47 protein-coding genes and 1 tRNA gene (2 of these 48 running past the window's edge) are annotated in these 57,671 nt (G+C 44.5%); 14 read left to right on the top strand and 34 right to left on the bottom strand.

Annotation, left to right across the window (positions count from 1 at the left end; translation table 11 throughout):
- From GWD08_RS00775 to GWD08_RS00755, 5 genes are all read right to left on the bottom strand, one after another.
- Positions 1 to 564, bottom strand: the 5' portion of a protein-coding gene (locus GWD08_RS00775) for an MBL fold metallo-hydrolase (protein ID WP_159543381.1). Its footprint begins 213 nt before the window's first position; only the first 564 of its 777 coding nucleotides appear in the window; the start codon lies at positions 562 to 564; its stop codon lies off the left edge, out of view.
- A 105-nt stretch (positions 565 to 669) separates the two neighbouring features.
- Positions 670 to 1,203, bottom strand: coding sequence for a biotin transporter BioY (locus tag GWD08_RS00770; RefSeq protein WP_159563916.1), 534 nt, complete (start codon positions 1,201 to 1,203; stop codon positions 670 to 672).
- Positions 1,204 to 1,712: 509 nt separating this feature from the next.
- Positions 1,713 to 2,855: a tRNA guanosine(34) transglycosylase Tgt gene (gene tgt / locus GWD08_RS00765; protein ID WP_159563908.1), complete on the bottom strand. Its 1,143-nt coding sequence runs from the start codon at positions 2,853 to 2,855 to the stop codon at positions 1,713 to 1,715.
- A gap of 436 nt (positions 2,856 to 3,291) precedes the next feature.
- On the bottom strand, positions 3,292 to 4,044 hold the full coding sequence (locus GWD08_RS00760) for an ADP-ribosyltransferase (protein WP_159563907.1): 753 nt from the start codon (positions 4,042 to 4,044) through the stop codon (positions 3,292 to 3,294).
- 127 nt (positions 4,045 to 4,171) lie between these two features.
- Positions 4,172 to 4,315, bottom strand: a complete 144-nt coding sequence (locus tag GWD08_RS00755) for a hypothetical protein (protein ID WP_159563906.1) — start codon at positions 4,313 to 4,315, stop codon at positions 4,172 to 4,174.
- Positions 4,316 to 4,836: 521 nt separating this feature from the next.
- Between GWD08_RS00755 and GWD08_RS00750 the strand changes: the two genes are divergently transcribed.
- On the top strand, positions 4,837 to 5,619 hold the full coding sequence (locus GWD08_RS00750; protein WP_159563905.1) for a DUF975 family protein: 783 nt from the start codon (positions 4,837 to 4,839) through the stop codon (positions 5,617 to 5,619).
- A 104-nt stretch (positions 5,620 to 5,723) separates the two neighbouring features.
- On the opposite strand, the gene perR is transcribed toward GWD08_RS00750, so the two are convergent.
- The 22 genes from perR to GWD08_RS00630 all read right to left on the bottom strand — a co-directional run bounded on the left by perR (position 5,724) and on the right by GWD08_RS00630 (position 33,900).
- Positions 5,724 to 6,182 (bottom strand): peroxide-responsive transcriptional repressor PerR, encoded by a 459-nt coding sequence (gene perR, locus GWD08_RS00745; protein WP_159543391.1) that lies wholly within the window; start codon positions 6,180 to 6,182, stop codon positions 5,724 to 5,726.
- 64 nt (positions 6,183 to 6,246) lie between these two features.
- Entirely contained in the window at positions 6,247 to 6,675 is a 429-nt protein-coding gene (locus tag GWD08_RS00740) for a CoA-binding protein (RefSeq protein WP_159543393.1), read from the bottom strand.
- A 229-nt stretch (positions 6,676 to 6,904) separates the two neighbouring features.
- Entirely contained in the window at positions 6,905 to 9,547 is a 2,643-nt protein-coding gene (gene polA, locus GWD08_RS00735) for a DNA polymerase I (RefSeq protein WP_159563904.1), read from the bottom strand.
- Between the two features lie 494 nt (positions 9,548 to 10,041).
- Positions 10,042 to 11,601, bottom strand: coding sequence for an LPXTG cell wall anchor domain-containing protein (locus GWD08_RS00730; protein WP_159563903.1), 1,560 nt, complete (start codon positions 11,599 to 11,601; stop codon positions 10,042 to 10,044).
- Between the two features lie 432 nt (positions 11,602 to 12,033).
- Positions 12,034 to 13,059, bottom strand: coding sequence for an Abi family protein (locus tag GWD08_RS00725; protein ID WP_159563902.1), 1,026 nt, complete (start codon positions 13,057 to 13,059; stop codon positions 12,034 to 12,036).
- A 371-nt stretch (positions 13,060 to 13,430) separates the two neighbouring features.
- Positions 13,431 to 15,155: an ABC transporter permease/substrate binding protein gene (locus tag GWD08_RS00720; RefSeq protein ID WP_159563901.1), complete on the bottom strand. Its 1,725-nt coding sequence runs from the start codon at positions 15,153 to 15,155 to the stop codon at positions 13,431 to 13,433.
- Between the two features lie 19 nt (positions 15,156 to 15,174).
- A complete protein-coding gene (locus tag GWD08_RS00715; RefSeq protein ID WP_159543405.1) occupies positions 15,175 to 16,443 on the bottom strand; it encodes a quaternary amine ABC transporter ATP-binding protein in 1,269 nt (422 codons plus the stop codon).
- 407 nt (positions 16,444 to 16,850) lie between these two features.
- Positions 16,851 to 17,942, bottom strand: coding sequence for an L-ascorbate 6-phosphate lactonase (ulaG, locus tag GWD08_RS00710; protein WP_159563900.1), 1,092 nt, complete (start codon positions 17,940 to 17,942; stop codon positions 16,851 to 16,853).
- Positions 17,943 to 18,135: 193 nt separating this feature from the next.
- A complete protein-coding gene (locus tag GWD08_RS00705) occupies positions 18,136 to 19,800 on the bottom strand; it encodes a BglG family transcription antiterminator (protein WP_159563899.1) in 1,665 nt (554 codons plus the stop codon).
- A 130-nt stretch (positions 19,801 to 19,930) separates the two neighbouring features.
- Positions 19,931 to 20,650 (bottom strand): L-ribulose-5-phosphate 4-epimerase, encoded by a 720-nt coding sequence (locus GWD08_RS00700; protein WP_159563898.1) that lies wholly within the window; start codon positions 20,648 to 20,650, stop codon positions 19,931 to 19,933.
- Positions 20,650 to 21,513 carry an L-ribulose-5-phosphate 3-epimerase gene (locus GWD08_RS00695; RefSeq protein WP_159563897.1) on the bottom strand — a complete coding sequence of 288 codons (864 nt, stop codon included), beginning with the start codon at positions 21,511 to 21,513 and terminating at the stop codon, positions 20,650 to 20,652. Before GWD08_RS00695 ends, GWD08_RS00700 begins: the two co-directional genes overlap by 1 nt.
- 3 nt (positions 21,514 to 21,516) lie before the next feature.
- Positions 21,517 to 22,182, bottom strand: a complete 666-nt coding sequence (locus GWD08_RS00690; RefSeq protein ID WP_159549858.1) for a 3-keto-L-gulonate-6-phosphate decarboxylase UlaD — start codon at positions 22,180 to 22,182, stop codon at positions 21,517 to 21,519.
- Positions 22,183 to 22,535: 353 nt separating this feature from the next.
- Entirely contained in the window at positions 22,536 to 23,021 is a 486-nt protein-coding gene (locus GWD08_RS00685; RefSeq protein WP_159563896.1) for a PTS sugar transporter subunit IIA, read from the bottom strand.
- A gap of 56 nt (positions 23,022 to 23,077) precedes the next feature.
- Entirely contained in the window at positions 23,078 to 23,356 is a 279-nt protein-coding gene (locus GWD08_RS00680; RefSeq protein WP_159543419.1) for a PTS sugar transporter subunit IIB, read from the bottom strand.
- Between the two features lie 22 nt (positions 23,357 to 23,378).
- Positions 23,379 to 24,812, bottom strand: a complete 1,434-nt coding sequence (locus GWD08_RS00675; RefSeq protein ID WP_159549861.1) for a PTS sugar transporter subunit IIC — start codon at positions 24,810 to 24,812, stop codon at positions 23,379 to 23,381.
- 526 nt (positions 24,813 to 25,338) lie between these two features.
- Positions 25,339 to 27,840: a leucine--tRNA ligase gene (leuS, locus tag GWD08_RS00670; RefSeq protein WP_159563895.1), complete on the bottom strand. Its 2,502-nt coding sequence runs from the start codon at positions 27,838 to 27,840 to the stop codon at positions 25,339 to 25,341.
- Between the two features lie 197 nt (positions 27,841 to 28,037).
- On the bottom strand, positions 28,038 to 29,138 hold the full coding sequence (locus GWD08_RS08700; RefSeq protein ID WP_341871808.1) for an albumin-binding GA domain-containing protein: 1,101 nt from the start codon (positions 29,136 to 29,138) through the stop codon (positions 28,038 to 28,040).
- Positions 29,139 to 29,865: 727 nt separating this feature from the next.
- Positions 29,866 to 30,408 (bottom strand): transcription termination/antitermination protein NusG, encoded by a 543-nt coding sequence (nusG, locus tag GWD08_RS00650; RefSeq protein WP_159543429.1) that lies wholly within the window; start codon positions 30,406 to 30,408, stop codon positions 29,866 to 29,868.
- A gap of 357 nt (positions 30,409 to 30,765) precedes the next feature.
- A complete protein-coding gene (secE, locus tag GWD08_RS00645) occupies positions 30,766 to 30,942 on the bottom strand; it encodes a preprotein translocase subunit SecE (RefSeq protein WP_159543431.1) in 177 nt (58 codons plus the stop codon).
- Positions 30,943 to 30,954: 12 nt separating this feature from the next.
- Positions 30,955 to 31,107, bottom strand: coding sequence for a 50S ribosomal protein L33 (rpmG, locus tag GWD08_RS00640; RefSeq protein ID WP_159543433.1), 153 nt, complete (start codon positions 31,105 to 31,107; stop codon positions 30,955 to 30,957).
- A 57-nt stretch (positions 31,108 to 31,164) separates the two neighbouring features.
- On the bottom strand, positions 31,165 to 33,486 hold the full coding sequence (pbp2a, locus tag GWD08_RS00635) for a penicillin-binding protein PBP2A (RefSeq protein WP_159563894.1): 2,322 nt from the start codon (positions 33,484 to 33,486) through the stop codon (positions 31,165 to 31,167).
- Between the two features lie 27 nt (positions 33,487 to 33,513).
- Positions 33,514 to 33,900, bottom strand: coding sequence for a RidA family protein (locus GWD08_RS00630; RefSeq protein WP_159543437.1), 387 nt, complete (start codon positions 33,898 to 33,900; stop codon positions 33,514 to 33,516).
- A 286-nt stretch (positions 33,901 to 34,186) separates the two neighbouring features.
- On the opposite strand from GWD08_RS00630, the gene GWD08_RS00625 reads away from it, so the two are divergent.
- Positions 34,187 to 34,372 (top strand): hypothetical protein, encoded by a 186-nt coding sequence (locus tag GWD08_RS00625; protein WP_159543439.1) that lies wholly within the window; start codon positions 34,187 to 34,189, stop codon positions 34,370 to 34,372.
- The gene (locus tag GWD08_RS00620) at positions 34,350 to 35,252 is read left to right on the top strand and encodes an RluA family pseudouridine synthase (protein WP_159563893.1); all 903 of its coding nucleotides are present in this window, start codon (positions 34,350 to 34,352) and stop codon (positions 35,250 to 35,252) included. The genes GWD08_RS00625 and GWD08_RS00620 overlap by 23 nt, the downstream gene beginning before the upstream one ends.
- Positions 35,253 to 35,385: 133 nt before the next feature.
- On the opposite strand, the gene GWD08_RS00615 is transcribed toward GWD08_RS00620, so the two are convergent.
- Entirely contained in the window at positions 35,386 to 37,014 is a 1,629-nt protein-coding gene (locus GWD08_RS00615; protein ID WP_159563892.1) for a zinc ribbon domain-containing protein, read from the bottom strand.
- Positions 37,015 to 37,237: 223 nt separating this feature from the next.
- Here GWD08_RS00615 and GWD08_RS00610 point away from each other — a divergent pair, with 223 nt between their 5' ends.
- The gene (locus tag GWD08_RS00610) at positions 37,238 to 38,734 is read left to right on the top strand and encodes a C69 family dipeptidase (RefSeq protein ID WP_159563891.1); all 1,497 of its coding nucleotides are present in this window, start codon (positions 37,238 to 37,240) and stop codon (positions 38,732 to 38,734) included.
- A 208-nt stretch (positions 38,735 to 38,942) separates the two neighbouring features.
- Here the strand turns inward: GWD08_RS00610 and groL are convergent, their stop codons facing one another.
- The 4 genes from groL to GWD08_RS00590 form a co-directional block, all read right to left on the bottom strand.
- Positions 38,943 to 40,577, bottom strand: a complete 1,635-nt coding sequence (gene groL, locus GWD08_RS00605; RefSeq protein ID WP_159543448.1) for a chaperonin GroEL — start codon at positions 40,575 to 40,577, stop codon at positions 38,943 to 38,945.
- Positions 40,578 to 40,683: 106 nt separating this feature from the next.
- Positions 40,684 to 40,968, bottom strand: a complete 285-nt coding sequence (gene groES, locus GWD08_RS00600) for a co-chaperone GroES (RefSeq protein ID WP_159563890.1) — start codon at positions 40,966 to 40,968, stop codon at positions 40,684 to 40,686.
- A gap of 432 nt (positions 40,969 to 41,400) precedes the next feature.
- On the bottom strand, positions 41,401 to 43,842 hold the full coding sequence (locus tag GWD08_RS00595) for an ATP-dependent Clp protease ATP-binding subunit (RefSeq protein ID WP_159563889.1): 2,442 nt from the start codon (positions 43,840 to 43,842) through the stop codon (positions 41,401 to 41,403).
- Entirely contained in the window at positions 43,842 to 44,303 is a 462-nt protein-coding gene (locus GWD08_RS00590) for a CtsR family transcriptional regulator (RefSeq protein ID WP_159543454.1), read from the bottom strand. The genes GWD08_RS00595 and GWD08_RS00590 overlap by 1 nt, the downstream gene beginning before the upstream one ends.
- A 343-nt stretch (positions 44,304 to 44,646) precedes the next feature.
- Here GWD08_RS00590 and GWD08_RS00585 point away from each other — a divergent pair, with 343 nt between their 5' ends.
- Positions 44,647 to 46,242, top strand: a complete 1,596-nt coding sequence (locus tag GWD08_RS00585; protein WP_159563888.1) for an LPXTG cell wall anchor domain-containing protein — start codon at positions 44,647 to 44,649, stop codon at positions 46,240 to 46,242.
- Positions 46,243 to 46,511: 269 nt separating this feature from the next.
- Positions 46,512 to 48,122, top strand: a complete 1,611-nt coding sequence (locus GWD08_RS08695) for an LPXTG cell wall anchor domain-containing protein (protein ID WP_159563887.1) — start codon at positions 46,512 to 46,514, stop codon at positions 48,120 to 48,122.
- A 650-nt stretch (positions 48,123 to 48,772) separates the two neighbouring features.
- Here the strand turns inward: GWD08_RS08695 and GWD08_RS00575 are convergent.
- The gene (locus GWD08_RS00575; protein WP_159543468.1) at positions 48,773 to 48,976 is read right to left on the bottom strand and encodes a cold-shock protein; all 204 of its coding nucleotides are present in this window, start codon (positions 48,974 to 48,976) and stop codon (positions 48,773 to 48,775) included.
- A gap of 620 nt (positions 48,977 to 49,596) precedes the next feature.
- On the opposite strand from GWD08_RS00575, the gene GWD08_RS00570 reads away from it, so the two are divergent.
- From GWD08_RS00570 to GWD08_RS00540, 7 genes are all read left to right on the top strand, one after another.
- The gene (locus GWD08_RS00570; RefSeq protein ID WP_159543470.1) at positions 49,597 to 49,857 is read left to right on the top strand and encodes a hypothetical protein; all 261 of its coding nucleotides are present in this window, start codon (positions 49,597 to 49,599) and stop codon (positions 49,855 to 49,857) included.
- A complete protein-coding gene (locus GWD08_RS00565; protein WP_159563886.1) occupies positions 49,854 to 51,911 on the top strand; it encodes a cation:proton antiporter in 2,058 nt (685 codons plus the stop codon). Before GWD08_RS00570 ends, GWD08_RS00565 begins: the two co-directional genes overlap by 4 nt.
- 416 nt (positions 51,912 to 52,327) lie before the next feature.
- Positions 52,328 to 53,299 (top strand): VOC family protein, encoded by a 972-nt coding sequence (locus tag GWD08_RS00560; protein ID WP_159563885.1) that lies wholly within the window; start codon positions 52,328 to 52,330, stop codon positions 53,297 to 53,299.
- A 14-nt stretch (positions 53,300 to 53,313) separates the two neighbouring features.
- Positions 53,314 to 54,207, top strand: a complete 894-nt coding sequence (locus tag GWD08_RS00555) for a VOC family protein (protein WP_159543476.1) — start codon at positions 53,314 to 53,316, stop codon at positions 54,205 to 54,207.
- A gap of 3 nt (positions 54,208 to 54,210) precedes the next feature.
- Positions 54,211 to 54,819: a flavin reductase family protein gene (locus tag GWD08_RS00550; RefSeq protein ID WP_159563884.1), complete on the top strand. Its 609-nt coding sequence runs from the start codon at positions 54,211 to 54,213 to the stop codon at positions 54,817 to 54,819.
- A gap of 29 nt (positions 54,820 to 54,848) precedes the next feature.
- Entirely contained in the window at positions 54,849 to 55,448 is a 600-nt protein-coding gene (locus GWD08_RS00545; protein ID WP_159563883.1) for an alpha/beta hydrolase, read from the top strand.
- 425 nt (positions 55,449 to 55,873) lie between these two features.
- Complete coding sequence (locus tag GWD08_RS00540; RefSeq protein WP_159563882.1) at positions 55,874 to 56,137, top strand: hypothetical protein; 264 nt, start codon at positions 55,874 to 55,876, stop codon at positions 56,135 to 56,137.
- 827 nt (positions 56,138 to 56,964) lie between these two features.
- On the opposite strand, the gene GWD08_RS00530 is transcribed toward GWD08_RS00540, so the two are convergent.
- A tRNA-Cys gene (locus tag GWD08_RS00530) sits at positions 56,965 to 57,035 on the bottom strand.
- A gap of 553 nt (positions 57,036 to 57,588) precedes the next feature.
- Between GWD08_RS00530 and ahpC the strand changes: the two genes are divergently transcribed.
- Positions 57,589 to 57,671 carry the beginning of an alkyl hydroperoxide reductase subunit C gene (gene ahpC, locus GWD08_RS00525; protein WP_159543482.1) on the top strand. 478 nt of this gene lie beyond the right edge of the window, so 83 of the gene's 561 nt are visible here — the first part of the coding sequence; the start codon lies at positions 57,589 to 57,591; its stop codon lies off the right edge, out of view.

Here is a 57,671-nt window from a genome sequence, read left to right as displayed (position 1 = left end):
ATGGTTAGCCACATCCTCATAAAAATAAACGTCCGCCAAAAAGAGGTCCGCACCGCGCGCAAAATCAGCCAGCTCAGCAAAATAACCCGTGTCGCCAGTAAAGACCAAGACCTGACCCGTTGCTCGCTCAACAATCCGCAAAGCATAGCAGACCACCGGATGGACTGTCTTGATAAAGGTAATCTCAAACGGTCCGATAGTCTCTGTGCCGTTGACATTGTAAGCACGGCCTTCTGAGACTTCTGGCATGGTTAATTTGGCAAACTCATGCTGGTCGGCATCATGACCATAGATGGGCAGGACTTTGGGCTGCCACAGGTGCTTAGGGTAGAGCTGGCGATAGTGGCGCAGCACACCTAAATCAGCGACATGGTCTGGATGATAGTGGGTAATAATGACAGCATCCAGGTCCAGGGGGCTGATTTCCTTTTCTAATTCGGTTAAGGCACGGCTACCCGCATCCATAAGCAGGTGAAAACCGTCGTGCCCAGTGATTAAATACGAGGTGGTTCCGCCATCTTGATAGGGATAGCCACCCCAAGATCCTAAGGTTGTTAATTTCATAATTGCACGCTCCTTTTACCTTCTATTATAGCAAAAATAGCAAAAAGGCGCTGGGGTGGCGGCTAAAAGCAAGTGGAAGGGAGTGCTTGAGAGAGGGGCAAGCTCCTAGAAAGAACCACCTAGCTTGGCTTGTCTTTGGGCGATAAGGGTCGCTAAGAGGGCCTTGATAGTATCGCCAGGCACAAAGGCGAGGTTAGCGACTAGGGCCTTGTCTAGGGGCATCCCTAGATGGCCTGCCAGCCAGACTGCTCCGAGCACATCCACTAGCAAAACGCCGCTCAGCCAGATATAGCCAAAGGTCCGACCAAAGCCACTAGCTGGCGCTAGCAGGGTTAAGCCCTCAAAGGTCAAAGGCACCAAGAGCCATGCCAGAACATAGCCTGCAGTTGGACCGACTAAAAGCGGCAGGGTCGTGGTGTGACCAGAAAAAATCGGAATAAAGCATCCGATGAGCAGGGTCAAGATAATGGTTAGACTGCCTTTGCGGCCACCTAAAAGCAAAGCAGCAAGCATAACCCCAAGGTTTTGCAGCACCAGAGGCACTGGAATAAAACCTAGGGGAATGGCCGGAATCAGGCCTAAAACACTGATTAGAGCTGTCATCATAGCTATTTTGGCTACATCACGCGTGGTAAACATATCATCCTCCATCATAAAAACATCATAAACAATAAGCGGCATGCTGATGCTAGGGTCCCAAACAGAGCTTGACTCCGATAAAACCTGGGTAGGCTTTTTAACAAAGGAGCGCGCAGAGCGCTTTGGGATGCTAGCTCTTGCCGTCTTTTTTTTAGTCTAATGGAGTTGGGCTTGTTTGTCAACTTGATTTTTCACAAAGGTTAACAAAGATGATAGACAAAAAGAAGCCAGATCTTCTGAGATGGCTCCTTGATGATTTCTGATTTCTTTGAGGTTTCTGATGGCTGTTAAAGTAGTCTGACATTAGCAACAGCGGACACAATCAGCTCCACCAGAATCACAGTAGCAGCCGAAGTCAACAGGTAGCTAGCGCCAGCAATCAGCCTGGCAGTCGCAACAGCGGACATAGCCAGACAGATAAGGGCAGACTGCCAGGACCAGTCCAAATGCAGGTTCACTAGAGAGTCACAAGCAAGGCTGGTTTTTAATGGCAGTGGTCTTGGTAAGACTTAGAAATTCCGGGATGATTTGTTGTAGCCATAGCGTTCCAAGAAGTCGGCTCGAAATTCCAAAAGCTGGTCATCCCTAATTGCTTGGCGCACCTGCTTCATCAGGTTAACCAAAAAGTAGAGGTTATGGTAGCTGGTCAGGCGAATACCAAAGGTTTCATCTGCCTTTAGGAGATGACGCAGATAGGCTCTGCTGTAATGCTGACAGGTATAGCAGTCACAATTGTGGTCAAGCGGGGTAAAGTCTTCTGCAAATTGGGCATTCTTGACCACTAGCCGACCCTGGCTGGTCATGCAGGTGCCATTGCGGGCAATCCGCGTGGGCAAGACACAATCAAACATGTCCACCCCACGAATCACACCATCAATCAGGCTATCAGGTGCCCCAACCCCCATCAAGTAGCGGGGCTTGTTCTCTGGCAGCAAGGGCGTGGTGAAATCCAAAACGGCATTCATTTCTGCATGAGACTCACCAACAGCCAGCCCGCCAATGGAGTAACCAGGAAAATCCATGCCAACCAGATCAGCAGCCGACTGACGGCGAAGATCTTCAAAGCCAGCCCCTTGGACAATCCCAAACAGACCTTGGTCATGGGGGCGACCATGGGCTTTGAGGCCACGCTCTGCCCAGCGGCTGGTTCGTTCGATAGACTTTTTGACATAATCATAAGGCTGGTAGAATTGTGGGCATTCATCAAAGCTCATCATGATGTCAGAACCTAGATTGTTTTGAATAGCGATAGCTTTTTCAGGGGATAGGAACATCTTTGACCCATTGAGATGGTTTTTAAAGGTGACCCCTTCTTCGGTGATGTTGCGTGAATCTGCTAAAGAATACACTTGAAACCCACCGGAATCCGTTAAAATCGGCTGATCCCAATTCATAAATGCATGCAAACCACCTGCCCGCGCAATAAGCTCATCACCTGGCCTTAACCAGAGATGGTAGGTGTTGGCCAAGATAATCCCTGAGCCCATCTGCTTAAGCTCTTCGGGTGACTGGGTTTTAACGGTAGCCTGGGTACCAACCGGCATGAACATAGGTGTTGGAAAGGTGCCATGCGGCGTGATAATCTCACCAAGACGCGCTCCTGTGTGCTTTTCTTTCTTGATGAGTCGGTATCTAATCGGACTTTCTGTCATTATTTCCTCGCTTTCAAGATAAACAGTCTTGTGCAATCTTTGTTACTACTTCTAAGAGCTTTCTTATTCTACCAAAAAAACAGCCGTTCAGCTATATGAAAGTCATAAAATTTCTGCCTGCCTTTTTTGAGACTAGCCCTTGTTTGAACTAGAATATCAGCTTTTTCCTAGAATTTTTGACAATAAAAAACCGCCTCAATACCTTCATGTCCCTTAGCTTTAACTGGGTGGAGCAGCTAAAAAGGACATCCAGGTAAACAAACGGTTAGGGACTGGGCTTTCCTGGCTGGCTTTGAGGCCACGCGCAGCTGAAGCCGGACAAAACGCACAGCTGGGCTCAGGCCAAACACAGCGACAGCTAGACTCAGAAAGGTCTAACAGAGGTTGCTCGCCTGCCAGGCGGCAAAAGAACGGCTAGCTGGCAAGGCACTAGCTGCTATTCCAGGCTGCCTTTAAGGCTGGTTTCAATATTAAGCCGTTTCTTATCAGCTGATAAGGTTGCGCCGATTACCTCTAACTCACTCTGTCTTGGTAGTAAGAGTTCCAGCTCATAGGGGTAAAAGGAGTAGGGGGCAACATAGGCAGCCTTGGCGCCCTGGCTAACGCGAATGCGGAGTTCAACCGGCCTATGAGGCATGGCGGCATTTTGCATCGCTGTGGTGCTCATAAAACTATACTTGAGATATGAAGTACCAGCCTTAATCTTATTAAGCACTTCTGGGTCGAACTGCCCATTCTTATAATATTTTGCTAAGTCATCCCGCGTGAGCCCTAAATCCAATAGGAAATCCTCATAAACATAACGATAAATAATAATATTCCAGGGGATCACTAACTTATGAGTAGCTTGATCTAAGAGCCTGACGGCCTGCTGCAGCTCAGGTGATAATTGTTGAATATTCCCTTTAACCTGGTCAATACTGGTATTGATTGGCGTTGCTTGGTTATAAGTATAAGCCTTCATCATCACTTTTTCATCTTCTGTAAAGTGAATCTTGCCTGACCAGCGGTCATTAATGATTGTATTGGTAACATCAGAATCTAGGAATTTAAAATAGGTCTTATCTCCCTCAAATACTACTGACTCGGTTTCATCATAGGGACCATTAGCCAAACTATAGGGCTGACCAACAACTAATGCACTTAGCAAACCGAGAGCAAGCACTAGTTGGCATACTTTTTTCTTCATCTCTTTATCCTTTTATATATCTTTGACCTTCCACAATGGCTTTAGCAGGTACTACCAAGTGGTAAGCTAAGCTTTTTTTTGCTTACTTTTGGGGTGACTGTTGACAGGGTGTGAGTAACACCACACCTTAATCTGTCGGACGATCTGCTCTTTCTGGCTGCCAATCATCACTAAAGCCCCAAACGCTTTGGTTTTTATCAACTTGTGCTTGCACATCAGTTACGGTGCCCATTTCAAATAGGGCGTGTAACAGTAGTAATTCTGTATTCATCATTCCTCCTTTTGAAATTAAATCTTAAATTACCTTTTTCAGAAAGGGAATGAAAGAACATTTTTTAAGAGGGCCACTAAAATTTAAACCTAACACAAATTTTTAAAAGCGCAGTATAAACACCCTATTAACCTAAAAGACCTAGCTGATTCGCAATGCAAAAAACTGCTCAGCGATTTTGCCAAACAGAGCACTTCTTCGAGCCAAATCTCGTCTATTTATCAGTATGTTTCAGAGTCGCATTCGTCTGGTCACCAGTATTTTACTAAAAATGTGGCCATTTTCTGGGATTGGGTTTTTTCTAAGCATTGTTACAGGTTGTGTTTTTGCTTTGGTTCTATTTTTGAGAGGCTTGCCTTTGCTAGACCCAGCGAACTTGCTATAAAGCCTACTTGGCAACGGGAGTTTATAAAAAGGCTCACAATGGTCCTAAGCAGCCTCTAGGAGTCATTCTGACCTGGTTTTTTGAAGCTTTTCAAGCCTGCTGTAACTATGCTATAATATGGCAAAGGAGTTTTTCCATGACGATAAAAGTAATAAAACAAAATGCAAAAGAAACCCTCAAGCACTTGCCTGGCAAATTTATCCTCTTTCTTGCCCCCATTTTGCTTGGCTTATTTTCCTTTACAATCCAAGTTCACCAAAAGTACCTGGTCGAACAAAACATCTCTATCTCGGCTGGGGTTTCCTACTTTCCGATTTTATTAAGAGTGCTAACCTTTTATCTGACCTGCTCGGCCACCTTTACCATGTTAGAGGTCATTCGTAAACGAAAAACCACCATCCGTCACGGTGATAATATCATTGCTTTGACGCGCCCTTATGTTTGGCACTTACTAGCGCTAGAGGTGGTTAAATTTCTCTTATTGGCTGTCTGGTCCTTGCTACTAATGGTTGGTTTGACGCTTGTTCTTTTTGGCATTTATCCCCTCTTGTATGGCAAAAACTTTGAGGGCTTGGCCTATGATGCTAATAGCCTCTTGATTGCGGGGATTATTTTAAGCCTGATTGGCCTTGGCGTACGGATCATCAAGGAGCTGTCTTATAGCATGAGTGAATACCTTTTTTATGATCAGATAAGGACAAGTCACTACCAAAGTCCGCTAGCTGTCATCCAAGCCAGCAAAAGCCTAATGAAGGGACACAAATGGCGCTTTTTCCTCTTTCAATTGAGCTTTATTGGTTGGTTTGTGCTCGTCTTTTTAAGCTTTGGCATTCTCTACTTCTATGTCTTGCCTTACTATCTGACCAGCACAGCGATTTTTTACCAAAACCTTCTAGAAGAAAGCCGAGCTGCTAGCTAAAGGCTTTCGGGGCATTTAGAGGCCGGATTCACGCACGCTTTTCTAGCCTGAGCAAATACTAAAAAACTTGGTCGCAGTCCTTGCGATCAAGTTTTTTGATAGGGTTAATACCCCTTAGCCTGGCACTTAGGGCAAATACCATAGGCAACCAGAGGAATCCGGTTGACCCGGTAGCCAGTTTGGTCGTGGGCTTCTTTGGCCACATCCATAACATCAACGTCCATAAAGTCCGCAATTTGTCCACAGACTTCACAGACAATGTTGACATGCTGATGCCCCATGAAATCATAATAGGTTGTCAAATCATTGCTAATCTTGATTTCAGTGACAAACCCTTCATCAACGAGCACCTTCAAATTATTATAAACTGTTGCCAAACTCATGTTGGGGTAGTCATCTTTTAAATCTTTATAAATCTTATCCGCACTGGGATGCTCAGTTGAATGCACCATATAGGAGATGATTGCCTTGCGCGTCTGCGTTATGCGAATATGCTTTTCTCTTAGATGCTCCAAGACATTTTCATAGGCATCTAGAGCTTGCTGATGTGAATGAATGTCCATAAGCGATCTCCAATCTTTTTTCATTATAGCACAGAGCCACAGTAAAAACAAAGGGCCTAGACCCTTAGCCTAATAGTCTTAGATATTCGATCTTCAAGCATTTATCCATCACCACATCGTGGCGGTTAGCCTGGGACAAGTACTGGGCAGCCTCTTGACTAAACAGGCCTAATTGGGCCCAAAAGACCTTGGCCTTTGTTTGGCTAAAGGCCCTGGCTACCTCAGGTAGGGCCTCACTGCGTCGAAAAACATCAACAATATCAATGGGCTCAGGCACCTCTGTTAGCTGAGCATAAACCACTTGGCCAAGGACAGTTTGACCCGCTAATCGGGGATTGACCGGGATAATCTCATAGCCTTTACTCTGCATAAATTGGGCCACTTGATAAGAGGCGGTTTCTGGTCTGTTGGACAAGCCAACCACTGCGATACGCCGCGCTTTTTGAAGGTAATCTGTGATGAGCTGATCGCTCGGATTGTGAAACTGATACATGTCACTTCCTCTTTTCTTTTTTGCAAATACAAAAACTACAGCAGGCAAGCTGGAGGCAGCACGCTGGCAGAAATAGGCTGAGCTACTAGCTGAATCAGGGCAAGCTTAGTTAGCTGAGTCAGTGTTAACTGAGCCAGCAAACCAGAACAGCCAGCTAGACCAGCTGGCCAAAACTAGCTGAGCTAAAGGCAGGTCTTGCCTGTAAGCTAACGTAGCAGCAGGCTTTTCTCTACTTAGCCTCATACCAGGTTTTGCCGGCATTTTCATCAGCACGCAAGGGCACAACTAGAGTCACTGCAGCTTCCATGATTTCTTTGACCAGACTCTTAATCTGCGCCAGCTCATCATTTGGCACTTCCAAGACGATTTCATCATGGACTTGCAAGAGCATACGGCTAGCATAGCCACCTTCTGTCAGGGCTTTGTCCAAATTAATCATGGCAATTTTCAAAATATCAGCGGCACTGCCTTGGATGGGCGAGTTAATGGCTGTGCGCTCAGCAAAGGAGCGCACGTTAAAGTTACGCGAGTTGATGTCTGGCAACTCACGGCGCCGCTTAAAGAGTGTCTCGACATAACCTTTGTCTTTGGCTTTGCGTACAACATTATCCATGTAATCTTTAATGCCCGGGTAGCGTTCGAAATAAGTTGTGATATAGTCTTTAGCTTGCTTGCGGCTGATGCCTAGGTTATTGGCCAGGCCAAAATCAGAAATGCCATAAACAATGCCAAAGTTAACTGCCTTAGCATTTCTGCGGTCATTTGGCGTGACGTCTTCTGGTTTATCAATGCCAAAAACACGCATGGCTGTTGCGGTATGAATATCGGCATTGTCTTGGAAAGCCTTAATCAGATGCGCATCCTCAGAGATGTGAGCTAGGACCCGCAGCTCAATCTGGGAATAGTCTGAGCTTAACAGGACAGCCTTAGGATCAGAAGGTTGAAAGGCCTTACGTATCAAGCGACCTTGTTCCAAGCGAACGGGAATATTTTGTAAATTCGGATCAACACTAGATAGTCGACCAGTCTGGGTCAAATCTTGCACATAGCGGGTGTGGATCTTACCATCAGCCATGATGTAATCTTGCAGGCCAATAAGATAGGTCGACTGCAGTTTGCTGATTTGCCGGTAATCAAGAATCTTGGCCACGATTGGTGCAATCGGTGCCAGACGCTCCAAAACATCAACTGCTGTTGAGTAGCCGGTTTTGGTCTTTTTGGTCATCTCAAGCGGCAGCTGCATTTTTTCAAATAAGATACTGCCCAGCTGTTTAGGGGAATTAATATTGAAGTGCTCACCGGCCATCTCATAAATATCTTGGGTTAGCTGCTCAAGCACCAGCTGATTTTCCTGCGCCATCTGCTCAAGCGTTGCCTTATTCACACTAATGCCTGCAATTTCCATCTTAGCTAGAACATTGGCTAAGGGCAACTCAATCCCAAAATAAAGCTCTTCTTGCTGGTGAGCGGCGAGCTTATCTAGCATGACGGGCTGACTGGCTACCAAGACGGCAATCTTTCTGGCCAGATGCTCAAAGAGCTGCTCATCTGCAGGCACTGCTCGTTTTACGCCCTTGCCGTAGACTTCCTCATCAGCGGCTAGATCAATTGCCGTATGCAGGCGAGCAATCGTCTCCATCTCATTGTTTTCGACATTGGACAAGAGATAGTTGGCCAGGCGCGCATCATAGGCTGCAGCAGGCAAATCCACTCCCAGATGACTCAAAAGCACCTTGCTGCGTTTAAAATCATAGGTCGCAATCGGCTGACTAAGCGCCGTTTTAAAAAGGTCCGAAGTCAAAAGACTGGTGTCTTTTGACACAAAAATCTGCTCTTTTGTCCCCCAGGCAAAGGCTATAATTGCTTCACGATGGTAATTTTCCCGCAACACTTCAAAATAATACACCGTGTCTTGGGTAAATTGCTCAGCACTTAAGGTCGTAACCACTTGATAGTCGATTTGAGCCCTTGCTGGTTGGGGCAAGTCTTTGGCTAAGCCGGCTTTGAATTGGACAAAGTTCATCTCATCATAAAAAGCAGCCAGTCTGTCTACATCTGGACCGGTGAAATACAAATCATCTAAGCTGATGGTTAAGGGAATCTGGGTGTTAATGGTCGCAAGCTTCTTGGACAAGAACGCCACTTCCTTGTCCTTTAGCAAGTTTTCCTTCATTTTAGAGGCTTTAAAGCTATCGAGCTGCTCATAGATCCCTTCTAGGCTACCATACTCGTGCAAGAGCTTGAGGCCCGTTTTTTCGCCAATTTTAGTGACCCCTGGGATATTATCAGACTTATCTCCCATGAGAGCTTTTAGGTCGATGAATTGCTCGGGTGTGATCCCCATTTTCTCCATGAGGTAGGCCGGCGTGAATTCTTCAAATTCGGCCACTCCCTTTTTAGAAATCTCAACCACAGTATTCTCGTCAGTCAGCTGGATTAAGTCTTTATCACCGCTGACAATGGTCACATCAAAGGGTGTCTTTGTCTGCTCAGCCATTTTATCCAAAGTCCCAATAATATCATCGGCTTCATAATTGGCAAGTTCATAAAAAGGAATCCCACGCGCACTCAGCATGTCACGGATATAGGGGAACTGCTCGCGAAATTCATCCGGCGTTTGGGCGCGGCCAGCCTTGTAGTCGGCAAAGAGCTCAGTGCGAAAGGTGGTCTTACCCGCATCAAAGGCCACAAGGACATGCGTGGGCTGGACCCGCTTGAGCATATGGTCCAACATCAAATGAAAGCCATAGATAGCATTCGTATGTAGGCCAGAAGCATTGCGAAAACGATCGATCTGATTGTAGAGAGCAAAGAAGGCGCGAAAAGCGACAGAAGAACCGTCAATTAAGAGTAATTTATTCTTGTTTTCCATGCTTCTATTATAACACACCTCTAGCTAGGAGGCGTAATTATGGCGACATTGTCAAGAAGCAGAACGCAAGTGTGCCTGGTGGCATCAGGACAAAACAACAGGCAAGTCCGTGCTGCTGATTGCAGACCAGGACACGTTTTCACGAAAACTTCATAAATCTGGCCTGTTGGTGGGTGATTGGCTCGCCGCTACGTAGGCCACCTTTTTTTGTGGACATAACATTGTTGATGAGAATGCCTGGACCAAAAGCTTTTTTCGGACTACCTTTGGCGGTGGTCTGAGCTAGCTTTTGGTGATGAGGCTTAGGGAAGGCAGCCACAGTATAGTTTTGCCGGGCACTAGTCCTAGGCCCATCACAGAACGGCAAAACCCTTCCTGCTGGTGGCAAGAAGGGTTTTGATGTGGATTGAGTCTTAGCTAGCGCCCAAGGAGCGTGGTCCCTAGCTTACTTATAGGAAAAGGAGTAGAAATTGGCTTGCCGATGACAGCGGTGCTTAGTCTTTCTTGCGCTTGAGGCTAAGGACACCAGCAGAAGCCATGACAGACAGAGCAGCTGCCGTGAAGAAGCTAGTAGCCGCCTCACCAGTGGCAGGTAGTTGGTTGGCGCTGTGCTTGCCACCTGGTACTGACTGAACAGCTGGTGCTGCTTGGCTTGCTGTATTAGCAGAAGCTTTGCCTTTGTTTTGCTTGTCAGCTGGTGCTTGTGTGGTCTTGTCATCTTTGGCATTCTTAGCGTTGGCATCCTTGCTTGGAGCAGCCGGTGTTAGCGCCGTCCATGGGATACTGTGTTTCTCAGGCTTAGCCTGTGGAGTTTGGGCACTTGGCTTGTCTGTGCCAGCTTCTGGCTTAGCTTGCGGTGTTTCTGGAGCTTTCGGCTCAGCTGGTTTTTCCTCAGGAACTTTAGGTTCTGGTGCAGGCTTAGGTTGCAGTGTAACCTCTGGGTTTTGAGGAGTCTCTGGCGTGCTTGGTGCTTTTGGCTGATCCTCAGGCTTCGTCTCAGGAGTCTGAGGCATGTCAGGCGTTTTCTCATGCTCTTTCTTAAGCATGTCGAGCTTCGCCATCAAGTCTTGCAGTTCGTGTTGGAGTTTGGCCTTGTCCTCAGCGCTGAGCTTGCTTAAGTTTTTAAGATTATCAGTCGTTTCAGTTAGCTTGCTTTCAAGACCCTTGATAGCGTTTTCCTTTTCAGTGATTTTTGCTTGCACATCAGCTAATTGAGCTTGAAGGTTAGCTTTATCGGCTTCACTGAGCTTGCTTTGGTCTTGCAGCTTAGCCTCAACTTCTGCTTTGGCCTTGCTGAGCTGCTCTTTTTCAGCCGTTAGTGCAGCGACCTGAGTCTCAGCAGCCTGCTTTTCAGAAGTTAGCTTGTTAACAGCAGCTTGGCCTTTTTCTACCTCAGCTTGCAAGTTTTGAGCAGTCTCGTCAGCCTGAGCTTGAAGCGCTTTCATCTTTGCCTCAAGCTCAGTCTTAGCTTTGTTAGAATCTGTCAACTGCGTTTTAATAGCATCACGTTCAGCTTCTAGCTTTTTCTTATCTGCTTCATCTTTTTCTACGGTAAGACGGAATTGATCTCTAAGGCCACTCAACTGTTGCGTGGTATTCTTCAAATCTTGTGAAAGCTGTTTAGTCTTAGCTTTTTCTTCCTTATTTTCCGTTTTAGTTGTTTCTAATTCTTGTTTAAGAATAGTTAATGCTTTTTCCTCTTCAGTTAGCTGGCTCTGTAGTGTATCTCGCTCGTCCTTGTATTTAACCATTTCGTCAAAAGCCCGATCTAGAACATCTGCTTTAGTTATTTTAGCTAAGTCTTCCTTTACTTCTTTATTAATTTGTCTTAACACATTTGCTTCGTTAGTAGTCTGTTGAGCACTAGTTATTCTACGGTTTAATTCATATATGCTATTAAAAAGTGATGAAATATCTCCAGCTAATTGTAAGGAGACTTTCTTTTCTTGTTCAAATGCTTCATCCGCCTTCACTGTCCCCTGCCCACTTAACAAGCCCGCGCTGATGACTAGGCTGGCTAGTACTGCTTTTTTGCCCCAATGACCTTTTGCCATATTCCTCTTATCTCCTTAGTTTATTCATTTATCTGCCGTTTTGCAGTAAAGAACAGTATATATATATAAAGTTAAGGTCAGGAATTTCTGGTTATCTTAAATTAATGGCAAAAACGGTAAAATAAAAGGAAAATACTCATCTTTTGCCGCATCTATCTTGCTAAATAATTTTTATAGAGGTCTTTTTTGTATTATTTCTTTATTTTTGTGACCAACACCGAGTAAGTCTCACTCTAAAAGCAAGCAAAAACTCTGGGCATGCCAGAGTTTTTAACAATTTGTCCCTCACTTAAGCTTTTGCTTTTTTTCTGCCTAACATTCCAGACTGTAAATAAAAAAATTAGGACGACACCAAAGTCCCGCCCTTTTCAAAAACATTTGTTTTTTAATCTTAGGTTGATAATAACATAATCTGATGATACATGCAACTAATCAATACAGATTTGTTATTATTTTTGTGATAAAGTTGTAGTTAGCAACTAATATCTCATTTGAACGCATCAATGTTTTTTTCTCTAACATTCTCTCAAAGAATAATTTTTTAAATTCATTTATTCTATGGTGCTGCATCCTATCAGAGACAACATCATGATAAATAAGTAGCAACGCCGTTAATTCTAAGACAGGCCTTACGGTTAACCTTTTACCGATATTATCTTTACTAATTGAGGGATTGTTAAATTTCAGAATACGATCTTTTATCGCTCTAGGGTGAAACGATTCACCCCTTCTTAAATTTTCGAATATACAATTATTATGCGCTACTGCGTTTCTCAATTGTTTTACCAAATTTATGACATTATTTTCCCTGAGTAAATCGGTATTTGATAGGATAGAGGTACCTGCCTTTTTTTGGCAAAAATAGAAGAAGTTAAGAAAATCACCAAATGATAATATTTCAACTAAAACCCACACCGGACAATTAGTATAATCAATTACCTTATTATTATCATCAAAAACAAAATATTTTTCAACTAGATTCGTTAAATAAGAATTGGCTATTTTTGCTCTTTTTATATTATTAAAAATATATTTATACCTAAGCTTTGCCTTATTATGCCTATAAAGAATCTCTCCCTGATCATCTAAAGCTGGTAATTCCAAAAATTCCTTTACCAAAGCATACTCATTTAATCTTGGTGAGGAAAAGTCTTCAACAAAGGCAATGAGGGAAACTTTAAGTGAGTGCTCTATATCAAGACACATTTTATACACAATATATCTATAATGCATGTCCAGAATTGCTAATTCTTTCAAATGCAAAAAATCTAAGTTTACATATTTTCCATAAGCGTTTTTTTCAAAATTTTTTCTATAACTTGCTGTTCTAAAATAGTTATTAACATTTTTTAAATAAAGCTCGGCCTCAAACGGTTGTATATAGTTAAATGTAATTCCTTGTTGTAGTGCCATTTTTTTCACAAGTTCCGTAGTAGTTTGTATGTGTTTCTTTGTCATTGATTTATCCTTAAGCATTCTTCACCATTATTATAACACACGCGCCACAATAATATAATTAAGGAAACAATCTCCGCGATAGATTGCTCGGACTGAGACTGGCACTGTCTCAGGGGTTTTTAGTAAGACAAGCTAATTGACTAGCCTAGATCAAAGCCCACCTCCAGAAATAATGTGATAAACTGGGGAACTGCTGAACTGATGCTGCGTAATATGATGATAGTCTGGGTTGGATTTGCATCAGGCGGTTGGGCACGGATGCCTTGTATCATCGTAAAAACTAGCACTTCATCAGCTAAGTCTGATTCCCAACACCGAGCAAGTCTCACTCTAAAAGCAAGCAAAAACTCTGGGCATGCCAGAGTTTTTAGCTATTTTGTCCATTGGGCGACCTTTTCTGGGTGCTTGTCCACCCATTTTTGGGCGGCCTCTTGAGCAGGCATTCCTTTGTTAATGTCTAGCATGACCTCTTCCATGTCTTTTTTGCTCCAATGGAATTTTTGCAGGATGCGATAAAGTTTTGGTTTGTCTTTTTTCAAGCCTTTGCGGGCAATGGTGTTGATATTTTCTTTGGCGCCATAGGACTGTTTGGGGTCTTGTAAATATTTCAAGTCATATTTAGCAAACATCCAGTGGGGAGACCAGCCAGTAATCACAATGTCTTTTTGTTTTTTAATAGCCTGGTCTAGAGCCGTTGTCATTGCTCCGGTAGAAGCTGACGTCAACTGCCAGTCAGACAGATTGCTATAATCCTTGAGCGAGCGTTTAGCAGCTGCCATAATCCCCGCACCAGGCTCAATACCGGTAATCTTCTTGCCAGCCTGTTCAGAAAGATCTTCAATACTATTAACATCTTTCATATAAGTTGGCACCACAAGACCTAACCGGGTGCCTTTGAGGTTGGGGCCGAGGTTGTCAAGGGCATTTTTGTATTTTTGATATTGCTGAGCATGGGTCACAGGTAGCCAGGCACTGGTTGAAAAATCAGCATTGCCGTTGGCAATGGTTTGCCACATCACGGCATTGTCCAGGGGAACTAAGTTGACCCGGTAGCCTTCTTGTTTCAAGACCTGGGCAATAACATTTGTCGAAGCGACTTCTGAATCCCACTGCACATAGGCAATGTTGACCTTTTGGCCTTTTTCAGGGTTTGCGCTCAGCTGAACCACAACACGACCAAGGGCAGCTAAAACAAAGACAGCCACGGCCACAAGGCCGACCCACTTGGTTACCTGGCTTTTCTTGGCTTTGTTTTCCACCTTGGCATTAAAGGTTTGGGTGATGCGGTCTAAAATGATGGCTAAAATGACCAAGGCAAGGCCACTGACAAAACCAGTTCCAATGTCAGCATGCTGCAGGGCAGAGAGCACTTCGCGACCAAGGCCTGGTGCTCCGATCATCGAACCGGTGACCACCATCGAAAGCGCCAGCATCATGGTTTGATTAACACCAGCCATGATGGTGTTTCTAGCTAGTGGTAACTCCACCTTCATTAATTTTTGGCGTGGTGTCGAGCCAAAGGCATCAGAAGCTTCAACTAGCTCCTTTGAGATTTCTCGAATCCCAAGATTGGTAAAACGAACGGTCGGTGGTAAGGCAAAGATCACAGAGGCAAAGACGCCCGGTACCATCCCAATACCAAAGAAAGCGACCGCCGGGATCAAGTAAACAAAAGCCGGCATGGTTTGCATAAAGTCTAAGATGGGATTGACAATCTGCTTGACCTTATTGCTTTTGGCCATCCAAATCCCCAAAGGAATCCCAATCATAATCGAAATCAGACTGGCAACTAAAACCAGGGTAAAGGTATTAATCAGTTGTTCCCACAGGTTCTGATTATAAATAAAGAGTAAACCTAATAAGGTAAAGGTGGGCAGGGGCCATTTTTTCTTGGCGAGAAAGAAAACGCCAATTGTCACCAAGAGGATAAATAAGAGTGGCGGGATAAATAGAAGCGTCTGCGTCAGCCAATCCATCAGGGCGTTACCAAGCGTTTGCACCACATCAAAGAGGCCTGAGAAGGTTTTGGTAATCCATTCAGTGATGGTCTCAACCAGCTTGGCCACTGGTAATGTCATTTGTAACACTGTATTCAAAATGATCTCTCCTTCTTTCTTAGTCTTGTTTTTGAAGGGCTTGTTGCGTTAGCTGCTCTTCTTCCATAATTGTTTTAGCCGTTACTTGGCTTGGTGTTTGGTCATCCTCTGAAATATTAGCCAAGGCTTCAATCACTCGACCACGAATCACCACACCTAATAAACGATTATTGGCATCAGTGACAGCAATGGGTGATGAGGAGTCATAAATCAAAGGCATAATGTCTGTGATGACGGTGTCCTTAGAAACCGTTCGCACATCCCGATCAATCACTTCTGCCAGAGGCAGACCTTTCTTGCGTGCCTCAATGGCAGCGTCTGCAGTCAGACTGCCCATTAATTGGCGGTGCCGATTTGTAGCCATCAACATGGATACTTCTTCGTTATGCATCCGATTCAAGGCAACCTGTGGCCCGTCAAGTTCTAGTGTTGTGGTTAAAGGCTTAATCATAATATTTTGAGCAGTTAGTACCTTGGAGCGGTCCACATCTTCGACAAATTCGCGGACAAAATCATTGGCCGGATTGGTCAAAATATCTTCACCGGTACCGATTTGCATGATTTTACCATCCTTCATCAAGGCAATGCGATCACCAATGCGCAAGGCTTCATTTAAATCATGACTGATAAAAATAATGGTTTGTTGGAGATTACTTTGCAAATCAATCAGCTCATCTTGCATTTCCCTTCGAATCAGCGGGTCAAGAGCAGAGAAAGCCTCGTCCATCAGTAAGATCTTGGCCCCATTGGCCAAGGCTCGCGCAAGGCCGACCCGCTGTTGCATTCCGCCAGATAATTGATCAGGGTACTGGTCCTTAAAGTTGAGCAGGCCAGCATTTTCTAAGGCTTGTTCAGCACGCTTTTGGCGCTCATCCTTGGGGACGCCACGCAATTCCAAGCCAAATTCGGTATTTTCCAATATCGTTTTATGTGGAAACAAAGCAAAGCTTTGAAAAACCATGTTGATGTCATGGCGACGGACGTCTCGGAGGTCTTGGTCATTGAGCTTGGCAATATCTTTGCCGTCTAATTCAACCTGGCCAAAAGAAGGCTCAATCAGACGGTTGATCATCCGGACCAGCGTGGATTTCCCACTACCAGATAGGCCCATAATCACAAAAATTTCCCCTTCTTTAACGTCAAAGCTAGCATCATAGACGCCGACAGTTGCTCCGGTTTTTTTGAGGATCTCTGTTTTACTTTTACCCTGTTTCACTAATTCTAGGGCTGCTTTTTGCCGCTTCCCGAAAATTTTTGTCAGGTTTTTGACTCTTAAAATCGTTCCCATAATGTTCCTTTCTGCAAAACTGTTATTTCCTTAACGGATCGTTGATGAACCAATAAGTGGCTACCTCATTTATTATTAGTGAGGTCTCTTTTTCGGTCGAAAAAAATAATCCGACAGGACAGAACACGTTTATGATAACACGTGTGGTCACTTTTTGTCAAATCTGACGCTCAGTAAGCCTTGATTTCAGCGAAAAAACAGCTTCTTAGCTCTGATTTTTCACAAGGATTCTGCACCAAAGTGACCTTTTTTAGACCACAGAAAGCACGGGAAAAACAGCTGTGCGGTATCTCAAAAAGGTAAAGCACCTGTCCCTTAGCAACGCTAAAGGATAATGTGCTTTACCTTTTTTGTTTTGTGCTGATGCTTAAAGCATGGGACCAACCCCCTTGCTCCAAGCGGATGAACTATAGTAGGGCTTTGAATTGAATATTAGACTCTTCAAGGAAGCAATCGTCAAAGCCGCGTGGGTGATGGTACTCTAGCTTATCCTTGTCTAATGGATAGGTATACTTGCCACCAACTTCCCAGATAAAGGGATGAAAGGCATACTGTAACCGTTCTTTACGCATCTTCCACAGGGCTAAGATTTCATCTGTTGAGGCCATAAAGTTTGACCAAATATCATAGTGCACAGGGATGATGACCTTGACCCGGAGATTTTCTGCCATTCTCAAAAGATCAATTGAGGTCATTTTATCCTGAATACCTAGTGGGTTTTCCCCATAATTATTTAAGGCGACATCAATCTTGAAATCACGGCCATGTTTGGCAAAATAGTTAGAAAAATGCGAGTCAGCGCCATGATAAATGGTTCCACCTGGTGTTTCAAAGATATAGTTAACAGCTTTGCTGGCCATCAAGTCATCGGTGATGGCTAGCCCTTTTAGGCTTTCACCATTTTCTTCGTAGCCATCAATAGGTAAGGTGACCAAGCAGGTCCGATCAAAGGATTCCACCGCATGGACCTTGACGTCTTTAAAGGCAAAGCTCTCACCCGGAGCAATCACAATAATCCGATCTTCCGGCACGCCCCAGTTGACCCAAATGTCTCGACAGCCAACTGGTCCGACAAATTTTACGTGATCTAATTTGGGATTATTGATAATGGCTGCCGCTGTTGAAATATCAATGTGATCACTATGGACATGAGAGACCAGGTAGTAATCTAAATCAGTAATGGCAAAAGGATCAATCACCATTGGTTGCACGCGCAAGTTGGGCTGCAATTTGCGCACACCTGCCATGTTGGCCATCTGGTGACCCCAGACCATGTTTTTAACCTGCTTGGTGGCCTTACCTCGTGCTGACCACAAATCCATCACCACATTGGCTCCACCTGGTGTTTTAATCCAAACGCCACAATTCCCTAACCACCACATGGCAAAATTACCCTCAGGGACCACTTCTGCTTCAATTTCTTCATTCAACCAGGTTCCCCATTCTGGGAAGGTTGACAAAATCCATGACTCCCGGGTAATGTCTTGTACTTTAGCCATAGTTACCTCCTGATAATAGCTTTTTTCTAATTTCAGTATAGTCTTATTCCTAAGGGATAAAAAGACCAAGTCTCACACAGAAACAGTGTTCAAAAATAGGCCGTTAGACCAGCTTGAGCCCATAAAAAAAACGCCTCAGTAAGCTTCCCTAAGCAATAGGGTACTGAGGTTCACAGCTTAGCCTTTTGTAAGCTTATTTCTCAAGGAGGTCTTGCATTAATTCTTGACGGATCAATTTTTCAATTTGGCTTTTAAGGGCAAAGCCATCCTCTTGAGAAGCCACATACTGGCCGATTAATTTTTCCAGCATTTGAGAAAAAACTTGTGGCTTGGTTGTTTGCTGATGCTTAGCATAGCGCAGCAAATTCAAAATATCGTCATCGGTTAAAATCGGGTTGACCACCAAGGTAGGCAAGGAACACTCAAGGTCTGGATGCGTGGTAACCACAAAATCAACGTTGAGCAAATCAGAGACACTTTGGAATTGCTCCGTGGTAAAAATACCAATGGTTTGACTATTGACCAAGTAGAACTCGCATTGCTTGTGGAGTAACTTTTGCAGACCAATGCCCGCATCTGACACAATAATCATCTTGATGCACTCGGGTTTAGCTGAGCTATTGCGCAGCTCACCGCCTAGATGAATGGTAATATCTGCAATATCATCATCTGTTAGCTCGATATGCCAGGCCTCCTCCAACAAAGGCACCGCCGCCTTGGTTTTTTCAAATAAATCAAGGTATTTTTCTTTGATGTGATTGGTTAAGGGGTTCATGGCTGTAATGCCATATTCTTTGCGATAAATAAGAGCCTTGCAGTGCGTGGTCAACTGGCGGATAAGATCGGCCTTGTGGGTGAAGTGCAGGTGGTCTTTATCTTCTAAACGGCGTAGAAAATTTGTCAAGTCAGTGCGCATATTTTGATAATCTGAGCTTTCGGCATGCTCATCCTTGTCTTTACGAAAAGACAGCATCAACATGGCGATCAGTCCGATCTCCACATGGTCTAATATGAGGTTGAAGCGAACAGCTAATTCATCTGCTAAATCCCGCGCAATATAATATTCTTTGCGTTTCCAGATCCTATCAAACTCTTGCTGTAGTGTTTCTTTAAACTCTGAACTAAAGGCCATATTACGATAGCTGAGCAAGATAAAAGGCAGAATTTTAATCATAAATTGGTAGTCACTGGCATTAATTGTCTTACCCAAATTAGCCTGAGAAATAGGCAGATAATCCTTAAGAAAAGCCAGCAATTCAGGTGAAAAATAAATGGTCTTGGTCAAGGTTTTGGACAGTTTTAGCTGCAAGCAAGCTTGAAAACTACTGTTACCACCGCGATAGACACCATCTAGCAGATGGTACAAAAACTGAATAAAGGACAAAGGATGGCATTCAAAGAAATAACCGCGTGCCTTGGTGACCTGTAAGCTAATGGAATAAGGTTTCTCCATCAATAACAGTCTTAGATCGTTGAGATCATTTAAGACGGTGTTACGAGAGACATCATTGATTTGCATCAGGCGATCAATCGTGACGCGATCAGTGGACACCGCAATAAAGAGGGCGGCCAATTTGACCCGCTCATCACTTTTCATGACGTAATTGTAGTCATCAACATCTGCCAGCAAGGAACGACAAGCAGCCTTTTGGCGCTCAGTCAGACAAATCCCCACTCGGGGTAAAGCAGCCACAGGAACAATGTCGGCAGGCAAGGCTTCGTTGATCTTGTCCAAATGATAGTAAATCTTGCGTCGGGATTGCCCTAATTGCTGTGAAATGCCCATAATGGTTTCAGCTTGCTCTAACTTTATCAGATAAGTCAAGAGGTCATAACTTTTGTTATCTAAAAGCATCATTCAATGGCTCCTTCATGCGTCTTTTAAGTTTACCATTCTGTGATTAAAGAAGGTTTTAGAACAACTAGTAAGCAACTATTATAGTATAGCAAAAAAAGCCGAGGTCACCTGGATACCTCATGCTTATTTTTTAAGAATGCACCTGCTCTTTTTGCCCATAATAGGCATTAGGCCCGTGTTTGCGCAGATAGTGCTTGTCCATAATATACTTAGGCGCTGGCTCTACATGTGGATTGATCTGCTCGGTCAAGCGATTCATCCTAGCCACTTCCTCAAGCACGACGGAATGGTAAACGGCTTGCGCTGGATCCTTGCCCCAAGTAAAAGGCCCATGATTGCGTACTACAATCCCAGGAACTGCCAGCGGATCTAAGCCTCGGCGGGTAAATTCTTCAATAATGACCGTGCCTGTTTCTTTTTCATAGGCACGGTTAACTTCAGCCTCACTCAAAGAACGAGCACAAGGAATCGCGCCATAGAAATAATCAGCCTGGGTCGTGCCATAAAAAGGCAAGTCACGCCCTGCCTGGGCCCAGGCCACAGCCTCGGTTGAGTGAGTATGGACAATCCCACCAATAGCTGGCCAGGCCTTGTAAAGCTGGACATGGGTCGCCAAATCAGACGAAGGATTCAGATCCCCTTCTAGGATGTGACCTTCAAGGTCCGTTACCACCATATTTTCTGGAGTGAGTCGATCATAGTCGACCCCAGAAGGCTTAATGACAATCAAGCCGGCCTCTCGGTCTACCTCTGAGACATTGCCCCAGGTAAACTTAACCAAGCCATGAGCAGGCAAGGCCTTATTGGCCGCACAAACCCGCTGCCGCATCTCAGATAACGATTTCACCATTAGATAACACCTGCTTTCTCCATCAGTGGGTAAAGGAAGGCTTGCGCTTCTTGGATCGCTTTTTGGCTCTCCTCTACCGTTGCGTCATTTTTGCACCACATTTCAATCAAAAAGGGACCATTGTAGTTTGTTTGCTTTAGCACTGCAAACATTGCTTCCCAGTCAACACAACCTTGACCAAAAGGCACATCACGAAATTGCCCCTGACTCTGCTCGGTCACCGCATAGGTATCCTTGAGATGCAGCGCAGCAATAGACTGATGGCCATTGTAAAAGGCACTCCACAAATCATTATGCCAAGCAGCAAGGTTACCTGTATCAGGATAGGCAAAAAGGTAAGGCGAAGCAATTTCTTTTTCAATAGCTAAATATTTTTCAATGGAATTGATAAAAGGATCATCCATGATTTCAATGGCCAGCATGACCTGGGCTTCTTCGGCCCAAACACAGGCTTGGCGCAAGTTTTTGATAAAACGCGCACGGGTTTCAGGGGACTTTTCCTCATAGTAAACATCATAGCCAGCTAGTTGAATCGTACGTACACCAATGTCTTGGGCAAAAACGATACACTTTTGCATCATCTCCATAGCCTTGGCTTCCTTAGCTGGATCATTAGAGCCCATGGGAAACCGCCTGTGCCCACTAAAGGTGATACTTGGCACGCGTACACCTGTTGCAAAAATGGCTTTAACCAGCTCAAGCCGCTCGGCTTTTGACCAATCGAGCCGCGCCAAGCGTTCATCTGATTCATCAATGGACAATTCCACAAAATCAAAGCCCAGCTCTTTAGCAAACTGGAGGCGCTCTAACCACGTTAGCTCTTTTGGGATTGCTTTTTCATAAATACCTATTGGACGTGCCATGTTTTACCCCCAAATGCGTTTAATTTCAGCCTTGAAAGCTCGTGCAGCGGCTGCTGGATCGGGAGCTTCGGTAATCCCACGTCCAGCAATGAAGGTAAAGACATCCACCCCGGCAAACAATTGCAGTGTATCAGTTGAGAGACCACCCGTCACTGAAACCCGAAAACCCATATCAATCAACTGTTTCACCTTATTGAGGTCCTTTTCTCCCCAGCTATCACCAGCCAGTAGGGCATCTCGTGATTGGTGATAAATGGCCTGGGAAATACCGGCATCAAGCCAAGCTTGGGCCTGCTCAAAAGTCCAATCACCATACAGTTCAATTTGAATCTCGCCACGGTCGCCGCGCTCTTCTTTGATAGCTTTTAAAGCAGCGGCCATGGTGGGAATTGTGGCACAGCAAATGCAGGTCATCCAGTCGGCACCTTGTGCCGCATTGTTTCTAGCAACTGTGCCACCAGCATCGGCACACTTGGTATCGGCCACAATTATTTTTTCTGGAAATAAGCTGCGCAGGACTTGGACCAACTGGCTGCCTACTTGGAGTAGACAAACAGTGCCTGCTTCAATCACATCAACTTCTTGACCAACGGCAACAGCCGCCGAAATAGCCCCTTGTAAATCTGAATGGTCAAGGGCAACTTGTAACTGGGGTAAACGTTTTGTCATTTTTCTTCCTAAAGCGAGAGCCCCCCTCCTCCCTTTCTAACAAGGCTTTGCCATTGTCACAAAGCCAGGGTACTAGAGTGGACTGTCTCGACTTGCTTTTCCTTTCCTTAAGGTATGGAGCAAGAGCACTGCCTGGGCGGTACTCCTTTTTTTGTAACATGCATGCGATAGCTGGTGATAAGAGGGGCTAGCACCCCGAGCATCGGACACCAGCCTTAAATAACATAAAGGGCTTGAGATGACCGAACCACCAAGGGCTACGGAGGCTCTCCTTGGCAACCATTGCTTTTGGCGGACCTATCTGCCTGGCAAAGCTTCGCCAGATAAGGCTGCCTAGTGTTTTCAGCCCAAAACTAGCTATCTAGGTCAAAACCGGCCAGGTAGGGGCTGTCTTTTGAGGCCGTAACCATAGCCAAAACCTCTTCCTTGGTCTGGCAAGCCACGAGTCGTGCAATCGCATTGTCTAATTCAAATAAAGCAATAATTTGGGGAATAGCCACTGACGTGTGAATGGCAGAGCTCGTAGCAGCCAACGTTAGGAGGACTTGGACTTCTTTGCCATCAGCAAACGTCACCGGCTGCTTTAAGGTCACCAAGGAAAACGCATCGCGATTAACCCCGTCTTCTGGACGGGCATGCGGCATCGCCATGCCTGGCATTAGGATATAATATGGCCCATATGCTTCTGTAGAAGCAATGATGGCCTGATAGTAGGCTGCATCAACCGCTCCGCTCTCAATCAATGGATCAACGGACAAGCGTACAGCCTCTTGCCAGGTATTTGCTTCTAAGCCCAAGCGAATCGAATCATTGTCTATAAAGGCTTGTCTTAAATTCATCTGTTCTCCTTTTAGCAATAAGAGCGTGATGAAGACTCACTCCTCTTTCAGCTTTTTTATAAAACGGCTTGTAATTTTGCCTTGATCTCATTGTCGTCCATCAAATTATCCAAGCCAACCAGATGGCCTTTGGTCCGACCATCCAATTCATGAATCAAGTGATTGGAGGCCACCACAATATCATAACCGGCCGCTAAGCCTTTAGCTTCGCCAACTGAGCAAGAAGCCGATTGAATATCAGTTACACCTAATTGCCGAAGGGCGTTTTCAACTTTCATTTTAATAACCATGGATGAACCCATGCCATTTCCACATGCTGTTAGAATTTTAACCATTATGATTCTCCTATTTTTTCACTTATTGTGCTTCACCACGGTAGTAGGCTTCTTTATCTTTAGCTTTAGCAAATTGCCATTGCGGAATAGCCAAGAAAAAGAGACAAACGATAAGATAACCGGCGATACCGAGGTATTTAAAGAGATAGCCAAAGGCTAACCACGGAAATTCAAAGTCAATATTACCATGATAGCCACCTGTGAGTCCCAAAAGACCAACAGCAACGGCCCCCAAAGCGACCTGAATCACCCCTGAGAGGAAGGACAAGGCAACGGCTGCTTTCCAGCCGCCACGCTTATCAGCATAAACAGCGATCGCTGCATTATCAAAGAAGACTGGAACAAAGCCCGTAATAATCAAGATAGGATTTTTAAAGATAACCAGCAAAGCAATCGTGATCAGCTGACCGATCAAGCCAAAGGCAAAGCCTGACAGCACAGCATTGGCAGAGCCAAAACCATAGGAAGCCGCAACATCAACTGCCGGGAAAGAACCTGGTAACAGCTTATTGGAAATCCCCTGAAAGGCATTGGTCAACTCAGTAACAAACATCCGTACGCCCTGCATTAAGATAAACAAATAGACTGAGAAGGTTAAGGACGTTTGGAGAATGTACATGAAGAAGGCCTGCTTGGCCGGGACAAAGGCCCCTGGACCAATCAACTGGGCATTTGACATGATTTCAGGCCCAAGTACGGCCAAAATAGCACCAAAGAAGACCAGCATTAAGGTAGCTGAGGCAACAACTGTATCATGGAAGATACTTAAAAAGGTAGGTAATTTCAGATTATCAAGATTTTCTTCCTTCTTACCAAAGAAAGGGGCTATCTTATCCACAAACCAAATGGCAAACTGCTGCTGGTGACCAATAGCAAAGCCTCCGCCGCCTGTTAAACGTTGCGTAGCTTCGACCGTCATATTGGAACTTACAGCCCAATATAAGCCACAAACAATCCCAACGGCCCAAGCGCCAAAAGCATTTTGAAATTGAGGAATCAAAAGCAGTACAAAAACAGAAATGGTAGCGGCCTGCTGAACCATGATATGACCTGTAATAAACAAGGTACGAACCTTGGTCACCTTGCGAAGGGCCACCAATAATAAATTAACCCCAAAGCCAATCAACAAGGCTGTCGTTGCCACACTGATGAAGCCCATAGCCTCAAGCTTGGTATTGGCTGCTGCTAGACCAAAGTACGGATCAATAACTGCCGCTTCTAATTGAAATTTTTTAGCAAGCGCCACTAAGATCGGACGAAAGGTCGTAACAAGGCCGCCGGCCCCGACATTTAAAATCAAGTAACCAACAGTTGCTTTAATAAAGCCAGCAAACACTTCATGCAAAGGCTTGTTTAATAGCAAGTATCCTACTAAGACCAACAAGCCAACGAAGAAGGCTGGATTTTGCAAAATATTTTGCGAAAACCAATTTAAGGGAGCTAGGAAAAATTCCATGACCGTCTACCTCTTTCACGTTTGATAAATTCTTTACACTGTCATTATAATTTTTGTAAGCGTTTTAATAAAGACCAAGTATCACACAGTCCTGTGTTCAAAATTGGGCTTTCCAGGCCTTGTTCAGGCCCAGAACCAATAGCAAAAAAGCGCCTGGAGATGCAAATGCTTGCCCTTTAGCATCAGCAACTGCAAAACAAACCCAAGCATACAAAAAGAGCTGACAGGCTTGAACTGTCAACTCCGTAAAGGTTATAATATCAGACTACCTGGCCGACCACCAACCGTGCTGGATGGCTGAGCGAAAGGATGAGCTGGCCGGCTTAGCGAAAGGATAGATTCAGTCTAATCAAGCTGGCTTGTGGGCAAAGATGGAGTTAGGCTGGACGATTCGGCCATCTTGTGGACAAGGCTGGGCTCAGACTGGGCAAACTGGCTGCCGGTGATTAATCTAGCTGCTTGTCGCAAATACTGGACTTGGTCTGGTTAATCCAGCCGCCTGGTCGCCAAGCAGGTCAGGTCGACCTTATTTGACGACAATATTAACCAACTTATCTGGAACAGCAATGACTTTGATGATGTCCTTGCCAGCTACTTCCTTTTGAATCTGCGCGCTAGCTAAGGCTGTGGCTTTGAGGTCTTCACGTGTCAAGCCCTTAGCAACCATTAATCGTGCTTTGACCTTACCCTTGATTTGGACAACAATCTCCACTTCGTTTTCCACTAGTTTGCTGTCGTCCCAGACAGGCCAAGGGACGTAGGCAAGGGACTGACCTGAGGCTGTTAATGCTTGCCAAAGCTCCTCAGCCAGATGGGGAGCAAATGGTGCAAGCAATTGCACAAAGCCCTTAGCATAGTCCACAAACAGCTGGTCTTCTTTGTTGGCCGCATTCACAAAGACCATGAGTTGGGCAATAGCTGTGTTGAACTTCATCTGCTCAATCTGCTCAGTCACGGCCTTAACAGTCTCATGGTAGACCTTGTCCAAAGCTCCGCTATTTTCCAGCGACCTTTCTTTGGTCATAATCAAACGGTAAACGCGGTCAAGAAACTTACGCGAGCCTTCTAGGCCTTCTTCTGACCAAGCAATCGAGGCATCCAGTGGGCCCATAAACATTTCGTAGACCCGCAGAGTATCTGCCCCGTATTGTTCAATCACCTCATCTGGATTGACCACATTTTTCAGTGATTTGGACATTTTGGCTGGAGCTTGTTCTAGTTCTTCGCCCGTTTGGACATTAAAGAAAGAGCCATCTCGCTTTTCAACCTTGTCAGTAGCAACAAGTGCTCCGCGGTGATCACGGTAGCTTGTACCCAAGATCATCCCTTGGTTAAAGAGCTTTTGGAAAGGTTCCTTGGTCGGCACCACCCCAAGATCATAGAGGAATTTATGCCAAAAACGGGCATAGAGAAGGTGTAAGACAGCATGCTCTGCCCCACCGATATAGATGTCGACTGGCAACCAGGCCTTAAGCAGATCCTCATCTGCTAATGCGTCATTATTATGCGGGTCAATGTAGCGTAAGAAATACCAGCTCGAGCCAGCCCACTGCGGCATGGTATTGGTCTCACGCCGCCCCTTAACACCATCAGCGCGTGTCACCTGCAACCAATCCGTTAAGTTAGCTAGCGGTGATTCCCCAGTCCCAGAAGGCTTAATATCCCTAGTAACCGGCAAAACAAGGGGCAGCTCCTGTTCTGGCACTGCTGTTGATGTTCCATCTTCCCAATGAATAATCGGGATAGGCTCACCCCAATACCGCTGCCGGCTAAAGAGCCAATCCCGCAGACGGTAGTTGACTTGTTTCCTACCAACACCCTTTGCTTCAAGAAAAGCCAGCATCTTATCAATAGCTGCGGCCTTATCCAGCCCATCAAGAAAGTCCGAATTAATATGCCGACCGTCCTCTGTATAGGCTGCCTCAGCCACATTACCACCCTCTAGCACCGGAATAATCTCAAGGCCAAACTGCTTAGCAAACTCCCAGTCCCGCGTATCATGCGCCGGCACAGCCATAATCGCACCCGTTCCATAGCTAGCTAGCACATAATCTGACACCCAGATCGGCATCAGCCGGCCATTAACCGGATTAATCGCATAGCTACCGGTCCACACCCCCGTCTTTTCCTTAGCCAGATCCGTCCGAGCCAGATCCGATTTGAGACTAGCTTGGTGCTTATAGTCGGCCATCGCTGGCGCTTGCTCAGGCCGGGTAATGGCGTCCACCAGTTCATGTTCTGGGGCCATAACAGCGTAGGTCGCACCAAATAAGGTATCCGGCCGCGTTGTAAAGACCGTAAAAGCCTGATCACTCTCTGCCACCGCAAAAGTCACCTGAGCACCCAGGGATTTGCCAATCCAGTTGCGTTGCATATCCTTAATGGACTCAGGCCAATCCAAGTCCTCCAAGTCCTCAAGCAAGCGCTCAGCATAGGCTGTGATCTTGAGCATCCATTGGCGCATGGGCTTGCGCACAACTGGGTAACCACCCCGTTCAGAAGTGCCATCTGGCAAGACTTCTTCATTAGCGATGGCTGTGCCCAATTCTTCCACCCAGTTGACCGGAACTTCGGCTTCGTAGGCTAAGCCTTTTTCATAGAGCTTGGTAAAGATCCACTGGGTCCACTTGTAGTAATTAGGGTCAGTGGTATTAATTTCTCTGTCCCAATCATAAGAAAAACCAAGTGCATTAATCTGCCGCTTAAAGTTCGCAATATTTTCAGCTGTAAAAGCAGCCGGATCATTGCCCGTATCCATAGCATATTGTTCAGCTGGCAAACCAAACGCGTCCCAGCCCATAGGGTGCAGCACATTAAAGCCTTGAGCTCGCTTATAACGACTGAGAATATCCGTAGCAGTGTAGCCTTCTGGATGGCCAACGTGCAGCCCAGCCCCCGAAGGATAGGGAAACATGTCTAAGGCATAAAAATGCGGTTTCTCAGGATCTTCTCCCGTTTTAAAAGTTTGATTCTCAGCCCAAAAAGCTTGCCATTTGGGTTCAATTGCTTTGTGATTATAAAAGGCCATATGATTATCTCCCGGCATAAAAGTCTATTAGTTCTATTATAGCACGATATGAGGCATTTACCAATGGCATAACTAGCGAAAAAACCTCTCATAATCTGTCACACCACAAAGTGCTAGGGCAAAAGCACAGCAGCACAGAAAAAGAGCTCCTCTAAAGGAACTCCTTGTCATTGTTTAAGTTTAGATGATTGTTGGACTTAGTTTTCTTTGCGTTTTGCAGCAAGTGTCACCATGCCGGCGCTTGTCATCACGGCAAAGGCTGCTGCTGTAAAGAATGGGTTAGCAGAATCACCAGTTGATGGAAGTTGGTTAGCAGCGCTCTTCATAGCTACAGGGTTGCTTGCTAAATGTTTAACGTTAGATTTAGCAGCTGGAGCATCGGCTGCTGGTGCTGCTTTACCTGGTTTAACTTGAGGCATTCCAGGAGCTTTAGGCTCAGCTGGTTTAGTCTCTGGAGCTGGTTTAACTTCTGGTGTTGGAGCTGGTTTAACGTCAGGCGTTGGAGTTGGTTGATCTTTTTTAGCTAGTGAGTTAAGGATGAAGTCTTTAAGTGACTTAACGCCTTCAACTGTCTTAGCACCATCAATTTTCTTAATGTAGTAGTCGCTCACGCCAGCTGCTTTCAAGGCTTTCTTAGCATCGTCTTTAGCAAATTCAAGCTTGAAGTCATCTGGTGTCTTAACATCGCCGGTTAAGGTATTGATACCTTCTGCTATACCTTCAACGTTCTTAGCCAATTGGTCGGCTTTTGATTTAGCAACAGCATCCAAGATAGAATCCTTAAGCGCTTTAACGCTGTCAACTGTCTTAGCACCATCAATTTTCTTGATGTAGAAGTCGCTCACGCCAGCTGCTTTCAAGGCTTTCTTAGCATCGTCTTTAGCAAATTCAAGCTTAAAGTCGGCTGGTGTCTTAACATCACCTGTCATGGCATTGATGCCTTCTGCCATACCTTGTGTATTAGCAGTTACTACAGCATTTTTGACATCGGAGTTGAGCTTAGTAACTTCATCCATAGAATCTGCTACTTGTAGCTTAGTCTCAAAATTAGTCTTTTCAGCATCTGACAAGCTTGTTTTATAAGCATCAACTTTATCTAAAGCAGCTACTTTTGCATCAGAAAGCGCTTCATTAGCTTCTGCATCTTTTTGCATCGCTACCATTAATTGGAAGCTTTCACCATCTGCTACTGCTTCAGCTGCTTGAACACTGGTTACACCTGCTAACACTGCTGCAGATACTGAGGCAATCCCAAAAGCGGATTTTCTCAAGTAAGACTGCATTTTCTTGTTTTCCATTTTCCTATTCCCCTTAATTATTTTTACATTAGGTTAAGTATCCTATAGATAACTTAATGACATTATATTACACATATATTATTAAGTCAATATTAAGAATTTTTCAGACTTTTTAATAAACTACCGTTGTCCACAGCCTTGAAAAGCCGCTTTCATGCATTTATTCCGCCTTTTTCGTCTTGTTTTTTGACAGGTTCGTTTTGCTGTTTTATTATAAATTCGGACAATATCATTATTACTTTTTTGTTACAAGTCTAGAAGAACGTGACCTGTTTTTGTAAAAATAAGGGCTATTATCCTTGTACGTGAGCCACTGCGCAGCCTTTTATGAGAAGAAAAAAGGACACCGTAAGGGTTTTCAAACACGCATTAAAATCCTAAATCTCTGGTGTTTAGCAGGCAACAGTTGATACTAGCAACTGGTCTTTAATCATGGCAAAGCAGCTTATATTCTGGAATTTTTCCTTTTCTGCTTAAGCAAGACGCAAAAAGGCCACCTCTAACTAACACCTATCAAGGGGATAGGCTAGTTAGGGCAACCTTGTCATCACACTCTGTTACTTGCTGGTTATCCGCAGCCAAATGGTACACCGATAACCAATGCTTAAAGCGCAGCCTGCTTTAGCTGCCATCAAAGGAACTTTGTGTCTGTGCTGAGCAACCCCCCGCCGTGGCGGCTCACTAAGCACAGCGATTCTCTCACCTAATTAGGGGTTACAAATGGTGCTTAGGAGAGCTCGGCAATTTGATAAAGCTCAACTTCGGCCACGGTTTCAGAACCAAACATGTTCAGCATGAGTTTGACCTTGTTATTTTCAATCTCAACGACACGCCCTTCTTGACCCATGAAAGCGCCATCAATGATTTGGACGACATCGCCTTCTTTAATATTGGTATCAAAGACATCCACTGTTTGTCCCATGGATAGGAGGATCGCTCGGATTTCTTCTTCTAATAGCGGTGTTGGCTTAGAACGGTTCCCGTGCGAGCCCACAAAGCCAGTAACATTGGGCGTGTTACGCACCACGAACCAGGCTTCATCAGTCATGACCATCTCAACTAGCACATAACCTGGGAAGCGGTTTTCTTCAATTTCCTTGGTTTGTCCATTTTTTTCCACATTAACCGTTTGCGTTGGAATTTCTACCCGTAAGATGTTTTCCATCATATTATAAGTTTGTGCCCGTTGTAAAAGGTTCTCTTTGACCTTATTTTCATAACCAGAATAGGTCTGAAGGACGAACCAACCCTTATCAAAAGAATCTAACATTGCTTTTCCTTTCCTTAATAAAAAAGCCTAAGAAGGCTTTGGAAGTGATTACTTTCCTTCATTATAATAAATGCCAAGGAGGCTGTCAATCATCTACCATTAGGTGATTGCATGACAAAAGAAAGCTAGCAAAATAAGTCACCACTAGCCAGAGGCAATTACAAACGCTAGGGGTTTCAGCTTCTATTTTTGGTCAAACTAGCGCCCACCACGTAAAACAGCTCACGCAGCCAACAACATTGAAGCAGTCATAGCTCAAGGAATAAGCAAACTAAAAAAGATTGGAGAAAGGAACTTGTGCCCCCTTTCTCCAATCCGCGACTAGGCGTAATTTTGCTCCTAGCATTTTGCCCTTATTTAGAACAAGTTAATAATACTTAAAATCCCTTTTGATAGGATTTGGTCAAAGATGAAAATAATCACTGTGAAAAAGGCTGTATACTCAAGAACTGAGATAAAGTCTTTCCAGCGCTGTTTTCGATTTGGCCATGTTGTATCTTTCAACAGTTTAAAAATACCACTGACAAAGCTCATCAGACATCCCCTTTAACGTGTTTCTTTATGTACTGTATATTTTTTACAATATTTACAAAATTTATTGACTTCTAGACGTGTTGGTTTAGGCGTACTGCTTACTGCAATTGAGTAATTACGGCTTCCACATTCGATACACGCTAGGCTTGCTTTTTTTTGTGCCATAACGCCTCCCATGAAAGCTATTGTAGCACGAATCAACAGCTAGCGCAAGTTATCTTGCTAACGGATAAAATCAACAATCCCATTCCAGAGATTCTGGGCTTTCTCGCGCAAGCCCGCACGGTCAACTGCATCTGACAGTGAACGCGAAGCTTCTTCGGCTGATTTTCGCAAACCATTGATAATTTCCTGCGATTTAGAAGCCGTATCCGTAGCCGTTTCATTAACCCCGTAAATGGCCGAAATCCCATTTTGGGCATAGGCATTTTCGACCTTGAACGGTGTCCCCTTGGTATAAGGGAGGATATAAGAGGCCTGGGTACTGAAAATAGCTGACGCAGTCCCAGCACTCGAATCTGTCAAATAATGGTGCTGATCAGTTTTATTAAAGCCGACCCACTGGCTGATAACGACATCGGGTGTATAGCCAATCACCCATTGATCGCCCGCCAAATCAGGATTAAAATCAGTCTCTGTTGTCCCTGTCTTGCCGGCCATGGTATAACCATAGACATTGGCATTGACCGCAGAGCCATTAGAGAAGGTGCCAAGCATCATGCTCGTCATCTTATCTGCCACAGACTGACTTATCACCCGTTTGGTTTGATCCTGGTGTTCTTTCAATACATGGCCATTTGCCGTTTCAATCCGAGTAATGAAATGAGCAGAGTGCATGACACCCTTATTAGCAAATGCTGAATAGGCTTGCGCCATTTCCAGTGGATTGGTCGTCACACTGCCTCCTAGGGCAAGGCCCAGTTCTTTGTGAGCAGCAGCCATGTTTAGGCCAAATTTCTTCCCATAGCTAATGGCCTTGTCAACCCCTAATGCATCTAGGGTGGCAACTGCTGGTATATTATAAGAATTGGCCAAAGCCTGATACATGGGAACATCTTCAGATTCGTAATTTCCATAATTATGCGGCTTATAGCCCTTGAAATCACGCAGAGTATTTGGCAGCGTCTTATCAATAGACCAGCCAGCAGCAATCGCTGGCGCATAAACGACTAAGGGCTTAATGGTCGATGCGGGGCTACGTTTGGCCTGGGTCGCATAGTTAAAACTCCGAAAAGTTGGATTTTCTGTACTATTGACTCGACCAACAAGGCCGCGCACACCTCCGGTTTTGGGGTCTAAAGCAACGCTAGCGCCTTGAGCCTGGCTATTGTCATACTCTGAGACCGGAAAGAGGCTAGTGGTGTTAAATGTCGTTTGCATACCGGCCTGGTAATGCTGGTCCAACTCCGTGTAAATCTTGTAGCCATTATTGACTAAGTCTTTCTCTGAGATGCCATAAGTCCTTATAGCTTCATTGATAACCGCATCAAAATAAGATGGGTACTTGTAATCATTGGTTTTTTTCGTATAGTTATCAGCTAGCCGCTCGCCCATGCCGACTCTCTCAGCAGCTGCTGCATCTGCCTTGCTGATTTTTTTAGCGTCCACCATGGCCGCCAAGACCGTATTGCGGCGGTTTGTGGCATTAGCTACTGAATAATAAGGATTGTAAATCTCTGGTCCCTTTAGCATACCCGCTAAGGTCGCTGCTTCATCAAGCGTCAGATCACGCGCACTGGTCCCAAAGTATTTTTGGCTAGCATCTTCTACGCCCCACACACCATGGCCAAAGTAGGCATTATTGAGATACATGGTCAGGATGTCTTTTTTGCTATATTTTTTACTCAGCTCCAAAGCCAGGAAGAATTCACGCGCCTTACGCTTAATCGTCTGATCTTGTGACAAATAAGCATTCTTGGCCAATTGCTGAGTGATGGTTGAGCCCCCACCAAAATGCCCGGCAGTAACTACCGCTAGCAAAAAGCGTTTGATATTAATCCCATTATTAGTATAGAAGGTCCGGTCCTCTGTTGCAATCACAGCATCTTGTAGCCGCTCTGAAACAGCATCAAGTTCAACATAACTGCCTTTTTGACCCGTCAATCTACCTGCATAGGCCTCTTTTTTATCATAAATAAGCGTTGTTGCCTTCAAGGCACTCTGCAAGTCAGATACCTTGGCCGTTTTAGCCAAATAAAAGAGATAAGAGCCAAAAACCAGGACAAAGAGCCCCATACCAATCAGGAGCAATTTACCAATATGATAGCGGCGCCAGAAACGCCGAAGCGGATGTTGCGGCGATGGTAAAAAACGCCCTAAACGCCCCAACCAGGCCGGTTGATTAACCTCAAACGCATGGCTATTTGTTGTCCGACGGCGCTTATAGGAAGATTGCTGTGCAGATTCAGAGGGTGGTTCTTGATTGTCAGCAGCAGCCTTAAAGCTCGCCTCCTGCCTTTGCTGTGCTTTTGCAGCTTGTTTTTTCTGGTGCGCCTGATAAGCGTTTGGAAAAAATTTTTTATAGAGTAACTTAAAAAATGACATAAGTGTAAGATCCCATCACAGCACCGCCTAGTGCTCGTCCAAGACACCAGGCTTTGAATAAGCAATCGCATCAATTTGAAAAAGCAAGCCAGCCGGCCCACCTTCCTGGGCAAATTCGGTTTGAATGGCCTTGCGCGCCGGGTATTGCCCATTAAAACGGTCTTTGATGATTTTTTCCAAAACCGGGTTATTCCAAATATCTCTAAACAAGCAGTCCATCTTAACAACAGCTTCCAGTGTTAACCCAACTAGACCTAAACGGCGCTCCATCTCATCAAAAGCACCATTAATCTGGTCCTCAATGCTATCGCCAATGTTGCCACAGCAGTAATTAATAAAATAAAAATCGCCTGCCTCAACCAGGCCTGTAAAGCCTGCGCTTTCATTGACGTCATAACGTCTAATACTTTTCATTTGTTTACCTCAATAAATGTCCATTTAGTCTATCTATTATACCAGTTTCTCGTCAAATACAAAACTAAAAACCAACGCCACGATTGCTTATGCGCAGCCGTTTGTCTACCTAAAATTCAACCTAGTGGTTGACCCTCCCAAAAAACCAGCAAAACAAAGACGCCTTTAGCTAAGCACAGCCCCTGATGAAGCAGCGCTAGCTTTTCTAACCCAAAAGGCCTTTGCGCAGGCAAAAACATGGTATAATGGTTTTAATCACTCATTAAAATTCTGAAAGGAAACCCCTATGAATAAATTTGATGCCTTTAAAGAAACCCTTACTCCAGAGAGTTTAAAAGCTATTTATGAGGAAACCCGCATTGAGGTGGCTAATGATGAACGCGAAGGAACCGAAGCCTTCTCCGTTGCACTAGCTTCTCAAATGGCTGTTAATCTGGTCGAAAAATACCATGATTGGCTCGATGAGAAATAAACAGATACAGCCAGAGCTGCAAGAATATAGCTTTTTAAGCCCCTTTGACGACTGTACTGTCAAAACCCTCCTTGAAGACAAGCTGCTCATCCCGCGCAAAATCCGCCATTTCTTGCGTACCAAAAAACATATCTTTGTAAATGAAGAACCAGTGACCTGGCAAAGCCTGGTGCCAAAAGATAGCCACATTAGACTGCTCTTTGACCAGGAGGACTACCCAGCTAAGGACATCCTGCTAGGTGATGCCACACTTGTCAACTGTCTCTATCAAGACCAGCACCTCATTGTCGTCAATAAGCCAGCTGGCATGAAAACCCATGCCAATAATCCTGGTGAGCTAGCTCTCTTAAACCATGTCTCAGCCTACGCACAGACCACCTGCTATGTGGTTCATCGTTTGGATCAAGAGACCAGCGGAGCCATTATTTTTGCTAAAAACCCCTTTATCTTGCCCTTGGTAAACCGGCTACTGGAGAGCAAAGCCATCTCTCGGGATTATTGGGCTTTGGTTGAAGGACACTTGCCCAGCAAGGACCTAACCTACCGTGACCCTATCGGTCGGCATCGCCATGACCGACGTAAGCGGGTCGTTGATGTCAAGCATGGCCAGTTGGCTGTCACCCATGTGCAAGCTTTAAAAAGCTTTCCACAGCAGCGCACCCTGATCAATTGCCGCTTAGAAACTGGCCGTACGCATCAAATTCGGGTGCATCTGGCCCATCACCACCATCCCTTGGTAGGAGATCCTCTATATCACCCTAATCCCAAAGGGCGGCTGATGCTCCACGCCCACACTTTGCGTTTTACCCACCCTTTGACTCAAAAAACCATTCGAGTAGAAGCCCAATCAGATAGCTTTCAAGCTCAACTGACGCCATAAAAACCCTCTGACATCATTGAAAGCCTTGCCAATCGTTAGCTGCTGTGAGAAGCTAGTCGTAAGGATTCCATGACCTAAGAGGGTTTTTTAGTTACCTTGTTTATTCTATCAGAGGAGTCTGGCTGGTTTGGGGTTATTCCTTAGTCAGCCTTGGGCCAGGCAGGGGCTTGCTGTAGTCAAAGGCGTGTCCTTGCTGGGTTTGCCATAAGAGCAGCGTCAGCTTATTACCATCCACCAAGGCCCCATGGGCATAGGCCACGTTTTGGCCACCAAGGCCGCCACCAATAGTAAAAACTGTCGTGTCAGCGCCCGGCTCGCAGGTAAAGACATAGCGCTTGTCGCCCTTTTCCTCTGCTTTGAGAACCTTGAGACTTTTGGTGATTGGAGCTTTTTTCTTGTCTTTGAATATCTGGCTGAGGCTTACTTTGCCGTCTTTGGCAAATGCCAAGCGGTAGTGCACACCGTCTTTGTCCATGCTCCAGGTGCCAATCAGATCTTCTGGGAAAATAGCTGGCGCTTTCAGGTCGCTTTTTTCGCCAGTTGCCGTAATACTGTTGGTACCAGAGTGACTAACCAAGTAGTGGCCGTCACGTTTTTTGACGGTCATTTGCCCAGAAATATCCTGAGTCACATGGCCTGAGGTTTGCTTAGCTGGATCGGTATCCTTGTCATAGGTGTAATCATATAAAGCTGCAAAGTCAAGTACATAGCTGGTTTTACCCACTTGCTGCAAGTGCCTTAAGCTAATGTTTGGGATGGCAAAGTGGCTGGCTTTACGGCGATCTGTCATCAGCTTACTCTTAACACTCTCTTTGAGGCCCTTGTAAAAGGCGTTACTAGCGCCCTGCTCAAAAACTGCAGCGAGGTCTGGCGGATCTTGCTGGCTAACGGTATAGGCCATGAGGTGGTTAAAGGCAGACAAGAGAACCTTTGTGGCCATATTGTCATCCAAGAGATTCCCAATTGATACATCAACGGTCTCCCCATCGCTGATCGGTGCTAGGGGAACTTTTTTGGATTTTAATTGGCCATCAGGGAAGTTTTTCTTGACAAAAAGTTTGCTGGTTGGGGTGACGGGAAAATCTGTCACGGTAAAGCTGCCGTCTTTTAAGGTGCCAATCCGTATACCATCAGCGTAGACTTCCCCGTCCTTCAGGTCACTAACGACCTTAAACTGTTTGATGGCAACGCTCAAGTCGATTGTCGTCTCTTGACCATCATAATCCTTGGTCACATGCACCGGCTTACCTTTGTAATTGCCATTTAGAGCGATGTGATAAGAGGCCTTGGGGAGCCGTTTGACAACAAGGGTATCATGGTCAGTTTGTGTCGTAGCCACCAGTTTTTGATTCAGCAAAATATCACTCTTAGCCACATTAGTCTTGATGGTCAAAGTGAGGGGCTTTACGGCTACCCGATAATCTGGGAAAATGCCAAAGCGGCGACCAACCACCTTCATGTAAGTGGCATCACCACTGCTAGCCTTTTTTAAAACAGCCTTCATTTGCTTAGCTTCTGTTGTGGTTAGCTTGTTAAATGTTGCAAAGCGTGCCTCATCTGAGGTTAACTGTTGGTTGTTATCTTGCCAAATCAAAAATGCTTTGATATTTTCAAATGTATTGCCCGGCTTTTGCCGTGCTTTAACGTAACGCGTAGCGGTGGCTCCCTTTGAAAAATAAAAAGCCCCACCAGCTAAACCAAGTAGCACAAGGCCCACAAGGACCATGAGAGCTAACTTTCCTTTATGCCTTGGTTTCATCATAGGTCTCCTAACTGCTCGTTTTTATGACCATTATAGCAAATTTTCAGCCACTTCGAAAAGTCCAACTGAAGATTGTCCAGCTTTATGCGCAAGCATTTTTCTCACTTATCTTAAAATTTAGATAGATTACATTTATACAAACCTTAGCTTACAGCTTGAAAATTTCTAGCTAGCAGCTTATACTACATGAGAAAGCGCTAACACATCTAACTGGAGGTTCCTTATGAACAAGAAAAAAATAGCCTTTGGAGCTATCACACTGCTCTCAACGCTGGCTCTACAAAGCCAAGTGGATGCCTGCACTGGCTTTATCATTGGAAAAAATCTCACCACTGATGGAACAACTCTGTTTGGACGCACAGAGGACTTAGAGCCTAATCATAATAAAAACTTTATCGTTTACAAAGCCAAGGACAATGCCAAAGGAGCCAAATGGAAAGACCAGTCTAATGGCTTTGAATACCCACTGCCACAGCACGCCTACCGCTACACTGCCGTGCCTGACGTTACTCCTAAAGACGGAGTCTTTGACGAAGCCGGTTTTAATGAACATGGGGTTTCCATGTCTGCGACAGTCTCTGCTTCAGCTAATAAGAAAATCCAAAAGCAAGATCCCTATGTCAAAGATGGTTTAGCAGAGTCATCAATGACCAGCATGGTCTTGCCCTATGTCAAAACAGCTAAGCAAGGCATTGAAAAAATCGCCAGTATCATTGATGACAAGGGGGCCGCAGAGGGCAATATTGTCGTTTTAGCTGACAAAGACGGGGTTTGGTACATGGAAATATTATCTGGTCACCAATATGTAGCTATCAAATTCCCTGATGATAAGTTTGCCGTCTTTCCTAATACCTTCTACCTCGGTCATGTCAACTTCAAGGACAAAGACAGAGTCATCGCTTCAAAAGGGGTGGAAAGCCTCGCTAAAAAAGCCAAAACCTATCAGGAAGTGGACGGCCAATTCCACATCGCCCGCTCCTACAATCCCCCAATGGATGACGCCAATCGCTCGCGCGTCTATTCCGGTATCAAATCACTCAACCCTGATGCCAAGGTCACTTACAAGGATGCCAACTATGAGCTATTGCAAAGCAGTGATAAAAAGCTAAGCCTTGAGGATGCGATGAAGCTCCAGCGCAACCGCTTTGAGGGGCTCAATCTCAAACCACTTGATCAGATGGCATTAGATGGCAAAGGCAAGCCAAAATCCAAAAAAGCCGTCAAAGGCTATGCCTATCCTATTTCCAACCCCAATGTTATGGAAGCCCATATTTTCCAATTACAGCCTGATATGCCAGCCGAATTAGGCGGCGGTGTCATGTGGCTAGCCATTGGCAGCCCGCGCAATGCCCCTTATTTGCCTTATTTAGCTAATATCACAGATACCTATCAGGCCTACCAAGAAAAGAGCACCAAATACAATAAAAAGTCGTGGTACTGGAGTATTTCACATATCAATAACATGGTCGCAGCCAATCCAAAACAATTTGGCACACAGGTCATTGACGAGGTCAAGCAATGGGAAAAAACCTGGATGAAAGAGCAAGAGCAAACCAATCAGGAATTAACCAACCTGGTCAAGAGTGATCCTCAAGCTGCCGCTGAAAAAGAAACCAAGCTTTCCAAGGAACGCGCAGCTAAAACCTTCAAACGGCTCAAAGAAATCGAAGCCCGCTTAGAAAAAGACAGCAGCAAAAAAGACGATAAAACCAAAAAATAACCCGCAGCAGTATGGAGCTGCAGCAGCCAGGACAGGCCGCACCAAGGATGGTCCACAGCAAGGGTTGCAGTAGCAAGCAAGAGCTGCACCGCACAAGCAAAGCTCTGACTGGTAAAAAAGTGGGGCTGACATCTCAGACATACCATAAAAACACTAAAGGCTATGGACAAAAAAGATCCAAGCCTTTAGTGTTTTATGTCTTATCTTATTAGAAGCCACCCATCATACTAGGATCCATACCACCTGGCATAGCTGGCGCTTGTGCAGCTGGTTCTGGTTGGTTAGCAACCACTGCTTCTGTGGTTAAAATCAAGCTAGCCACTGAAGCTGCGTTTTGCAATGCTGAGCGCGTTACCTTCACTGGGTCAATAATGCCGGCTGAAATCATGTCGACCCATTCACCCGTTGCAGCATTAAAGCCAGTGCCTTCAGAGCTGTTCTTTAATTTGTCAATAATCACTGAACCTTCATAGCCAGCATTGTAAGCAATCTGACGGACAGGTTCTTCAAGGGCACGCATCACGATGTTGCGACCGGTGTCTTGATCACCATCTAATGCAAGTGCTGCGACTTTTTCAAGTACAGAGATGAAAGCTGTTCCACCACCTGCCACGATACCTTCTTCCACAGCTGCACGGGTTGCATTTAAGGCATCTTCAATGCGCAGTTTCATTTCTTTTAGCTCTGTTTCGGTTGCTGCACCGACTTTGATGACAGCAACGCCGCCGGCTAATTTAGCCAGACGTTCTTGTAATTTTTCGCGATCAAATTCAGAGCTGGTTGATTGGAGCTGTGACTTAATCAAGTCCACACGTTGCGCAATGGCATCAGCGCTGCCTGCGCCCTCAACAATCACTGTTGAGTCTTTGTCAATCGTGATTTTCGCTGCTTGACCCAGCGCAGCCATTGTCGCATCCTTAAGGTCAAGTCCTAGTTCTTCAGTGATGACTGTACCACCGGTTAAGATGGCAATATCTTCAAGCATGGCTTTACGGCGATCACCAAAGCCTGGCGCTTTAACAGCAACCACGTTGAAAGTACCACGGATCTTGTTTAAAACAAGGGTTGGTAAAGCTTCGCCATCCACATCGTCAGCAATCATCAACAACGGACGGTTGGTTTTAAGCACTTCTTCTAAAAGTGGTAAGATTTCTTGGATATTGGAGATTTTCTTGTCGGTAATCAAGATAAACGGATTTTCCAATTCGGCAACCATCTTCTCATTGTCGGTAACCATGTATTGAGAAAGGTAACCACGGTCAAATTGCATCCCTTCGACAACTTCTAGTTCTGTTTCCATTCCACGAGATTCTTCGATAGTAATAACACCGTCATTACCTACGCGTTCCATGGCTTCAGAGATGTATTCACCAACTTTTTCGGAACGAGAAGAAACTGCTGCGACCTGAGCAATGGCTTCTTTACCAGAAACAGGTTGGGCAATCGCTTTTAATTCAGCAACTGCTTTTGCGGTAGCTTCTTCAATACCTCGGCGGATGCCAATGGGGTTAGCCCCTGCTGTAACGTTTTTTAGGCCTTCTCGCACAATTGCTTGTGTCAAGACGGTAGCAGTGGTGGTTCCATCACCAGCAATGTCGTTTGTTTTTGAAGCGACTTCAGACACAAGCTTTGCGCCCATATTTTCAAAATGATCTTCGAGTTCAATTTCCTTAGCAATCGTAACCCCATCATTAGTGATCAGTGGTGAACCAAATGCTTTTTCTAGTACCACATTACGACCTTTTGGGCCTAAGGTTACCTTGACGGTATCTGCAAGGACATCTACACCGCGCACCATTGCAGAACGCGCATCTGCTGAAAATTTAATCTCTTTACTTGCCATTCTATGTTCTCCTTTATTTTTTAAATGTGAGCCAAGTCAAAGACCTCGTCTCAATCAAGGCTTTTGCTCAGCAATGACTGCCTCACTGAGGCTACCGCAGCTAGGCTTACAAAATTGCTAGAATATTAGCTTCGCGGACTAAGACGACCTTCTCATCGTCAACTGTTACGGGAACGCCTTGGTCAGCTTCCACTAAGACGCGATCACCAACACTAACAGCAGCTGGAATCACTTCGCCAGTGATTGTACGAAGGCCCGTCTCGCTGACAGCAAGCACGGTTGCTTGTTTAGTCGCTTGCGTGTGGGCACCAGCCAGAACAAAACCACCAATGGTTTGTTCTTTTTCTTCGTCGACTTTAACGACCACACGGTCACCTAATGGTTTAATCATGGTTTTTCCTCCAACTAAAATATTTCGTGATTTTTTAGCACTCTATTGTACCGAGTGCTAAGATAATTCTATTGTATCACTTGGTCAAAAATAGTCAAGACAAAAATAAGCAAAATTTAAATATCCCGCTAACCCGCAGCTACACCACTGTTTTATCCTATCATCCAGCTCGGGCGAGGAGCATCACACAGGTCTGTGGCCCCACAAAGTAAACCAGCAAGAACCGCAAGTTCTTCTAGCTAGCCTCACAAAAGCCTGCTTTTTAGCTTGGCTTTTCATCCTGCTTACTTGGCGTAGTTCATTGTGATCCAGCGCCACTCCTAGCCTTGATCAGCAGCAAAAAAAAGCACCCAAACAGATGGAAAAGGTCTCCCAAAACGTTAGCCTGTGTCGTCTAACGTTAGGAGTCACACAATCTGTTCAGATACTTTTTTAAGAAACACTATCGAAGGTCACCTTTTGCTGCTTCAAGCCAACTTTCAGTGTTTGCCCGGCTGACAGCTTGCCAGCTAGGATCAATTCTGACAGCGGGTCTTCGATGGTTGTTTGGATAGCGCGGCGCAGAGGCCTTGCCCCATTCTCTGCATCATAGCCAATAGTTGCCAGATGGTTGAGCACTGACGGCTGTAATTTCAGCGTCACGCCTTTTTCTGCCAAGACAGCTACCAGTGGCTTGACCATAATTTTCACAATATCTTTAATGTTGGCCTGACTCAAGCTGTGGAAGACCACCTTCTCATCAATCCGGTTGATGAATTCTGGGCGGTAGGCGCGTTTTAGCTCTTCCATAATTCGGCTTTCCATAGCCTTGTGGTCCTGGCTGACAGCCTTGGCCCCAAAACCAACGGTCTTATCATCGCGCAAGGCTGTTGCGCCCAGGTTACTGGTCATGATAATAATGGTATTTGAAAAATCAACCTTACGACCCCGGCTATCTGTCAGCATACCGTCATCAAGCACTTGCAGCAAGACATTAAAGATGTCTGGGTGGGCTTTTTCGACTTCGTCAAACAAGAGCACAGCATAGGGCTTATTGCGCACTTTTTCTGTCAGCTCGCCTCCTTCATCATAGCCAACATAGCCCGGCGGTGCGCCATTTAGCCGGCTTGCCGCAAATTTCTCCATGTATTCGGACATGTCAAAACGAATCAGCGCAGACGCATCATCAAAGAGCACTTCTGCCAAAGCCTTGGCGAGTTCTGTTTTACCAACACCTGTTGGGCCTAAGAACATGAAAGAACCAATCGGCCGCTTGCCTGTGCGAATGCCAGATTGATTACGCCGGATAGCGCGAGCAATGACAGAAACAGCCTGCTCTTGGCCAATCACTCGCTGGTGTAGTTCTGTTTCGAGGCGCAAATATTTCTGACTGTCTGCCCGGCTTAGTTTTTCAACTGGAATGCCAGATAGCTTGCTCAAGGTGGTCAAAATGTGGTCTGGTGTCACTGCAACTGCCTTAGGCTCGCTCTCATCCTGTGTTTGCTTAAGCAGCTTAGAGACGCGTTTCATATCACCAGCAATCAGCGCCTGATCGGCCGGTGTCAGCTCCTTAGGCACTTCCTTTTGCACCAAACCTTGGACAGTTGCGCTCGCCTCATCCAGTAGGTCAATCGCAGAATCAGGGAGATGCTTGCTTGTTAAATAGCGATGCGCCATCTTGACTGCTGTCTCCACTGTTTCGCGTGCAATCGTCACATGATGAAACGTTTCATAAGTCGACTTCAACCCCATAAGAATCTCAGTCGCATCAGCCTCACTTGGTTCGTCAATCAAAATCTTGGCAAAGCGGCGAGAAAGCGCAGCATCTTTTTCAATATGCTTTTGATATTCTTCTTGGGTCGTGGCACCAACCATATGAAGCGTGCCCCGGGAAAGGGCAGGTTTCAAAATATTCGCCGCATCTAAAGTGCTATCAATCCCACTACCTGACCCCATAATAGTGTGCAACTCATCCACAAATAAAATAATCTTGCCGTCAGCTTCAATATTAGCAATGATTTGATTCATCCGTTCTTCAAAATCGCCCCTAAAGCGCGTGCCAGCAACCACACTTATCATGTCTAGCTCCAACACCCGCATCTCACGCAGCTCATAAGTCGTTGTCCCAGCCACAATCCGCTGGGCTAAGCCATAAGCAAGCGCCGTTTTCCCGACACCAGCATCACCAACCAAGACCGGATTATTCTTGGTCTTGCGGCTGAGAATCTGCACCATCCGTGACACCTCTGCCTCACGCCCAATCACCGGCTCAAGCTTGCCCTGACGCGCAAGCTCTGTCAAATCGCGCGTAAAATCAGACAAGTCCCCTGTCGCTTGTGGTTTCATCATCTCTGAAAAACCACCAGCCTTGGCTTTTTTGGGCTTACGCAGATCATGGACAGCCTTAATAGTCGCCTTTGAATAACCCGCATGCATCTCAAGTGCCCGACGCAAATCCGTCAAACGAAAAGCACCCTTGCCGTCGTCCTTGAGCTTAAAGCCCGCCAATTCTAGCACACGGCACGCCAAAACATCAGGATTCAAAAGCATCGCAAAAAGCACATGCTCTGACCCCACATCCTTGGCTCCGGTCACCTCTTGAATCGTTGCCGCAAAAGCTAAAATCGCCTCCAATCCCCGTGATTGCAGACGCAACGGCACCTTAGTTACCTCTTCCTTAGGGCTTTTACCCATAGCTAAAATCGCTGCCGCTTCGTATTCTTCCATCGGAATACTATGCTCAAAGTCACTAAACACCAGGCCAGCCAAAGAATTTTCTACCTTGACCATTGCTAAAAGAATGTGCCAAGTCTCTAAGAATTGGCTGTCGTAACGCGCAGCTTGGTACTGCGCTTGTTGAAAGATGTCTCGCATCTTTTTAGAGTAGTCAACCATTAGAGGGACCCCTTTCTATCAATCCGCTGCAAAAGGCGATAAAACATCCGGGCCCGAATCGTTGGAGCATCTCCCCCAAGCACTTCATTCGTTGCCATCGCTAAAATCAAATTGCCTTCACGCTCAGTGATCAGATTTTCATTATAGAGCAGCTGCACCGAATCAGTAAACAGCGCCTCACTCATGGTTTCCTTCAACGAGCCACGAAGACTTCCTATTAAATGGTGCTTATCCGAAAAATGCACCTTAGCAATCCGGATATAGCCACCCCCGCCACGCTTACTTTCGACCTCATAACCTCGACTCTCAGTAAAACGCGTTTTAATCACATAGTTAATCTGACTAGGAACCACCTGAAAAGAGTCTGCCAGCATCGAGCGCTTAATCTCTGCAATCCCAGACTGCGCCAACAATTCCTTAATGTATTCCTCAATGCTATCTGAAGTATTTTTGCTAGGCATCCTGCTCTCCCTCCTTTTTGTCTCACATTTACAAGGTTCGTCAATTTGACTAAAACTGACTTTCATTATATCAAAAGCTCTCCCGTAAACGCAACTATTAATCATCTCACACTCACCCACCCCCGAAAAAAATAGTTATTAGCACCCATCACCCTAGCCCCAAAGGCTCCAGATAAGCCGCTACTACCGGGGAGGCATCGCAGCAAAAAAAGCCGGAAAAACAAGGCTTCAAGCCCCTTCACAGACTTGTTCACATTTTTTGAAATGCAGCAATTCCGTGACCTTGAGTATATATATATATATATACTGATGGGTGCTATAAATGAAAAGGAGATTAGAAAACATGGCAAAGCACCATAGGAATTGGACGAAAAAGGCGGTGTTAGCAAGCCTTGTCGTCAGTGCCGGATTGTTGAGTGGACAAGGGACAGTACGGGCGGAAGATGTAAACAGTATTTTACTATTTGGGAAACAAGTTGAGGAAAGATACAAAAAGCTTAAAGCAAAATGGAACAAGTTGGAAGAAGAAGCTATTAAATTAACTGTTTTTAACAACAGCGGTGCACAACAGAAAAACAATATTAAAGCATATAGTGAAAAAGTCGAACAAGCACTAGATAAAATAACTAAGGAAAAAGCTCTAGATCAAGCGCTTGATGAAATGGTTAAGTATGGCGAGGAGCGAAATAAGTATAAAAATGAATTGAAACAAGCTACTCAAAGCAACTCTGAATTAACTTCTGAAAGAGATAAATTAAAAGATGAGCACCAAAAGCTTCTAACTAATTTAGAAGATTCTAAAAAAGAAAAAGCTGAATTAAATACTAAAATGAAAGACTTACAAGCAAGATCTGAACGCACTGAACAGTCTTTAAAAACAAGTCAAGAGAAAGTTAAAGAACTTAGTGAAAAAATCACTGATGCTACTAAACAAAATCAAGACTTAAAATCTAAGTTAGAACAAGAAGAAAAAGACCTAACCAATCTTCAAGAAAAACTACAAGCAACAGAAGCAACTAATAAAGAAGACAAAGCAAAACTGCAAGCCGAATTAGAGGCTAAGAAAGAGCAAATTTCTAGTCTGCAAGTTAAGGTAGAAAAAGGTCAAGCCGCTGTTAACAAGCTTACTGCCGAAAAAGATACAGCCGAGAGTCAGGTCTCTACACTAACTGCTGAAAAAGAAAAGCTCAGCAAGGACAAAGCGGACGTTGAGGCACAGCTTAATAGCCAAAAAGAACTCAGTGCTGATGAGAAAGCTCAACTAGAGAAAAAACTAGCCGAAATTCAAGCAAAAATCGCTGAAAAAGAAGGCTCAATCAAGGGCCTTGAAGAAAAACTAGCTGAAACGACTGCTAAGCTTAAAGACTTAAGCAAGCTCAGCGCTGAGGACAAGACTAAGCTTGAAAAAGAACTGCAAGACTTGATGGCAAAGCTCGACATGCTCAAAAAAGAGCAGGAGAAAACGCCTGACATGCCTAAAACTCCGGAAGTTAAGCCAGAGGACAAACCAAAAGCGCCAAGCACGCCAGAGGTTAAACCCGAAGAACCTAAGGCCCCTGAGGCTAAACATGAGGACCAACCAGCTGAACCTATGGATCCAGAAAGCAAACCGGAAGTTCCAAGTCAGCCAGATATCCCTCATGTACCAGAGGTGACACCTGCGCCTAAACCGGCACCAGAGCTGCCTAAAGCTCCGGAAACTAAGCCTCAAGCTCCACACACTCCAGAAAAACCAGGCAAAGGCAAACCAGCGGCACCAAAAGCTAACCATGGCAAAGCTAGCCACGCAGCAACGCCTGCGGCGCCACACATGGCAGCACAAAACACTGCTGCGCACTTGCCACAAACGGGTGATAGTGTCAACCCATTCTTCACTGTGGCGGCCCTATCTATCATGACTTCTGCTGGTGTACTTGCCACTAAACGCAAAGAAGACTAGTCAGATTTGGATGACAGTTCTACTCCGTAAGATAAAACCTTAGTGATTAACAAAATGACTTTCCATAATTTCTGTGGAAGGTCATTTTTGCTGGCTTAAACTGCTGCTGTCATTCCTCAAAATCCCTTCACAAAAGCATTTAAAACGCTTCCTAATACTTTAATCATAACTTTGCAAGCCCGGCAATTCCTGACCTTAAGTATATATATATATATATATACTGGAGGTTGCCGTAAAAAGCTTAGAAATGAAAAGGAGATTAATTTAATATGGCAAAACACCATTGGAGCAAAAAGGCGGTCCTTGCATCACTCATGCTAGGCGCAAGCGTTTTGGTGAGTACAGCGACACAAGCGGAAATAAATTCTCACGATAACACACAATTTACCGTCAAAGAGGCTATTGCAAAACAAACTTTTGATAAAACTGTTGAAGATCTTATCAAATTATCTTTAACGGAAGAAGATTCTCCTGAACGAAGTCAAGAAATTAGAGATTACCTAGCTTCTTTTGATACAAAACAATTAAAAGAATTATTAAGAAATTGGTGGGAACAAAGTTGGCTAGGTCAACAAGGAGAACAAGCAAATAATATTCTAACTAATTTAGAGTCAAAGTTTATACAGTTAAAGGCCCCTAAAACTACTAATATAGAACGCCCTATTTTATTTAAAGAGTTGTTAGGAGGAGAAATTTTACGCCGCCTTCAACAATATGAAAAATTAGTTGATGAAGTTAAAATAGTTAATAGTTTAGGTAGAGCTGTTGAAATTAAATCACAGGAAGATAAAGACGCCCTTCAAACTGCTTTAGACGCTGAACGAAATGAAAATAAAAAGCTGATTTCTCTAATCAATACCCAAGAAGATGAATTAACTACTCTTAAAAACAAAGAAGAGCAGATTACTACTCAACTCAACGATTCTCAACAATTAAATAAAAATCTTCAAGACAAAACAAAAGCATTAGAAGCTAAAGTGCAAGAAGCAGCAGATGAGGCTAAGATGCTGGTTGATAAAGTTACTGAGGCGACACAAAATAACCAAGAACTCATCACAAAGCTTGAGGAAGGCAATAAAGATTTAGCAAAACTTAAGCAAAAACTTGAGGAAACTACAGAAGATAATAAAGAAGAAAAAGCGAAACTTCAAGCAGAATTAGATGCTAAGAAAACGGAAGTAACTAATCTTCAAGCTCAAGTTGCTGAATCATCTGAGAAACTTCAAGCTCTTGAAGAAGCGAAAAAAGAGGCGGAGGCGAAAGTTAACAGTTTAACAAGTGAAAAAGCTGAGATTGAGGCGAAGCTAAAAGATCAAAGTCAACTTAGTGAAGAGGAAAAAGCTAAGCTTAAAAAGCAATTAGCTGATATTCAAAGCAAAATTGCCGAAAAAGATGCTTCAATCAAGTCGCTTGAAGGTCAGCTTGACGCCCTCAAACAGCAGGAGCATGACACAGCACCAAGTACTCCGGAAACACCTCAAGTGCCTGAAGTGAAACCTGAGGACCAACCAAAAGCACCAAGCACACCAGAGGTTCAACCAGTTCCGGAAACCAAACCTCAAACACCACAAACACCGAAAGCTGATAAACCAAGTACACCGGAGAAACCGGAAATCAAGCCGGCTCCAACTCCTGCTATTCCGGAAGTGAAACCAAGCAAACCACATACTCCTGAAAAACCAGGCAAGGCTCATCCAGCGGCGCCAAAAGCCCACCACGCAGCTACTCCTGCGGCTCCACACATGCCAGCACCAAGTGCAAACACTGCTGCGCCATTGCCACAAACAGGTGATGCTGCGACCAACCCATTCTTCACCGTGGCTGCTCTCTCTGTCATTGCTTCTGCTGGCGTCCTTACCACTAAACGCAAGGAAGACTAGTCAATTGCCTTTCTAGCCACGCTATTGGCACAATCGCCACTCTTTTATAATCCTTTCAAAGCAAAAAAGGGGGCTACTCTCTCCTATTATCGGCCCCTCACTCTAAAAACCAATTCCAATGACAAGCTTTCCACGATACCTAGCGTGGAAAGTTTTTTGTTGGGATCTTTTTTAAAAGAAAAAAGCCTGGGCAACTGTAATGGCTGAGGGGTAACTAAGCAAAGGAGTAGCTAAAAAGCAGCTTTCTCTTTGTCGCCCTATAAGACCAGTGGTAGCTTCACCCACTACAGAAATGACCCATAAGGGAGACTTCGTACATTAATCACCACCTCTGACATCCCGCCGCCCTACCCCTACAGCAACAAACATAGTCTCCTCTCCTGCACTCTATATCCTACCTCGCTGTCCTTCCCTTAACAAGCAAATCTTGCTTGTCCCAACCAGGCTCGCCTACCTGTACGTTTCTAGATGTCATCCCCTTCCTAAGCCCCTAGCCCTTAGCCGATTCCACAGCTCCACCTTTGCTTGTTCCTAGCTGCCTCCGGCCTCTGAGCACAGTCAAAAAGCCCTATAAGCTCAGCGATTCTTCACTCGCAAGCCCATAGAGCCATTAAAAAAGCTGACCTGAGGTCAGCCTTTATTGGGTGTCATTAAGATAATTTCATAATGTTGACTGCTTGAGGGCCACGTTGACCTTCTTCAACATCAAATTCAACTTTTTGTCCTTCATCTAATGTTTTAAATCCATCAGATTGAATAGCTGAAAAATGTGCAAAGACATCTTGACCGTTTTCAGTTGAGATAAAACCGAAACCTTTTTCAGCGTTAAACCATTTTACTGTACCTTGTGCCATAACCATCCACTTCCTTTCTAAAAAAACATTTGTAAAAATGATAGAGAGAAATAAAGATGTTGCACCTATATATACTAACTCAAATACTCATTTACATTTATCCTTAGTCTACCACACCCTACGCCCCTTGTCAATACTTATATTACCTAAAGAAAATCCTCTGCCCCTAAACACTTGACTAGAGAGCAGTTAAAGCTAACTCTTTTTTAGCCTAAGGCCTTATTTTTTCCAACCCGACTTGCTCATTAAGCTTTAGACCCCTTTTGGTTTCGCTTGGCTAGACTGCTAATGTCCCAGCCAAGCAAACAAAAGCTGAGCTGGTTTAGCTGGATACTGCAAAGCCCTGCTGCAAAATCTGCAAGTGCTGATAGGAGCTGATCTTATCTTAGGAGGTTGAGCAAGGCTTTTAGTTGAGGAATTTGCCAATCTAAGTTAGAATGTCAGAAGAATCGCTCGGGCGGAAATCACCTGCTGGCTAATGACTTTTTCTCTAAAGAGTTGGTTTGTAGGTCCAAAAGGGGTCAATGCTTATCCGTTGGTCTCTAATCGTTTGCTGCCTGCTAGGCTTTGCCTATGCCTCGCCCCTAGCCCTTTAATCTCTTAAATGAAAGGAGTTTCCTATGGATACGTCTCATCGTTTGCAGGCCCTGCGCCAAAAATACCTTGAAGAAGAGCTTGAGCAGTCTTTACGCAATGAGATCGATTGCCCGGACTCGCGCAAGGCCAAGCGTTTAAAGAAAAAGCTGATCACCTTAGAAAAAGAGCGCTGCCATATGCTCATTGAGCACCGTGACCCATCTGCCATTACTCAAAAGATCGCTCTGTTAAAAGCAGCCTATGCTAAAAATACAGCTAAAAAGTCAGAAAGTAGGTCCCAATGACCATCTCAATTCTGATGATTACTTTTCTCATTTCGCTGATTCTCTCCAATGTTATCAACCGCATCTTTCCCCATCTCCCCCTGCCAGCTATTCAGCTCTTATTTGGGGTGTTGTATGGGATTTTTGTTCGAGACATCCGGATTACCTTTGATCCTGAACTGTTCTTAGCCTTTGTGATTGCGCCTTTAAACTTTCGTGAGGGGCAAGAAAGTGATGTTATCAGCTTTATTCGTTCGCCCCGCATCGTGCTCTACCTGATCTTGCCAACGGTGTTTATTACCACCCTTGTCATGGGCTATGGTATCAATTATCTCTTACCTGTGACCTTTCCTTTGGCTTTATGCTTTGCCATGGGAGCGGCTTTGGCGCCTACAGACGCAGTGGCCCTTCTTTCTTTAGCAAATCGCTTTAAATTTCCCAAGCAGGTTAAAAACGCACTGACTTCGGAAGGACTTTTAAACGATGCGAGTGGTTTGGTCGCCTTTGAATTTGCATTAGCGGCGCTAATGACAGGACACTTCTCCATGGCTCAGGCCAGCTGGCAACTATTGGTAGCCATATTTGGCGGAGTAGCAATAGGGCTTTTCTTTGCTTTATTGAATCGCTTAGTGCTCTCTGTTTTGGAAAAGTTTGATGCCGCTGACGTTACAGGAGCCCTCTTGTTAGAATTAATGCTGCCATTTGTGGTTTACTTTGTGGCCAGTCTCTTGAATGTTTCTGGTATTATAGCCGTTGTTATAGCTGGGGTCATGCAGGCTAATAAGATTCGTAAGGTTACCCTATTTGACGCCCAGGTGGACCGCGTTACTACTATTATTTGGAGAGCTATCCAGTTTATCCTCAATGGGCTGGTTTTCATGATTTTTGGTGTGGAGTTGACTCAAATCATGGGGCCGGTCCTCTCTAGCCCACACTATAGCAATCTCTATCTCCTCATTTTGGTGCTCGCCTTGACAGCTCTGCTATTTTTCAGTCGCTTCGTCTTACTTAGCCTTTTTTTCCTCATAAGGAGCCGCAATCACCATAAACCCTTTCGCAAATACTTACACCACCTTAATTTATTAACCTTCTCAGGGGTAAAAGGTAGTGTTTCGATCGCCATCATTTTGCTATTACCTAAGTTAGAGGCTTTGCAACATAGCTTAGTGCTCTTTACTGTTGGTGCTGTGACCCTGCTGAGCTTTTTAGTTGGTCTTCTTGTTTTGCCACGGCTGGCGCCCTTACAGACAACTACCGACAATTATTTTATCAAGATTGCCATTCTCGCTGAAGTGCTGCAACTATTAGAATTAGAAGGCCGGGAAAAACCACACAATCAAGCAGCCTTATATGCTGTTATGGATACCTACAATCGCCGGATTGCTAATTTGATTTTAGAGCAAGAGCCAAATAGTGTCAAAGAAGAACTGGCCGAAATCCAATTAATGATTCTTTCAATTGAAAGCGAGGGGCTTGAGCATGCCTTGCGTGCTAAAGAAATGACACTGAAAGAATACCGTATCTATCAACGCTACCTCAAAACACTAGAAAAACAAGTCAATCGCAGCTTTGTTTCTAGCTTTACGTATGCTTTGACCATTTTTCTTCGTGTCATGCGCCGCCTTTTCCGCGAAATTCGCGCTTTTCGCCCTTCCGTAGGACTAGCCCTAAGCCACCGGCAGCCACAACTGACAAAAGAAAACCGCGAACGCTTAACAGAGCTCTATCTCACTAATACTGAATTAATTCTGGATACTTTAGAAGACTTAGAAGGTTTTTACAACACTTCTTTGGTTAATTTTCTGCAGCACCAACGTCTGCAAAATGCCGAATTAATCAAATCAGGCCTCTTTGTAGAGCGGGTTATTACCAATGATGTTCCAGATACCGCACAAGAACGCCTGCACGGCTATTATTTGGAACGTTATGTTATCTTTGACTATGAAAAACAAGGGGAAATCACAGCTAAAGAAGCACAGCGCTTCCGTGATGAGGTTAATGAGCTTGAAACCTACACCTTACGCGACAATACCTCACCTGGCTTTGCCGATTTATTACAACTGCATCATTTTTAGAAGATCTTAATTACGGTGTCGTTTGGTGTTTTGGGGGATTAGAGGGCTGGGCCATTTCCCCTTTTTTTCTGTCGCATTCACTTTACAACGCTGCTCCTAACTGTTAAATTCGAAAACGTCATTGGTAACTAAGCTTATCAAAGGAGTCATAAATTTCGATATTATGCATTAAGAGACCCTATCACTGTGCTCCATTTGGTTAATAAAAAACGAATAAAGTGATGAGGGATATAATGCTCATCGTTTCATTCGTTTTTTTGTTTGCCATATGTAGCTGTCATGCTTCTTTTAGTGGTCTGTTTTTCTCATATTCTCTTTTTTCCAAGCAATTTATTTTGGATTATTACTAGTTAGTGATAAGATAAGACCATAAGAATTCTAATCCCTTGGGATTGAGCAAAAAAAGAGGAACAGCTATGACAAACTCAGATTTATTAGGACTCCATCACGTAACTGCAATGACAAACGATGCTGTGCGCAACTACCATTTCTTTACAGAAGTATTAGGGATGCGCCTCGTGAAAAAAACGGTCAATCAAGACGACATTCACACCTACCATACTTTTTTTGCCGATGATAAAGGCACAGCAGGCACTGATTTGACCTTCTTTGATTTCCCAGATAATCCTAAAGGCCAGCGTGGCACAAATGCCATCACCCGGATTGGCCTGCGCGTGCCGGATGATGCAGCTTTAGATTATTATCTGGATCGTTTTAAAACGTATGGCGTCAAAAACGATGGCATTATTGATCTCTTTGGTCATAAAGCGCTGCCCTTCGAAGAAGAAGACGGCCAACGCTACCAACTAGTCTCCGACCAGCACAATCACGGTGTCAGAGCGGGCACACCTTGGCAAGACGGACCTGTCCCTACCGACAAGGCCATCTACGGCTTAGGCCCTATCGAAATCACCGTTTCTTACTTTACAGACTTTAAACTCTACTTGATGCAAGTCTACGGCATGCACCCCGTCAAAGAAGGCGACGACTATAGTCTCTTAGAAGTCGGCGAAGGCGGCCACGGCGGCCACGGCGGCCAAGTGATCTTGCGCCATGATGATAGTAGTCCACAAGCTCTTCAAGGATACGGTGAAGTTCATCATGTCTCCTTTCGAGTGGCAGACAGTCAGGCTATTCAAGCCTGGGCTGATAAGTATCAACAGCTCGGCATTATGAACTCTGGCCTTGTTGATCGCTTCTACTTTGAAGCACTCTATTCTCGTGTTGGCCATATCCTTATTGAGCTTTCAACCGATGGCCCGGGCTTTGCCACTGACGAGCCTTACGAAACCCTTGGTGAGACCCTCTCATTGCCACCATTTTTAGAGCCAAAACGCCAAATCATCGAAGACAGCATCAAGCCCTTTGATACCAAACGCCACCATTAAAAGGAGGTTTGACTATGGAAGCCATCCAACATATCCACCATATCAGCGCCATTGTCGGCAATGTCCAAGAAAACCTTGATTTCTACCGCCAGGTCCTCAAACTGCGCCTGGTTAAACAAACCGTTAACTTTGACGATCCCTATACTTATCACCTTTATTTTGCTAACCAAGATTTAGATCCTGGTAGTTTAATCACCTTCTTCCCCTGGGAAAATAGCAAAGCTGGCAAAAAAGGTAGTGGGCAGGTCGGACGGATTGGTTTTCGGGTACCTAAAGGTTCTCTGACCCATTGGCAACAAACTCTCACTGAGCATCAGGTTGCCTATACCCAAGAATTATGGGCCCAACAACCTGCCCTCTTCTTCCAAGATGTCCACGCCGTTGATCTGGCCCTAGTTGAAAGCACAATTGAAAAAGACAGTCCAGACATTCTTGGATTTCAAGGGGCCTATCTTCACTCGCATGACTACCAGGCCAGCCGCCAATTTGTACTGAACTATATGCAGTTAAGCGAAGGGCACGAAGGTGCTGATTATTACAGCTTTGTCACCCGCGGTCCCCTCAAGCATCAATTAATTATACCTAAGGTCAATGAACAGCGTGGCCTCCTTGGCCCTGGCACCGTGCACCATATTGCTTGGAACGTGGCAGATGAAGTCAGTCTTAAAGAGTATAAACAGACCCTAGAAGCCGAAAACTTCAATGTGACAACGATTCGCAACCGGAAATACTTCAAATCCATCTATCTTCGAGAGAGTGGCAAAGTAATCTTTGAATTTGCGACTGCTGGGCCGGGGATGACTGTGGATGAGCCGTTTGCAGAACTTGGCCAAAGTTTACAACTGCCTGCTATGTATGAAGAGCGGCGCCAAGAAATCCTGCAACACTTAAAACCTTTGAGGAGTTAATCTATGCTATCTTTACATCACACTCAAGTCAGTGCCAAAGACCAGTATAAAATCCTAATTGGCAGTGTTATTCCAAGGCCAATTGCTTTTGTGACCACTCAGTCGCAAGAGGGCATTGTCAACCTCGCCCCCTTTAGTTTTTACAATATTGTATCTTATAATCCGGCCATCTTATCCATTAGCGTGCAACGTCTAAATGGCCAAATGAAGGACACTACGCGCAATATTCTAAAGCAAAGAGAAGCCGTTATCCATAATGTTTCACTGGACAACGTGGCACAGGTTAACCAAAGTGCGAAAGACCTAAGTTATAACGATAGTGAGCTAAAACGCACGGGCATGACCTTAGTTCCCTCTTCCACCATCAAAACCCCAGGGGTCAAGGAAGCCAGTGTTCGCTTTGAAACAGAACTTTACCAGCATGTGCCCATCCGTGATGAGCAAGGAAGTGTCATTGCTGATTTGCTTCTCTTAAAAATACGTCATTACCATTTGGATGAAGCCGTCTACCAAGATACTTATATCAATTATGAACACTTGAACCCCCTATCACGGCTGGCCGGCAATGACTACGCCCAACTGGGTGAATTACACACCCTCAAACGACCCTAGAACTCAAACGACTCTAGAAGGAGTATATCATGCACTATTTGTATCAAGCAGGTTCGAGCAGGCAACGGCTTTTGGTCCTTTTACACGGCACGGGCGGCGATGAAAACAGTCTTTTGCCTCTGGCCAAGCAGCTAGATCCAACTGCCAGTATCCTTGCCATTCGCGGTCAAGTCAGTGAAAATGGTGCCCTACGCTATTTTAAACGCTTAGCACATGGCCACTATGATCTTGCCGACCTCCAACAACGTGGCCAGGCGTTACGTCAGTTTATACTGAGTTTTGCTCAGCAACATGACTTTAAAACGGAGCAGATTACCTTAGTCGGCTTTTCCAACGGAGCTAACATTGCAATTAATATGCTCTTAGCCAATCGCAGCCCACTCAAAAAAGCCATTCTCTTTGCTCCTATGTATCCTGTTGATACCCGATCCCTCACTGAGTCTAAGGCCGATACAATGGTCTTCATCTCAACCGGCACTCAGGACCCCATTGTCACCACAACCGCCAGTCAAGAAGTTCTTAATCTTTTCACCAGTCGCCAGGCACAAGTGACAAGCTTTCAAGTTAGAGGACACGAAATCACCCTAGAAAGCCTAGAGGCCGCAAAAGTCTGGCTTGAAAAGCAGTAAGCATGAACACTTGCCAAAAGAAGGCAAGCCCCTAGAAAACTACAAAACAATGGGGATTATCATCCTAATATCTGCTAAAGCACACAAGCCTTTGAAGCCACAGATAATTACGAAACCCAATGCTGTCACAATTATTTAGCTCCATTGCTACCACTTGGATAACTCAAAGAGGAAAAAAAGAAACCTGAGAGCCAAAATATATCCGGTAATTTGACCGATTTTTGATTGACTTAACATCTTTATTATTCTTAATTCTTCTAGTCTAGGGAATCCGCCACATTTTCAATAGCCACAACTTTCCAAGATTTGATAGTTTCCCTTAGCAATGCATAATCAAAATTATACTTTCTCATTACATTTTGAACTTTGTTTATTTTGTATACTATAGCATACTCATATAACATTATTATTTATGGAGATTTATAATGAGAAACAAAGTACTTTTATTCATCGTTGCCACAACAGCAGTAAGCCTTAGCGCTGTAACCAGTAATCCACAAACAGTATCTGCAACTGAGGTCTGCACTTATGTTAATGATAATGATAAAGTCGGTTTGTGCTATGATGACGGAAAAGGGACTCCAGTCCAATCTACACAAGAAAACTCTACCTCTACAAACTCTAGCTCAAACTGGTTTTACAACTTCTTTAGCCGTATATGGCAAACCGTAAAGAAATGGTTCGCGTAATAAACTTAATCAACAGGTGTTAAAATAACCGTTTCAGACCAGAAGTAAAACTTTTAGCTACTGTGTTCTAGGAACTTTTTATGCAGTTTAACCGCTCAGAGTGATATGATACCTCTTAAGTAGACATGGTAAATAACCAAAATCTACTTAAGAGGTATTTTTATGTCTAGAAGAGAAAGATTCACTCCATACTAGAAAGAGCAAGCTTGTCTTAATTATATTAATGGCAATCGTTCCAGAGCTGAAATATGTAACTATCTCCATATTTCCACAAGTACGATTCAAGATTGGGCTGCCATCTATAAGAAATATAGGATTTCAGGATCTAAAAAGAAAACAAAAAATCGTTCCTGTTCAAAAAAATTTAAAATAGAGCTTGTTAGAAAATGTATTAGTGGCGAAGCTTCATCTATTGTTTTAGGTCATTAGTATGATATTTCTTCTGGACTTTTAAAAAAGTGGATTAGGATGTATAATGCCAGTAGAGAACTTAAGGATTATCGTCCTAAACGGGAGATCTATATGGCAAAGGCAAGACGTAAAACCACTATTGATGAACGTTAAGAGATTTGTCAATAAGACTGTCACACTACCAAGTTGACTTGTGGAAGCCGGAAAAGAAAACAAGGTAAATTTTAGTCAGCTATTGCAAAAAGCAATCCACGAAGAATTATCAAGTATAGCAGTAAAAGCGTTCTGACTATTTCAGAACGCTTTTTGCCCACCAACTTTACCATATTTAGCCTAATTTAACCCAATGTGAAAATTAAAAAGCCCTATTTCTAGGGCTTTTCGTTAGGTTAATTCCTGTTAAATCAGGTATTAAAAGGCGGTAGACGGATTTGAACCGACGATCAAGCTTTTGCAGAGCCGTGCCTTACCACTTGGCTATACCGCCGCAACATCATTCATTTTATCTTAAATCATCTTAAACGTCAAGTTTAATTTACGAGCCCTCACACCCTCTAGCAACCAAAAACAGCCAGCTACTTTTTCTGTCTTTGGCTGCTTTAGAGGCTTGGTCAAAAGCTCTCCAAGAAACTATTTCTATGCCCGCCCTGCTATTTACTATGTTTTTTGGGGCTTTCACTAAGATCTCGACTACTGTCACGGGCACTACTCTTGCAACTATGCTTTTACTGGCAGATCTCTTACTGTACTGCACTGTATCTCCATCTGCTACGCCATCCCACATAGGCAGAATCACTAAGGTTGCTAATTATTTCACTGGCTGCTCTAGCTTGCAAAAACCGCGGCTCTTATCCGGCTCCTGCCCATAACCACGCGGTTTGGCCAGGCTTCAAAACTAGCAACTCAAACGTGTCCTAGCTTCTCTTGCGCAGCCATTTCCCTAGAACACCCTTGTCTAAAACGCTTTCGTTAGACAATTTTATCCACTTTTTCTATAATAGATAATACCAGACTAAATTAGAAGAAGGAGGAAATATATTATGTCTTTAGTCGGAAAAGAAATAGCTGAGTTTTCAGCAAATGCCTTTCATAACGGAAAGTTTATCACTCTTAGTCAGGATGA

The organism is Streptococcus halichoeri (assembly GCF_009870755.1).
Taxonomy (GTDB): domain Bacteria; phylum Bacillota; class Bacilli; order Lactobacillales; family Streptococcaceae; genus Streptococcus; species Streptococcus halichoeri.
Note: the sequence above shows the minus strand (reverse complement) of the source record. Positions and strands in the feature narration are given on the sequence as shown.

Excerpts from the sequence above, each read along its gene's own strand:
- GWD08_RS00770 (WP_159563916.1), bottom strand. The coding sequence starts at position 1,203 with ATGTTTACCACGCGTGATGTAGCCAAAATAGCTATGATGACAGCTCTA.
- tgt (WP_159563908.1), bottom strand. The coding sequence starts at position 2,855 with ATGACAGAAAGTCCGATTAGATACCGACTCATCAAGAAAGAAAAGCAC.
- GWD08_RS00760 (WP_159563907.1), bottom strand. The coding sequence starts at position 4,044 with ATGAAGAAAAAAGTATGCCAACTAGTGCTTGCTCTCGGTTTGCTAAGT.
- GWD08_RS00755 (WP_159563906.1), bottom strand. The coding sequence starts at position 4,315 with ATGAATACAGAATTACTACTGTTACACGCCCTATTTGAAATGGGCACC.
- GWD08_RS00750 (WP_159563905.1), top strand. The coding sequence starts at position 4,837 with ATGACGATAAAAGTAATAAAACAAAATGCAAAAGAAACCCTCAAGCAC.
- perR (WP_159543391.1), bottom strand. The coding sequence starts at position 6,182 with ATGGACATTCATTCACATCAGCAAGCTCTAGATGCCTATGAAAATGTC.
- GWD08_RS00740 (WP_159543393.1), bottom strand. The coding sequence starts at position 6,675 with ATGTATCAGTTTCACAATCCGAGCGATCAGCTCATCACAGATTACCTT.
- polA (WP_159563904.1), bottom strand. The coding sequence starts at position 9,547 with ATGGAAAACAAGAATAAATTACTCTTAATTGACGGTTCTTCTGTCGCT.
- GWD08_RS00730 (WP_159563903.1), bottom strand. The coding sequence starts at position 11,601 with ATGGCAAAAGGTCATTGGGGCAAAAAAGCAGTACTAGCCAGCCTAGTC.
- GWD08_RS00725 (WP_159563902.1), bottom strand. The coding sequence starts at position 13,059 with ATGACAAAGAAACACATACAAACTACTACGGAACTTGTGAAAAAAATG.
- GWD08_RS00715 (WP_159543405.1), bottom strand. The coding sequence starts at position 16,443 with ATGGGAACGATTTTAAGAGTCAAAAACCTGACAAAAATTTTCGGGAAG.
- ulaG (WP_159563900.1), bottom strand. The coding sequence starts at position 17,942 with ATGGCTAAAGTACAAGACATTACCCGGGAGTCATGGATTTTGTCAACC.
- GWD08_RS00705 (WP_159563899.1), bottom strand. The coding sequence starts at position 19,800 with ATGATGCTTTTAGATAACAAAAGTTATGACCTCTTGACTTATCTGATA.
- GWD08_RS00700 (WP_159563898.1), bottom strand. The coding sequence starts at position 20,650 with ATGGTGAAATCGTTATCTGAGATGCGGCAGCGGGTTTGTGCGGCCAAT.
- GWD08_RS00695 (WP_159563897.1), bottom strand. The coding sequence starts at position 21,513 with ATGGCACGTCCAATAGGTATTTATGAAAAAGCAATCCCAAAAGAGCTA.
- GWD08_RS00690 (WP_159549858.1), bottom strand. The coding sequence starts at position 22,182 with ATGACAAAACGTTTACCCCAGTTACAAGTTGCCCTTGACCATTCAGAT.
- GWD08_RS00685 (WP_159563896.1), bottom strand. The coding sequence starts at position 23,021 with ATGAATTTAAGACAAGCCTTTATAGACAATGATTCGATTCGCTTGGGC.
- GWD08_RS00680 (WP_159543419.1), bottom strand. The coding sequence starts at position 23,356 with ATGGTTAAAATTCTAACAGCATGTGGAAATGGCATGGGTTCATCCATG.
- GWD08_RS00675 (WP_159549861.1), bottom strand. The coding sequence starts at position 24,812 with ATGGAATTTTTCCTAGCTCCCTTAAATTGGTTTTCGCAAAATATTTTG.
- leuS (WP_159563895.1), bottom strand. The coding sequence starts at position 27,840 with ATGGCCTTTTATAATCACAAAGCAATTGAACCCAAATGGCAAGCTTTT.
- GWD08_RS08700 (WP_341871808.1), bottom strand. The coding sequence starts at position 29,138 with ATGGAAAACAAGAAAATGCAGTCTTACTTGAGAAAATCCGCTTTTGGG.
- nusG (WP_159543429.1), bottom strand. The coding sequence starts at position 30,408 with ATGTTAGATTCTTTTGATAAGGGTTGGTTCGTCCTTCAGACCTATTCT.
- secE (WP_159543431.1), bottom strand. The coding sequence starts at position 30,942 with ATGAGCTTTGTCAGTGGTATTTTTAAACTGTTGAAAGATACAACATGG.
- rpmG (WP_159543433.1), bottom strand. The coding sequence starts at position 31,107 with ATGGCACAAAAAAAAGCAAGCCTAGCGTGTATCGAATGTGGAAGCCGT.
- pbp2a (WP_159563894.1), bottom strand. The coding sequence starts at position 33,486 with ATGTCATTTTTTAAGTTACTCTATAAAAAATTTTTTCCAAACGCTTAT.
- GWD08_RS00630 (WP_159543437.1), bottom strand. The coding sequence starts at position 33,900 with ATGAAAAGTATTAGACGTTATGACGTCAATGAAAGCGCAGGCTTTACA.
- GWD08_RS00625 (WP_159543439.1), top strand. The coding sequence starts at position 34,187 with ATGAATAAATTTGATGCCTTTAAAGAAACCCTTACTCCAGAGAGTTTA.
- GWD08_RS00620 (WP_159563893.1), top strand. The coding sequence starts at position 34,350 with ATGATTGGCTCGATGAGAAATAAACAGATACAGCCAGAGCTGCAAGAA.
- GWD08_RS00615 (WP_159563892.1), bottom strand. The coding sequence starts at position 37,014 with ATGATGAAACCAAGGCATAAAGGAAAGTTAGCTCTCATGGTCCTTGTG.
- GWD08_RS00610 (WP_159563891.1), top strand. The coding sequence starts at position 37,238 with ATGAACAAGAAAAAAATAGCCTTTGGAGCTATCACACTGCTCTCAACG.
- groL (WP_159543448.1), bottom strand. The coding sequence starts at position 40,577 with ATGGCAAGTAAAGAGATTAAATTTTCAGCAGATGCGCGTTCTGCAATG.
- groES (WP_159563890.1), bottom strand. The coding sequence starts at position 40,968 with ATGATTAAACCATTAGGTGACCGTGTGGTCGTTAAAGTCGACGAAGAA.
- GWD08_RS00595 (WP_159563889.1), bottom strand. The coding sequence starts at position 43,842 with ATGGTTGACTACTCTAAAAAGATGCGAGACATCTTTCAACAAGCGCAG.
- GWD08_RS00590 (WP_159543454.1), bottom strand. The coding sequence starts at position 44,303 with ATGCCTAGCAAAAATACTTCAGATAGCATTGAGGAATACATTAAGGAA.
- GWD08_RS00585 (WP_159563888.1), top strand. The coding sequence starts at position 44,647 with ATGGCAAAGCACCATAGGAATTGGACGAAAAAGGCGGTGTTAGCAAGC.
- GWD08_RS08695 (WP_159563887.1), top strand. The coding sequence starts at position 46,512 with ATGGCAAAACACCATTGGAGCAAAAAGGCGGTCCTTGCATCACTCATG.
- GWD08_RS00575 (WP_159543468.1), bottom strand. The coding sequence starts at position 48,976 with ATGGCACAAGGTACAGTAAAATGGTTTAACGCTGAAAAAGGTTTCGGT.
- GWD08_RS00570 (WP_159543470.1), top strand. The coding sequence starts at position 49,597 with ATGGATACGTCTCATCGTTTGCAGGCCCTGCGCCAAAAATACCTTGAA.
- GWD08_RS00565 (WP_159563886.1), top strand. The coding sequence starts at position 49,854 with ATGACCATCTCAATTCTGATGATTACTTTTCTCATTTCGCTGATTCTC.
- GWD08_RS00560 (WP_159563885.1), top strand. The coding sequence starts at position 52,328 with ATGACAAACTCAGATTTATTAGGACTCCATCACGTAACTGCAATGACA.
- GWD08_RS00555 (WP_159543476.1), top strand. The coding sequence starts at position 53,314 with ATGGAAGCCATCCAACATATCCACCATATCAGCGCCATTGTCGGCAAT.
- GWD08_RS00550 (WP_159563884.1), top strand. The coding sequence starts at position 54,211 with ATGCTATCTTTACATCACACTCAAGTCAGTGCCAAAGACCAGTATAAA.
- GWD08_RS00545 (WP_159563883.1), top strand. The coding sequence starts at position 54,849 with ATGCACTATTTGTATCAAGCAGGTTCGAGCAGGCAACGGCTTTTGGTC.
- GWD08_RS00540 (WP_159563882.1), top strand. The coding sequence starts at position 55,874 with ATGAGAAACAAAGTACTTTTATTCATCGTTGCCACAACAGCAGTAAGC.